Consider the following 57,671-nt stretch of genomic DNA (forward strand, 5'->3'; position numbering starts at 1 on the left):
TATGCTTCGGTGATGGATCGCGCCTTGCAGGCCGCTTATATTAACCAAATGCTCGTTAACAGCGTCCAGCCCGTGCTCCTGGGTATGGACATGGGCGCCAGACCGAACGAGCAGCCTTACTTTTCGTTCCGAAAAAACTGGCAGGACGCTGCCCGCGGATCACAGATGCAGACCTGGAACGAAGGTTTACCGGGCGACCGGCTCGATTACATTTTTGCCTTGCTCAACAACAAGGTCCGCATTAAAAACTACAAGGTGATCCGAAATTATCCGGACGTTTCTGATCACTATCCCATTCAGGCCACCATCGAATTTTGGTAGAAAATGAATTACTCAAATTGGAAGATCGGATTATTTATTCCCTGTTATGTTGATCAGTTTTATCCGCAAGTAGGGATCGCGACACTCGAATTACTTGAAAAACTCGGTTGCACAGTTACATTTCCGTTGAACCAGACCTGCTGCGGTCAGCCGATGGCTAACTCCGGATTCGAACATTTGTCACGCTCGTGCGACAATCTTTTTTATGATCTTTTCAAAGATTGCGACTACGTGGTATCGCCATCGGGGAGCTGTGTGCTGCATATCAAGGATCATTTGAAGGCCGATAACAAGGCCGACGAATCGAAAGTGCTCAGAAAAAGAGTTTACGAACTGGTCGAGTTTATAACCGACATTTTGAAAATAGATACCATCGAAGCGGAGTTCCCGCACCGGGTAGGTTTGCACCAGGGATGCCACGGCCAGCGCGGGCTGCATTTGTCGCAAATGTCGGAACTGAATGCCGCGCCGTTTTCGAAGCCGGTATCGCTTTTGAAACAAGTGAAAGGTATCGAGCTGGTCGATCTCGACCGCACCGACGAATGCTGCGGCTTCGGCGGAACGTTCTGCGTGAGCGAGGAAGCGGTATCGGTGAAAATGGGTAAGGACCGCGTAGCTGATCACATTCGGCACAATGCGGAGTACATTACCGGCTCGGACATGAGTTGCCTGATGCATTTGGGAGGTATTCTCAAACGCAGCAATTCTAATGTGCAGGTGATGCACATCGCTGAAATTCTGAATGCCGGGATTAAAAAACAAAAACCGGAGCCCGTACATTGAGCCCCGGTGTATACAAAGTTTAAGCGCTGGGATGGAATCTGAGAAGCGCCCCGTTATTAGTTGATTGAAGAAACAACGCGGCTGGTTGTAGTCAAAATATCAAACGATTGTGCAGTCTTCTCTTTACCATCCGTGATTTCGAACGTGTAAGTACCGTCCATCAGAGTTGATAAATCGAAGTATTTCAGATAGTTGTTTTCAACTTTACGGTTTTCTGAGAAAAGCACATTCTTTTCGTTATCCAGAATACGTACAACTACATTCTTTGAAATTGGATTATTATAAGAAACGCGAAATTGCAATGGTTTAACCTGCAGAACCGTCAGCTTGGTAGAAGCATTTTCAGTTTTGTCTGCGGTAGCGAAGTTGTCCTGGGCATTAGCTGCGAATGCCGATCCTGATAGAAGCAAGCCTGTGAAGGCTGCGATAATAAGAGTGTTTTTGGTTTTCATAGGAGTTATAATTTAATGTCTAAAAAAAGTTAAACTGAACTTAGTTCAGACTCCGATGCCCCGATCGAAAAACTTTGTTGATTCAAAAGTATAAGATATTGCAATACAAGAAAATAGCATTTTTTCGATTTGTAAAAAGTTGTTTATTAAACAAACTGCAAACTTGAAATAATGCAACGAATGTGAAAAGTACAAATCTTATTCTTCTTTAAATACCATTATCTAATTGTTAAGGCAGCTATGTCCAAAACAGTAATGGAGCACGCGGACGCCTCCGAAGTGTTCAACAGAGACGAACCTTACGTAAACTGGCATGATGAGACCCTGTGGTTTGTCCGTCAGAAACGCGATAAATCATCCAAACAATTGCCCGAGTGGGAGCAGCTCCGCGAAGCCGCGTCGGGTATCAAGCATTATGTGCTCTCGCACCTGGATGAGTTGTTGATTTCTTTTGAACAAAAAGCAAAGGAAAACGGCGTGCAGGTGCATTGGGCGGCGAATGCGGCAGAGCATAACGAGATTGTACTCGGGCTTTTAAAGAAGCATAAGATCGACAAGATGGTCAAAAGCAAGTCGATGCTCACCGAGGAATGCCATATGAACGAGTTCCTTCAAAAGAACGGCATCGAGGTGATCGATACCGACCTGGGCGAACGCATCGTGCAGCTCCGCAACGAGCCGCCGAGCCATATTGTATTGCCGGCTATCCACCTGAAAAAGAAGGATATCGGCGACCTTTTTCACGAACATTTGGGCACCGAAGCTGGCGCTACCGACCCGCAATACCTCACCGAAGCCGCCCGCCAGCATTTGCGCGACAAGTTCCTCACGCGCCGCGCAGCATTGACAGGCGTGAATTTCGCCGTGGCCGAAACGGGTAGCTTTGTTGTCTCTACGAATGAAGGTAATGCCGATATGGGCGCGCATTTGGCCGACATTCACATTGCCTGCATGGGTTTTGAAAAGATTATCCCCAAACAGGAGCATTTGGGCGTATTCCTGCGGCTGCTAGCCCGAAGCGCCACAGGCCAGCCGATTACTACTTACAGCAGCCATTTCAAAAAGCCGCGCGAGGGGCAGGAAATGCATATTGTGATTGTAGACAATGGGCGTAGCACGCAATTGGGAAGGAAGGATTTCCGGAATTCTTTGAAATGCATTCGCTGCGGGGCTTGTATGAATACCTGCCCGGTTTACCGCAGAAGCGGCGGGCATAGCTATCACAATGCGGTCGCCGGGCCGATCGGCTCGATTCTGGCTCCTAATTTGGATATGACCAAAAATGCGGATTTGCCTTTCGCAAGTACACTATGCGGCAGCTGTTCGAATGTGTGCCCGGTGAAAATCGACATTCATGACCAGCTGTATAAATGGCGGCAGGTGCTTGCGAAGGAAGGGCACGTTCCGAAAAGCAAGGAAATAGGCATACGGGCCATGTCGACGGTGCTGGCTGCGCCGCGGTTTTACCAATGGTCGGGCAGGCTGGGGCGGACGGTGATGCGCGCCATGCCATTCATGGTGAACAATACATTGAATCCCTGGTACAAACAGCGCGATATGCCCGAGCCGCCTGAGGAAAGCTTCCGCGACTGGTATGTACGTAACAGAAAGAATTGATATGAGCTCACGAGATAGAATTTTAAGCCAGATCAGGCAGAACAAACCTGAGGAAGTGAAGCTGCCGTCGGTAACCACTTTTGTCAGCCATTTTGAAAGCACCGAAGACAAATTCCGCGAAATGCTCAGCCTGATTTACACCGAGGTGATCGTGGTGAAAAACCTGGAAGAGCTCTCGGCGAAGGCCGAGGAACTTTACGCGGGCGTCGTGAACCGTGCTACGACTATTCCCGCATTAAGCGCCTGGGCGGATTTCAGCCTCAACGTTTCCGACCCGCACGAGCTGGAAACCGTGGAAATTGCCATCGTGCAGGCTGAATTCGGCGTGGCGGAAAATGGGGCGGTATGGATATCAGACCAGTATTTGCCGCATCGGGTACTGCCATTTATTACCCAGAACCTCGCATTTGTGATCCCGCGTAATGCGCTCGTGGACAATATGCACGAGGCGTACGTGCGCTTGCAGGACACGCTGGGCTGGGGCTGCTTTATTGCAGGTCCGTCAAAAACTGCTGATATTGAGCAATCGCTGGTCATCGGCGCGCACGGGGCGCGCAGTATGGTGATCTTCCTGCTCGAAGGCGAATAGTTTTGTATGGACCAACAGGTAACACTCAGACCGTTCACAAGAAATATTGCCGAAAGGCTGGCCCAACTGGCCAATAACAAAAATGTAGTAGCGCAGGTGAGGGATAATTTTCCCTCGCCCTACACGCTCTCCGACGCTCATTACTGGATCGATTTCTGCAACGGGCGGCACAGCGGCGAGAGCTTCCACCGGGCGATCTATTATCAGGATGAGTTTGTAGGCGGGATAGGTGTGCTGCGCCAGGAAGATATTCACCGCAATAATGCTGAGATCGGCTACTGGCTCGGCGAACCCTACTGGGGGCTCAACATTACCACCGCCGCAGTAATGCAAATGACCGACTGGATTTTTGCCAATACCACCATCACACGGCTCTTCGCAGGTGTATTTGAAACCAATCCGGCCTCGATGCGCGTGCTGGAAAAAGCCGGTTACAAACTCGAAGCGATTCACCGCAAGGCCATTATCAAAAACGACCAGGTCCTGGACGAACATTTGTTTGTGAAGCTAGCCGGGGAATGAGCTTTAAAAATGTATTTTTACGCTCTGTAAAATTACACTTTCCAATATGCCCAAGATTATCGTTGCGATCGACGGTTATTCAAGTTGTGGGAAATCCACGACTGCGAAACTGGTTGCCAAGCAATTGAATTACCCTTACATCGACACCGGTGCGATGTACAGGGCTGTTACACTGTATTTTATCCAGAATCATATTAGTCTTACCAATCCTAAGGAAGTAGAAAACGCCTTGTCGAAGGTGCATATCTCCTTCCGCCGGCATCCTGAACTCGGCCGCAACGATACGTATCTGAATGGTTTGAATGTCGAGGATGAGATCCGTAAAATGTATGTTTCCGAAAGGGTAAGTGAGGTGAGCGCTATCGCCGAAGTGCGGCATGCATTGGTGGCGCAGCAGCAGCGAATGGGCAAAACGAAAGGTATAGTAATGGACGGCCGTGACATTGGTACAGTCGTATTTCCGCAGGCCGAGTTGAAAATCTTCATGACCGCAGATCCGATGATCCGCGCGCATCGCCGCCAATTGGAATTAATGGAAAAAGGCGACATCGTGGATCTGGGAGAGATCCTGGAAAACCTCAAAACACGCGATTACATCGACACTACCCGCGCTGAAAGTCCGCTCCGCCAGGCTGAGGATGCTATTTATATTGATAACTCATTTATGACCCTCGACGAGCAGGTGGAAGTGGTGGTACGCCTTGCCGATGAGCAGATCGGGCTGTCGCTCAGACGCCGCGCCGCCGACAATAGCTAATATGCCCTCATTTGACTACGATTACCTTATAATAGGGCAGGGGATAGGCGGCACATCCGTAGCCTGGCATCTGCACGATTTAGGAAAGAGCTTCCAAATCGTTGGTGACGCTTCTATGCCTTCTTCCTCGCGCGTTGCAGCAGGTATTTTCAATCCGTTGACGGGCAAAAAGCTGGTCAAGACCTGGTTGGCTGATGATCTTTTTCCCTATGCAAGAACATTTTACGGGAACCTCGAAACAAAACTGGACTGTAAACTAATGCACTTAGCTCCGATTTACCGGCCTTTCCGGTCGATCGAAGAGCAAAACACCTACCTCGCGCAAACGGCTGACCCGGGCATTAGTCCTTACGTAGCCAACGCGCCCGACCCAGGGGCAGAAATGCCTTATGTAAATGCGGGTTTCGGTGGTTTGGAGGTAGTGCAATCGGGCTGGATCGATCTTCCGGCATTGCTGGACGCCAGTCGCGCGTATTTTCAGGAACGCAATTTATATGTAGAAGCAACCTTCGATCCAGCGCAATTTTTACGAACGGAGGAAGGTATCGAATGGCAGGGCAAGCGGTTCAAAACGGTCGTTTTTTGTCAGGGTTTTTTTGCGTTGGAAAACAGCTGGTTCAACTGGCTGCCGTTTACTCCCGTAAAAGGACAAATCCTGGAAATCGCCACGGACGTTCCGGTGAAACCGTACATCATCAACCAGGGAATATTCGCATTACCGCTGACTGAAAATAGGATGAAAGTGGGGGCGACCTACTCGTGGAACCCGCTCGACTGGGAGGTTACGGAAGCCGCAACAGAGGAACTGGAAGCGAAATTGCAGGGCCTGCTTAGCACCGGTTACACATTAAAGGGCGCTCAGGCGGGTATACGCCCATCCGTGCGTGACCGCCGCCCGCTGATCGGTATTCACCCGGAGTTTCCTAATGTGTCTATTTTCAATGGGTTAGGTACAAAGGGCGTTACGCTTGCTCCATTTCTGGCTAAAGAGTTTTGTAACCACCTGATTTACGGCAAAGAATTGAACCCGCTAGTGAATATAAAAAGGTATTTTTCGTTATATTTCCGTTGACGTCAGCCTAAGCAATATGAGCAGAAGATATATTTACACATTAACCTTTTCGATCGGTCTTTTAGCAGTTTTTGGATTATTCAACGACTCAATAGCACAGCGCTATCCTTCACAGGAGACTTTTGGAAAGAACCGGGTCCAGTACAAGAAGTTCAACTGGAAGATTTTCCGGACCACCAATTTTGAAATCTACCATTACCAGGGCGGGACCAATCTCGCAAAGCTGACGGCTCAATATGCGGAGAGCGAGTTTGATAAAATCACCGATGTGCTCGGCTGGACGCCCTATAACCGCGTAAAAATATTCCTGTACAACTCCCCCGCAGAGCTCGAACAGAGCAATATGGGGCTTTCGGTGCTGGATAACCTTTCAGACCAGAAACTGAACCTGTCGCAATCCCGCGTGGAGGTTGCGTATACAGGCGATCAGATTGGTTTCCGTAAAAAACTCGTACGGGATATCAGCCTTCTTTTCGTGTATGATATGCTGTATGGCGGTAATATGAAAGAGGCGCTGCAAAGCTCGCTCCTGCTTACATTGCCGGAATGGTTCATGTCGGGAACAGCTGCTTATATTGCAGAAGGCTGGTCGCCGGAGCTGAACGATTATATGCGTGATTTTTTCAAAAACCGCAATATCCGCAAGCCGACGCTCATGACAGGCGATGACGCAACGCTGATCGGACACTCGATCTGGAACTATATCGCGGAACGTTACGGAAAGGATAAAATTTCTGATATTCTCAACCTCACCCGGATTATCCGCACTGAGCAAACCAGTATCACCAGTACGCTCGGCGTGCAATCCTACAACCGCTTCCTGCGCGACTGGCGGGCTTATTACCTGAACCAGACCAAGAATGCCGAGCAGTTCTACGCAGATCCCAGCCCGACCTGGAAGTATAAACTGAATGAATTCAACGTGACCGATGCGAGTGCGGTGATCAAAGTATCGCCCGACAAGAAATTCACGGCGGTGAGCGAGATCAAAAATGGTCGTTACCGCGTGTATTTGTTTGATAGTGAATCGGGGTCGAAAAAAGTAGTACGTCAGGGCAAATTGGATATTATCGGCGGCCGGATGAAAACACAGCCGCCGCTTTTGGGCTGGTCGAGAAACAATGAGCTGACGATTCTGGCTAATGAAAACGACAAGAAGAACCTGTACCGGTACGAAAATGTAGGTACCAAGAAAATCAGGATTAAAACAAAACGCAATATCCGCGGTTTGGATCAGATTGTGGATATGGATGTGTCGCACGACGGTTCGATGCTCGCCGTGAGCGCGGATAAGGCCGGTCAGAACGATATTTTCCTCATCAGCGTGGCGCGGGCTTCGGCATTGCCGCTCACCAGCGACCTTTACGACGATCTTTCACCACGCTTCATTCAGGGTTCTTCGCGACGGGTGGTTTTCTCTTCCAACAGACCGGTGGATTCGTTGGGTAGAGGAGATAAAGGAAACTTCAAATCCATTGCGCCTTCTTATACACTTTTTGAGCACGACGGAACGCCGCGATCGGAAAACATCGTCAAGTTGGTGGAGTCGGAAGGAAAGACCAAGCTGACACCGGTGTATGCCGACGAGAATGACGTGGTTTATCTTTCTAATGGAAAAGGTGTCAATAATCTTTATAAGTATAACCGTGCTTCACAGACGAGCTCGCAGCTGACCAACTACATTCAGAACATCCGCAACGCCGACGTGAACCTGAAAGCGCCGGGCGGGGCATTGGCCTATACTTATTTGAATGACGGTTATTATACTGCCGCATTCAAGAACGGTTTTGATATTAATGCGACGGTCAATCCGCCATCGTTGAGTGTTGCCAGCGCGGGGAACCCGGGCAACGGTGCTGCTAACGCGGTAAAAGCGGATTCGACTACCAAAGCAACGCAGGCGGATCAACCAAAAAAACTGGCTTTGAAAGAGGGCGAAGTTGATACGGATAATTATGAGTTCGATGAAGATGTTTTGAAATCATTTGAATCGAGAAGAAACCGCGGAAACTTCCCTACAACGCCGGGCGTAGCCTCGCGCACGAAGGCAGTCCGTGAGAATATCGCCATCAAAGGACCATATAACTACAAAGGACTGTTTATTACCAATGACGCAAGTTCCGACTGGCGCATCGACCCTATCCGCGGATTCGGCTATGCACAGTCGATTTCGATGAACGATCTGCTCGAAAACCACGTCATTAAGGCCGGGCTTTTCATTTCGTCCAATTTCCGGAACAGTGATTTGTTTGCCGAATACAACAACAATACCTACCGGGTCGACTTCGGTCTGCGCGTGGACAGAAGGACATTATACAACGACTCGGAGGGGCTGATTCAGAAATACCGCTTCAACCAATTGATGTTCACTGCATCGTACCCATTCTCAACCACGAGCCGTTTCTCGGTGTCGCCGATGTTCACATCTACGAGAATGATCGACGTGCTGCTGCCTAATCCGGATTTGTCTTCGAACTACGGTGGCTTGCGCAGCGAATTTGTATTTGATAACACCCGGGTGAATGGTATGAATATGATGGAAGGAACGCGTTTCAAGCTGCGTTACGACCTGTACCAGGGTTTGACTAATGGAAATGAGAGCTTCAACCGCGTGAGCCTCGATTTCCGTCACTACCAGAAAATCCACCGCGACCTGATCCTGGCGGTGCGTGCAGCGGCCAGCCACTCGGGCGGACGTGCGCCCAAGCAGAATATCCTTGGTGGTATGGAAAACTGGCTCGGTAACCGCAAGGAGAACCGTACCGGAGACAACCCGCTGAACTTCCAGCGTGATAACCGCGACATTTTCTTCGCTGATTTTGCGACTAACCTGAGAGGTTTTAAACTCAACAGGCTGTCGGGGACAAGTTATATGTTGCTGAATGCAGAACTGAGAATTCCGTTGGTGAAATACCTTTACCGCGGCGCGATTACGTCGAGCTTCCTGCGTAACTTCCAGATAGTCGGCTTCGGTGATATTGGTACTGCGTGGACAGGCAAAGGGCCATTCAGTGAAAACAACAGTCTGAATACGCAAATCATCACGGACCCGAGCGGGACGTTCCGCGCGACGGTTACCAATTATAAAAACCCTTACCTGATGGGTTACGGTGCTGGTGTGAGAACGACGTTGTTCGGTTTCTATGCCAAATTTGATTACGCCTGGGGAGTTGATAACGGCTACACCAATAAGCCAATTCCTTACGTAACACTGGGTTACGATTTTTGATCTGATTCAACAGTAAAAAAGCAATATTCAAGAGTTATTAAGATGGCAGGGGCTCACTCTCCTGCCATTTTTGTTTAAAATAACCCATTTCAGTGCTATGTTTTTGAAAAACACACATCACTATTCGAGAAGGATTTTTCTGGCCGGGACATTGTTGGTAGCGAGCCTGGGCGCGGCTAAGGCGCAGCGGGAGGTGCTTTACGAGCAATACGTCCAGAATCCGATGGCGATCAACCCCGGCTTTACGGGCGTGCGCGAGGACTTTAATATGACCGCGATTTTTCGCAGGAAATGGTTCAACATTCCCAATTCCCCCACCAGCCAAACCTTTGCCGCCGATGGTACCGTTGCTAATGGCAAGTTCGGGATAGGTTTTCAGGCATTGAACGACCAGACGAGTTATTTCACGACTACCGGTTTTGTGGGTTCATTTGCATTTCATCTTGGCTTGTCCGACACCTGGAAGTTAGGCCTTGGCGCCCAGGGGGGAATCAATGTGCTGCCGGTTACGAACGGGACTTCTATCGGTAATAACCGTGCATTGGGCAGTTTCGGGCTGGGTGCCTGGCTGCGGTCGGATCAATTGTATTTCGGGATTTCGAAGCCGGAAGTGCTTTCACAAAAGTTCGGCGACCAGATCGTGGGTAGCTTTTACCGCCGGCCACTGTATATCACCGCTGGCGGAAGTCACGAGTTGAGCGAGGATGTCATGATGCTGCCGCATGTGCTGGTTGTCCAGGAAAAGGATCATAAACTCAGGGTTGATTTCGGATCCCGATTCTGGTTCAGGGAGAAGGTTGGGTTGGGCGCGTCGTATCGGGTAGGAGGCGGCTACAATTCCTTTTCGGCAAAAGTGGATTATTTGCAGTTAACCGCTGAGGTTCAGCTGGGAAGAAATGTGCGGCTGGGGTATTTTTACAGCACGCGACAGGTAGAACAGATCTACGCTTCCTACTCAGGGCCAAAGGGGATCCACGAGCTCATGTTGAAATTTATTCCGAATCCCAAAGGATTTCAGAAATTCTAGTGGCTAGAACCATTTCCAATCGTCTCTCGCGTTAAGTTAAAAGGATATTTTTATTCGTAATCTTTACATAAGTCTCGTACCTTTGTGCCGTAAATGAAATACTCACTTTTGTGATGGATAAATACACTTATATAGCAAATTCCGACGCCGCTTATATCGATGAATTGTACAATTCCTATAAGCAAGACCCAGCTTCCGTAGATGAAGGCTGGCAGAAGTTTTTTGAAGGTTATGATTTTTACCAAAAATTCCCTGCTACCGGTAACGGACATACCAATGGTGCTGCCAACGGCAAAGAGGCTGCGGTAGTTGGAAAAACGGACCCTGCACGCATTCGCAAAGAAATGGAAGTGGTGCATTTGATCCGTGGATATAGGTCGAGGGGACACCTTCTGGCGACTACGAACCCGATCCAGAAAAGGAAAGACCGTCGTCCGCAATTGGACATTGCTGATTTTAATCTTGGACCCGAAGACCTCGATACCGTGTTTGAAGCAGGTGTTGAGGTCTTTGATCGTCCGGCCACCTTGCGCGAGATCGTAGATGCATTGCAGACGATCTATGCAAGAAATATCGGTTTCGAATACCTCTACATCCGCGACCGCGAGCAAAAGAGCTGGTTGCGCAAAAAAATCGAGAAGGAAGCGCTGACAATGACTTTCTCGATCGATGAGAAAAAACACATTCTTTCAAAGCTGAACGAGGCGGTTGTTTTTGAAAACTTCCTGCATACCAAATATCTCGGACAGAAACGCTTCTCGCTGGAAGGCGGTGAAACGACGATCCCCGCGCTGGACGCGATGATCAACAAGGCCGCCGAAATGGGCGTGGTAGAAGTGATGATCGGTATGGCGCACCGCGGCCGTCTGAACGTGCTGGCCAACATCATGCAGAAAACCTACGGCCAGATCTTCAACGAGTTCGAAGGTAACCTGCCCGACCAGGTTTGGGGCGATGGTGACGTGAAATACCACATGGGTTTTGCGAGCCAGATCACCACCAAGGATGGTAATCATGTACACCTGAAACTTGCGCCGAACCCGTCTCACCTCGAAGCGGTAAACCCGGTTGTGGAAGGCTACATCCGCGCGCGCGCCGACGGCATGTACGACAGCGATTACGACCGCGTATTGCCGGTATTGATCCACGGTGATGCCGCTGTGGCAGGACAGGGTATCGTTTACGAAGTGACCCAGATGTCGGCACTGAATGGCTACTACACCGGCGGTACCATCCATTTTGTGATCAACAACCAGGTTGGTTTTACGACCGACTTCACAGACGCGCGTTCGTCGATCTACTGTACGGACATCGCAAAAATCGTAGATGCGCCTGTACTGCACGTCAATGGTGATGATCCGGAGGCGGTAGTGTACTGTATGCGCCTTGCGGTGGAATACCGTCAGAAATTCAATAAGGATATATTCATTGATATGGTTTGCTACCGCCGTCACGGACACAACGAGGCGGACGAACCTAAATTTACGCAGCCGGTTCTTTATAAATCCATCGAGAACCATCAGAACCCACGCGAAATCTACCAGAAAACACTGGCGGAGCGTGGCGATGTGGATGCACAGCTGGCAGCCAACATGGATAAGGAGTTCAAGCAGTTGTTGCAGGAACGTCTTGATATGGTGAAGCAGAAAGCATTGCCGTACACCATGCCGAAGCTGGAACAGGAATGGCATACCCTGCGTAAATCAAAACCGGAAGATTTTGAGAAATCACCGGAAACCGGTGTACCTCTGGAAGTGCTTGAAAAGATCGGTAAAGCGCTGATCACCACTCCGGAGAGCTTCAACAGACTGAAACAGATCGACAAATTGCTCAAAGACCGTGAGCAAATGATCTTTGACAAAAAGGAAGTAAACTGGGCCACTGCCGAGTTACTCGCCTACGGTTCGATCCTTACGGAAGGCAATATCGTCCGTTTGAGCGGCCAGGACGTACAACGCGGTACATTCTCACACCGCCACGCGGTGTTGCGCGATGTGGAAACGAATGCGTCTTACAACAGCTTGCAACACATTCAGGACGGCCAGGGCCAGTTCATGATCTACAACTCGCTGCTCTCAGAGTATGGGGTATTAGGGTTTGAATTTGGTTATTCGATGGCTAACCCGAATGCATTGGTAATCTGGGAAGCACAGTTTGGTGACTTTGCCAACGGTACGCAGGTGATCATCGATCAGTTCGTAACATCGAGCGAAACCAAATGGGACCGTTGGACAGGCCTGGTGATGTTGCTGCCGCACGGCTACGAAGGCCAGGGGCCGGAGCACTCCAATGCGCGTCCGGAGCGTTACCTGCAACTTTCGGCAAACTATAATATAATTGTGGCGAACGTAACTACACCGGCTAACTTCTTCCACTTGCTCCGCAGGCAGTTGAAGTTCCCGTTCCGGAAGCCGTTGATCGTTATGTCGCCCAAATCGATGCTGCGTCACCCGCTTTGCGTTTCGCCGATCGATAGCCTGGTAAGCGGTTCATTCCAGGAAACCATCGGAGATACTTATGCAGATCCGAAGAAGGTGAAAAAAGTGTTGCTATGTACTGGTAAGCTCTACTACGAACTATACGAAAGACAGCAAGCAGACAAACGCGACGACGTGGCGATCATTCGTCTGGAACAAATGCATCCGTTCCCGCAAACGCAGATCGACGCGCACCTGGCTCAGTACGAAAATGCAAATGTATTCTGGGTACAGGAAGAGCCTTTCAACATGGGTGGCTGGACATTCATGCTCCGCATGTACAAAGGTGTGAAGCCATTGCAGGTAATCGCCCGCGAACCGAGTGCTTCACCTTCGACAGGGTTCTCTAAAATCCATACGAAGGAACAAGCGGAGATCATCAATAGAGCTTTTGAATGATATTCCTATAATTTTTGACTTAATTCGATAACAAGATTGCACATAAAATGGCTGAAATTGAAATAAAAGTACCGCCCGTTGGCGAGTCGATTACCGAGGTTACGATAGGAAACTGGTTCAAAAATGATGGCGATTTTGTGAAGATGGACGAAGTGATCTGCGGGCTGGATTCGGACAAAGCGACATTTGAACTCACCGCGGAAGCAGAAGGGATATTACATATTAAGGCGCAGGAAGGCGATACGCTCAATATCGGCGAGCTGATAGCAACCATCGAGGCGGCTAACGGTGCTGCTCCGAAAGAAACGGCTTCAAAGGCGGAGGCAGCTGCACCAGCAGCTCCTGTTGCCGCGGAACCTGCAAAAGCCGAAGCTCCGGCAGCAGCTGCACCCGCTGCAACGGGCCAGGTTTATGAAATGAAAGTTCCTGCGGTAGGAGAGTCTATCAGCGAAGTAACCATCGCTTCTTGGAGCAAAAAAGATGGTGACTATGTGGCTGTCGACGAAATCCTGTGCGAGCTGGAATCTGATAAGGCAACGTTTGAATTGCCTGCGGAAGCAGCTGGTATCCTTACCATCGTAGGAAAAGAAGGTGATACACTGGCTATCGGCGCGGTTATCTGCACGATCGCTGTAACTACCGGGTCGCCGGCTGCTGGCTCTCCTGTGGCCGCTCCTGCGCAAGCAAGCGCTCCCGCTGCTTCTGCCGACAAAGCTTACAGCGAGAAACATGCTTCGCCTGTGGCCGCGAAAATCCTGGCTGAAAAAGGAATCGATCCTAAGGATGTAAACGGTTCGGGTTCAGGAGGCAAAATCATGAAAGACGATGCGTTGAAAGCTGAGAAAGCGGCACCGGCAGCAGCTCCTGCTGCGGCTAAGCCTGCTGCCCCGGCTCCTGCGGCAGCCCCTGCTGTGGCCGGCGCACGTGCTTCTCGTCGCGAGAAAATGTCGTCGTTGCGTAAAACCATCGCACGTCGTTTGGTAGCGGTGAAAAACGAGACGGCTATGCTGACCACTTTCAACGAGGTGGACATGAAGCCGGTAATGGATTTGCGCGCTAAATTCAAGGATAAATTCAAAGAAAAACATGAAGTAGGACTAGGCTTCATGTCGTTCTTCGTGAAGGCGGTAACCGTTGCGTTGAAAGACTTCCCGGTTATCAATGCCCAAATCGATGGCGAAGAACTGGTATACAACGATTTCGCTGATATCTCGGTGGCTGTTTCAACACCGCGCGGACTGGTAGTGCCGGTTATCCGCAATGCTGAGACACTTTCGTTTGCAGCGATTGAAAAGGAAATCGTTCGTTTGGCGGTTCGTGCACGTGACGGTAAACTGGGCCTTGACGAAATGTCGGGCGGTACCTTCACGATCACTAACGGTGGTACATTCGGATCGATGCTTTCGACGCCTATCATCAATGCGCCACAATCAGCTATCCTGGGTATGCACAATATCGTAGAGCGCCCGGTAGTGGTAGATGGTCAGATCGTCGTTCGTCCGATCATGTATGTAGCGCTGTCGTACGACCACCGCACGATAGACGGCAAGGATTCGGTAAGCTTCCTGGTTCGCGTGAAGCAGTTGCTCGAAGATCCGATGCGTCTGTTACTGGATATGTAATATTATCATTTCGGAAAAATAGATAACAGAGCAGGCCCGGATTTCCGGGCTTGTTCTGTTATAGGGGCTATTGCAGTTTCTGGTTCTGCTTGTGGCGGTCCTTATCGCGGTCTGTCTTCTTAGCCATGTTCCTTTCAAATGCCTCGGTGAGGTTAATGCCCGTCTGGTTGGCAAGGCAGATGAGCACCCAAAGTACATCGGCCATTTCATCGCCGAGATCTTTTCCCAAATCCGATTTCTTGAACGACTGGTCGCCGTACGTACGTGCCATAATGCGGGCGAGCTCACCCACTTCTTCGGTCAGGATTGCCATGTTGGTCAGTTCTGAGAAATAACGTACGCCGTAAGTTTTGATCCATTGATCGACTTGTTCTTGTGCTTCCTGGATGGTCATGTTTGATTTTGAATGAGTGAATGATTGAATGGGGCTTTTGTGAAGTCAGTTTCAGATTCTGTTTTTTGAATCAATGACAATGGTGACCGGGCCGTCGTTGAGCAGCGAAACCTTCATATCGGCCCCAAATTCGCCTGTCTGGATAGGCTTGCCCAATTCGGCTCCCAGGAATTCGATCATTTTTTCGTACATCGGGATGGCAATATCGGGCTTCGCAGCCTCGATGAATGACGGCCGGTTGCCTTTCTTCGTGCTTGCATGCAATGTGAATTGACTGATCAGTAAAATGTCGCCATTCACGGTTTTCAGATCCAGGTTCATCTTCCCTTCTTCGTCATTGAATACCCGTAGCCCGACGATCTTCTTCCCCAGCCACTCGATATCTTCCGGCAGATCGGCATGCGTGATGCCCAGAAGGACCATAAAGCCTGTTTTGATTTCACCTTTTACTTTCCCTTCAATAGTCACCGAAGCGCTGCTCACGCGCTGGATTACTGCAATCATATGTTATGTATTGGTTCTTCGTATGTGCGCAAAAGTACGGGGTAATCTTTGAAAAGGCTTAAACGGCACGTGAAAAGCCGATGGTTTAATGAATGTGACCGGTTGCATTTCGGCTTGGGTAAATCGCCATAATGGGAACTTAAATATGTGTAAAGTTTCAGCCAAGCACACACTTGCTTCTTTGATGGATCAACCGCGGTACGATGTTCAATACTCTCTCGATAACAAGGTTTATTCCTTTGTAAGCGAAGGAAAGAAAGGTAGGGTTATCAAAAAGGTTCAATTCGATTTGATGCAGGAAGGTATCTTTAACCTCGGTTTTGGGGATTGGGTGGGTGGTGATCCCGGATTTAATGACCTGGCAATTACAGATAACGGTGACATGGAAATGGTACTTTCTACTGTTGTCGGAATCGCGGTAGAATTTCTGTCCAAAAATACAGGTGTAACCATCCACCTGACTGGCAGCACTCCCGTTCGGACTAGATTGTACCGCATCATTATAAGTAACCGTTATGACGAGATAAAGAATGATTATTCGGTGTGGGGCTATTTGAACGGTCGTTTTTATCCTTTTCAAAAAAATATCAATTATGAAGCATTTCTCATATCGAAATTGTTATAGTTTTATGAAAATCTCAAACACTATGAAAAGCATACTCACTGAAACCGAGGCATCCAACAAGGGATTGGGAACGTACAACCCTGAACTTGATAAGTACGAGCGTACGGTGGGCTTTCCCGAAAAAGTAGCCAAAGGAAGAGAAATGCTCGCAAAAGCCGGACTCCCCCCTGAACTCCAAAACCGGCATATCAAGAAGTAATTCCTTTTCGATTACCTCATTCATGACATCAGAACGCATTTCCGTTTTTGACATTTTTAAGATAGGCATTGGCCCATCGAGTTCCCATACATTAGGCCCGTGGCGGGCTGCACAGCAATTCTTAGGAGCCGTGAAAGAGCGAGGCCTGCTGAATAGCGTCGAAAAAGTGACGGTACATCTCTACGGCTCACTCGCGAAAACGGGTAAAGGGCATGGTACGGATATCGCAGTTATCCTCGGTTTGAGCGGTTATGATCCTGTAACGATCGAAACAAGTTCGATCGACCGTATTCTCGCGGACATAGCTGTGAGCGAGACGATACGCTTGCACGGCGAAATGCAAATTCATTTCAACCCCAAAACGGATGTAGTGTTTCATAAATCGGAGTCGCTTCCATTTCATCCGAATGGAGTTGCTTTCACGGCTTTGTGTACTGACGGCCGCGTATTAGAAGAAACCTATTATTCGATAGGCGGTGGCTTTGTGATCCAGGAGGGCAGGGAGGCCGCGGCCGGGGCTGCATTATCGGAGATCCCATATCCGGTTGACCAAGCATCGGATTTGCTGCAATGGCACCGGGTTACGGGCAAGGCAATCTGGGAGTTGGTGCTCGACAATGAGCGGATTTGGCGGGATGATGCAACTATCAGAAAGGATCTGTTGAATATCTGGCGGGTAATGCAGGACAGTATTTTCCTGGGTTGCCAGCACAGAGGTGTGCTGCCAGGCGGCCTGAACGTACAGCGCAGAGCCGCCGAATTGAACCAGAAACTATTAAAAGGGCACGCCTGTGCAGGCTGCGAGGAATGGATCGAACAAATCCGTAAGGGCGGTTCTGGCTTCAATTATACACTCGATTGGGTGAGCTGCTTCGCATTGGCCGTGAATGAGCAAAACGCCGCTTACAGCCGCGTGGTTACGGCGCCTACCAATGGCGCGGCGGGTGTAATACCGGCGGTGCTGCAATTCCATGTGACATTTTGCGGTGGTACCGAAGAGGATATTTTCAGGTTTCTGCTCACAGCAGGTGAAATCGGGAGTATTTTCAAAAAAGGTGCGACGATTTCGGCGGCTATGGGAGGGTGCCAGGCGGAGATCGGGGTATCATCGGCGATGGCGGCCGCCGGGTTGGCACAGGTTTCCGGCGGAACAGTGCAGCAATGCCTGATGGCTGCGGAAATCGCGATGGAGCATCACCTGGGACTCACGTGTGATCCGGTGGCGGGATTAGTACAAATTCCCTGTATCGAACGGAACACGATGGGCGCGATCAAGGCAATTACAGCTTCCCAGCTTGCCTTGCAAAGCAACCCCGAGAACGCGAAAGTTTCCCTTGATAATGTGGTCAAAACTATGTGGCAAACCGCGCTGGATATGAACAACCGGTACAAAGAAACTTCCGAAGGCGGACTTGCGGTGAATATTCCGATCAGTCTGAGTGAATGCTAGTCCGCCTCGATACTACAATTTGAGTAGCAAATGTGCAAGACCGAAATAAACACCGTAACCGATCAGGTCATTGGCGGTAGTAATAAATGGCCCGGACGCTACGGCCGGGTTAATGCCTATTTTTTCGAGTAAAATCGGTGTTAATGTGCCCATAAAAGAGGCGAGAAACACCACCGACATCAATGCGGTGGAAACAACCAATGCCAGTTGCAAGTCATTCCCGATCAACATATTGAATCCGAAAACGATAGCGCTGATAATGAGTCCATTGATAAACGCCACAGCGAACATCCTGATCAGCCGTTGACCCAATGTGGTGTCGATACCGGTCTTATCCGCAAGGCCTTGCAGAATAATGGAAGACGTCTGAATCCCCACATTACCGCCTGTTGAACCGATAATGGGAATAAATGCAGCCATTGCCGGAATGATTTTGAGGTCGCCTTCAAAAAAGCTGATAAACTTTGCGGCCAGGATTCCCCCCATCATTCCTACGAGCAGCCAGGGCAAGCGGGCTTTGGTTTGTTGCCAGATGCTGTCGTCTTCTTCCACGTCCCCGGTAATACCCGCCATAGCCAGGGTATCAGAACTTGCCTGGTCGGTAATTACGTCCACGATATCATCGATGGTAATGCGGCCGAGGAGTTTCCCCTGCACATTCACGACAGGCAAGGCATCCAGGTCATAGCGCCGCATCAGTTCGGCCACTTCCTCGGCGGGGCGGTAGGTTTCGACGAAAATAACGTCCTTATCGTAAAGGCTCTCGATTTTCGTGTTCTTATGCGCGAGCACAATCCTTTTCAGGGAGAGAATGCCCAGCAGTTTACCAAAATCATCCACCACATACACCGCATACACCTTCTCCACGTCCTCGGCCTGGGTGCGAAGCTCTTCGATGCATTGGTTCACAGTCCAGTTTTCGTTCGCTTTAATAAGCTCCTTCTGCATCAAACCACCGGCTACGTCCTCGTCGTAGTGCAGCAGATCAAGGATAAACCGGGCTTGTTCGCGGTCTTCGAGCAAGGCGATCACTTCTTCACGCACGCGAATGGGCTGCTCGTTCAGCAAATCCACGGCGTCATCGGAATCGAACAGGTTGACGAATTTGGATATTTCCTCCGAGGTAAAGGCTTTCAGAAAGTCCCGGCGTTCGCCCCGGTCCATATCGGCAAGAATCGCCGCACCGGTTTCGATATTCAGCTGATTGACCAGGAATTTCGCGCTTTCAGTTTCCAGCTCGGATAGCAGGCTGGTAATATCCGCCGCAAAGAGGTTCTCCATTTCCGACCGGATGGCCGCAGAGTCCTCTTTTTCAATCAGTTCCTGAATGTGGTCTACGTATAGCTGGGTTAATTCGAACGTCATCGTAATGAGCTTTTAGCGATTGGCGAAATGCTTTTAGCTTATTGAATATACTGTCTCAGAGAAGGTTTAGTTCGTTGCCTGTATATTTTGGGCAAGTAACGTCAACGTAACGAAGTCCTGAACACTCAATTGTTCGGCCCGTTTGTTGAGCAAAGGATGGTCCGGTATTTCGCCTACCGGTTTCAGCGCATTGCGCAAGGTTTTGCGCCGCTGATTGAATGCAGTTTTTACCACCCTGAAAAACAGTTTTTCATCGCATTCAAGCGCCGCTACCGCATTCCTGCGTAGCCTTATTACGCCGGATTGCACTTTCGGCGGAGGATCGAACGCGCCGGGCGGTACCGACACCAGGTAATCGATATCATAAAAGGCTTGCAACAGCACGCTCAGAATACCGTAATCCTTATTACCCGGAGGCGATGCAATGCGCTGCGCTACTTCCTTTTGAAGCATACAAACAATCTCCGGAATGCGGTCACGGATTTCGAGGGCCCGGAAGAATATCTGCGAGGAGATGTTGTAGGGGAAATTTCCGATGATCGCGAACTTGCCGGCAAAGTAGTCGCCCGGATTGAATTTCAGGAAATCACCCGCGATAATGCGTGGCGAAAGGTCCGGATAATGCTTTTCAAGATAGGCTACCGATTCGGTGTCGATCTCGATGACATGGGTTGTAAAGTTGGTTTTGGGTAAAAGAAATTGGGTAAGAACGCCCATACCCGGTCCGATTTCCAGGACGCGGTCGTAACCACCGTGGCCGGAGAGTCCGTCGACGATGCGTTGGGCAATATTCAAATCTTTCAGAAAGTGCTGGCCCAGATGCTTTTTGGCCCGCACTTTGGAATCATCCGGTTTTTTATAATTCATTTTCACAAGCCAAAATTACGTCTTAATTCGTAGATTTATCGAATAAAGAATTGGAAGGAAACTTAAAAGTGCGATTGTACCGGGACCCATGGAACTGATTTTATCCCAAACCGACTGGCAGACTATTCACCACACACTTCAGCATTTAAACCTGATCGGAATTACCTTTTCACCCGATTTTACGATTCGCAGCGTAAGCCCGCACGCCTTGATGAAAACCGGCTGGCACGAGTCGGACCTGGTGGGTTTCAGCATATTCGATAAGTTGATACCAAAGGAAGAGGAGCACGAGGTGCGGCAAATGCTCGAAGAGGGTATCCAGGGAAAGCGTAAACTTGAACAACGCGAAGTGCCGTTCCTCGCTCAGAAAGGGACGCTGCGTACTTTCTCGATCAATTCGGTGCTGATGCACCAGGAAAATGATGAGGTAGAATGCATTACGCTAGTTGGTGATGATATTACCCGCCGCAGGAGAATGGAATCGGCTATTGCCAAATCCAATTCGCAGTTGCAGGATCTGGTGGATAACACCAGCGACCTGATCCAGCTGGTGGCGATCGACGGTAAATTCATATTTGTGAACAAGGCCTGGCGTGAAGTCCTGGGTTACGGGCTGGATGAAATCGCTTCCATGCGAATGGAGGACATTCTGCACCCGCAGCATAAGGAAGAAGCGCTCGAACAGCTTAAACGGATCGAGCAAGGCATTGCCAATCCGAGTTTCGAGGCGGTTTTTATGAACCGTGACGGGAAAAAGGTATTTGTAGCCGGTAGTGTGAACTGCCGTTTCGACAATGGCAAACCGACCGCATTCCGCTGTATTTTAAATGATTTTACGGAAAAAATAAGGGCTGAAAAGGCGCAGAACCTGTATTACAGCATTGCCAACTGGACGGTCAATACGCAAAACCTCGACGAATTTTACCACGGTATTCACGACGAGTTGGGCAAGATCATTGATGTCAGGAACTTCTTTATCGCATTATACGACCCCAGCAAGAGCTACATTTACTTCCCGTATTATGTAGACCAGTATTTCAAAGGTAATGTCCGGTTTACCAAACGGAAACTGGGCAATGGTCTGACGGAGTATGCGATTGCTTCTAATAAGCCGCTGTTCCTTTCCGACAAGGACATTGAGAAGCTCGCCAAAACGAACAGCTTGTACTTGTACGGCGTCACGCCGAAAGTTCTCCTGTGCGTGCCCTTGCGTATAGGCGACCGGGTGACCGGGATTATCGGGGTGAAATCCTACGATGATCCTAATATGTTCGATACACGCGACCTTGAATTGCTGGAATTCATTTCCGGTCAGGTGGCGATGGCGATCGCGCGTAAGCAAAGCGAAGAGGAACTGAGCAAATACCTGGCGCGTTTGAACGCGATTTTCGACAGCAGTTCGCATTTGATCTGGTCGGTCAACAAATCGCTGCAACTCACCTCATTCAATAGAAATTATGCCGATCTGATTCATAATCAGCTCGGTGTGAGGCCTTCGCTGCAATCCAGCGCCGAGAAATTCGGATGGCGGATGGTCGGCAATAGCAACCGGCGGACGCTCGAAACCAAATACCGTCAGGCGCTACGCGGTGAGCCGCAGTATTTCGAATTCAAAATCGACCGGAAAGATGCGGGTGAAATGTGGCTGGAATTTTACCTGAATCCGATCCATTATGCCGACGGCGTGATCGAAGAGGTGTCCGGTATCGCCCGCGACATTACGCGGCGTAAGGAAGCCGAGCTTTCGCTAAGGCATAGTGAAGAGCTTTTCCGAGGCATTTTTGAAAACTTGCAGGATATTTATTGCCGGATCAACCGCATGGGCGAGATCACGATGATCAGCCAGTCGGTGCTGAAAAGGCTGGGGTATTTGCCGGAAGAAGTGATCGGACACAGGGTTACCGAGTTTTTTGCAGACAAGAAGCGCATTCATTCCGCATTGATACGGCTGCGGAAAACCAAAAGTCTGCGGAATTTCGAGATCACAATGTACCGCAAGGACGGCACGGAGCGTCAGTTTATGATCAACATGCTGATGTTTACCAACGACAAAGGTAAACCGACCGAAGTAGCTGTGCTTGCCCGCGACATTACCGAGCTGAAACGAAACGAGCTCGAACTGCTGAAAGCCAAGGAGCACGCCGAACGTTCACTGAAGGTGAAAGAAGGGTTCCTGGCGAATATGAGCCACGAAATCCGCACGCCGATGAACGGGGTGATCGGTATGATTGATCTATTGGGTGAGACACCGCTCAATACCGAGCAAAAGGATTATGTATTGACTATCAAACGGTCGTCGGAAACGCTGCTGAACATTTTGAACGATATTCTGGATCTTTCAAAAATCGAGGCGGGCAAAATGGAGCTGCACGAGGCGCCGATAGCGGTCGAGGAATTGCTGCTCAAACTGGTTTCACTTTTCGGGCAGACCGCAAAAAGCAAAGGCAATACGCTCACTTACCACATCGGGCCGGATATTCCCAAATTCATCATTGCGGACCAGACCAGGTTGTTGCAGATTATGTCCAATCTGACATCCAATGCATTGAAATTCACCGAGAACGGCTCTGTGAAGGTGTTTCTCACATTGCAGAAAAAGGAAGGGCTATTCCACAAAATCAAAGTAGAAGTGCAGGATTCGGGCATCGGTATCAGTGCTACCGACAAGCAGATTCTGTTTACCTCATTTACCCAGCTCGATAACTCCTCGCGTAAATCGTTTGGCGGCACCGGGCTTGGCCTGGCCATTTCCAAACAGCTTTGCGCGTTGATGAACGGTGAAATCGGCGTCGAATCGACGCTCGGAGAGGGAAGCACCTTCTGGTTCACTTTTGAAACGAAGGAAACCTCGATTGCGCAGGTGAGCACGATCATCCAGCAGGAAGATACACCAATCGAGGATGTCTTCAACGATTACCACCCGTTGATCCTGCTTGTCGATGACAATGCGGTGAACCGGAAAGTGGCCAATGAAATCCTTAAAAAATCGGGTTGTGAAACCGACCTGGCCGAAAGTGGGTTCAAGGCGATCGAAATGGTGGAGAAAAGGTACCATTCCGATGAGAAAGGCTATGATATCATTTTTATGGATATCCAAATGCCGGATATGGATGGGGTAGAGACGACCCAGGAGCTGAAAAAGCGGTTCTCAAAAGGCCTGCCGCCGATTGTAGCCATGACAGCCTACTCGATGAAAGAGGACCGTGACCGGTTTATGAGCCAGGGCATGGACGATTACATTGCCAAGCCCATACGCGCCCAGACGCTGGTGCAGAAGGTGAAGGAATTGATGGGCAATTTGGAAAACCGCAAACTCGAACAAAAGCAGAAGGAAATCGCCCAAGAAGCGATGGTACCGGTGCTCGATAAGGAAATCATTGATCAGTTAGCCGGAATAGGCGGCGCTGAGCTGGTATGGTCGGTGTTCGAGGATTTTGTGGGCGAATCCGATGAGCTGGTCGCAGGTGCATTAGAGGCCTACAAAAACGGGGATATCAAAACCGTGAAGAGCAACCTGCATACATTAAAAGGTAGTGGTGGTACCGTGGGCGTTTCGCAAGTAGCCGAAATTGCGCGGGATGCCGAGTGGCGGCTCAAATCCGACGATACAAGTACGCTTGCCGAGGCGCTGCCGGCGCTGGAAAAAGCCTATGAGCGGTTTTTGGCCAGTTACAAGGGCTTGCTGGGAGAATGGCTCAAATAGTGGCATATTGACCAATTGACACACCGCCGATTCGTCGGCGAAAATTGCCTGTTGGTCTATTAAAATATCGGATACTGTCGATTGTAAAGGTTTATTGCCGGAACGCATTAAACTTTGGTAACAAAGGGAGCTCTAACCAGCAATAAACCTTTACAAGTCATGAACAGATTTACATTCATCGTCCTTCTGCTCGCCGGTTTGGCAGCTCCGGCTTTCGCACAGAATGCTCAAATCACCGGCAGCGTAGTCGATAGCGTGAGCCGCCAGGCGGTAGTAGGCGCTTATGTGGCCGTGAGCCGCAACACCCCCGATGCCAAGCCGGAATATGTGACTACGGACGTAAACGGGAAATTCACTTTTACCGGCCTTGCCAAGCAGGTTTCTTACCTGGTGAAGGTTTCCTATTTAAGCTACAAAGATTTCACCCGCACCGTTACCGTTACCAAGGACATCGAAAATCTTGGGACTATTACCCTCACAGAAGCGGTGGCAAATCTGAAAGAGGTGAAAGTGGTAGGGCAGGTGACTGCCATGGAACAGAAAGGCGATACTACGCAGTTCAACGCAGCCGCATTTAAAACAAACCCCGACGCTACGACCGAAGACCTGATCCAGAAAATGCCGGGTATCACCGTCACAAACGGAACGGTAACGGCTCATGGAGAGACGGTTAATAAGGTTCTGGTAGATGGCAAGCCATTCTTCGGAGACGATGCCGCACTAACCCTCAAAAACCTTCCCGCAGAAGTTGTAGACAAAATCGAGGTTTTCGATAAGCTGAGCGATCAGGCGCAATTCACCGGTTTTGACGATGGTAATGCGCAGAAAACGATCAATATCGTCACCAAGGCCGATAAACGTATGGGGCAGTTTGGAAAAGTTTTCGCCGGATACGGTCTCGATGATCGCTATCAGGCCGGTGGAAATGTAAGTTTTTTCAAAGGCAACCAGCGTATATCAGTTATCGGGCTGAGCAACAATATCAACAATCAGAACTTTTCGAGCCAGGATTTGCTGGGCGTCTCCGGCGGTGGTGGAGGTGGTAACCGTGGCGGTGGTGGCGGCTCTGCGGGTAACTTCCTGGTGGGCAACCAGAGCGGGATCACCGGTACCAATTCGTTTGGTTTGAATTATTCCAATAAAATAGGCAAGAAACTCGACGTAAGCGGCAGCTATTTCTTCAACAGAACCAGCAACAGCAACGTGCAGGGCCTTTCGCAGGAGTATTTTCTGCAAGGTGCCACTAGCAACCAGTTTTACAATGAAAACAGCCGGACCAATACGACCAATTCCAATCACCGGTTGAACTTCCGGATCGAGTACAATATCGATCCTAAAAACTCGCTCATTATCACGCCGCGGCTAAGTTTCCAGGATAACCATTCAGGAAGTGTGAAGACCGGGCTGACAACATTGGCTTCCGATGGCAGCAATGTCAATAGCTCCGACAACAGCCAGGGCAATGTCAACAAAGGCTACAACTTCTCGAACGATATTCTGTTCCGTCACGCATTCGAGAAAAAGGGCCGTACGGTTTCATTCAACTTCAACACCCAGGTGAATGATAAGAATGGCCGCCGCGACCTGTATTCGAGAAACACCTATTTTGATAACCTGGCATTGGGCGACACCGTGATGCGGGGTGACACGATCGATCAGCGCAGTTTCACGCATTCGGATGGCATTACATTAGGCGGAAACCTGGTGTACACCGAGCCGGTCAGCACCACCGGCCAGTTGCAGTTCAACTATGGCCTTACGATCCAGAACAGCAATTCCAATAAGGATACCTACAATATGAGCTATGATGACGGCACGTATTCGGACCTGGATTCGCTTTTGACCAATAATTTTGATAACCGGTACATCACCAACCGCGCAGGTTTGGGATACCGTTACCGGAAAAACAGCTGGTCGGCCAACCTGGGTCTCGATTTTCAGAACACAGGGTTGTACAGTCAGCAACTGGCGCCGGTTAACAACAAAGTCGACCAGTCCTTTACCAATATTCTCCCCAATTTCATGGTAAACTACCGTTCGAAAGAAGGCGCGCAATTCCGGGCGTTTTTCCGGAGCTCGACCAACCAGCCGTCGATTTCGCAGTTGCAGAACGTGGTCGACAACAGTAACCCGCTGTCGCTCACAGCCGGTAACCCCGATCTGAAACAGGAATACCGCAATATGGTCAACGTTCGCTACTCGCTGACAGGCGCGAAGAGACCTTACAGCCTGAACGCGATGATTTTTGTAACGCAGACCAATAATGCGATTGTTAATTCGACCTACATCGCGCAGAAACCAGAGACCTTGCCCAACGGGCTGTTCCTTGAAAGAGGGGCCAAGTTCACCGCGCCGATCAACGTGGACGGTAGCTGGAACGCACGCTCGTTCTTCGCCTACGGAAAGCCGATTGCGCCATTGAAGCTGAATTTGAACGTGACGACCGGATTCAATTATGTGCGCTCGCCGGGTATGATCAACAACGTGCCTAACTATTCGAACACTTACGCGATTTCACAAGGCCTGGTGGTGAGCAGCAATATCAGCGACAAACTCGATTTTACAGTTTCTTATTCGGGTAACTACAATGTGGTGCGCAACAGTATCCAGCCCAATCTGAATAACAACTACTACACCCAGGGCATTACCGGCCGCGTGAACTGGATATTCGGCAAAGGATTTGTGTTCCAAAGCGATATCAACAATCAGTCATACCGGGGACTGGGCGCGGGCTACAACCAGAATTTTACACTATGGAATGCCAGCGTCGGTAAGAAATTCCTTAAAAACAATGCAGGGGAGCTGAAACTGACTGTTTTCGATATTTTGAAACAGAACAACAGCATTACCCGCAATGTAACCGAAACTTATGTGCAGGACGTCACCAACCGCGTGCTCACACAATACGCTATGCTCACATTCACTTACACTTTGAGAAACTTCGGCAAGATGCCTTCCAACAATGGCGACGGGTACAGAAGACGTGATTTTGACGGCGGAGCGGGCTTCCCTCGCGGCGGCGGAATGGGCGGCGACCGTGAACAAGGTGGCGGTGGTGGCCGGGGTTTCAACAACTAGGCATTAAACCCTTCAAGTCAGTGCAAAGAAAATCCCGGGGCGGTTGGCTCCGGGATTCTTTGCTATTGGGAAATACCTGAATGCTATTTTTTATCCGGGAAAGGGATGATCAGTTTTTCGCCCCTTTCGGAGAAGTCGCGGGTTTTGCCATTGGCTTTCATCAGCGCTTCTTTGGTAATGCCGTATTTGCTGGCCACCACGCGAAGTACATCGCCCGGGCCTACGGTGTGAACCGCTTTTACTTGTATTTTCAGCTTGGTAACGCCTGCTTTTACGTCGGAAACAGAAGAATTAAGGCCTTGCAAGGTTTCTGTTTTGAGGTTGTAGCGTGAAGCGATGCTCGAAAATGTCTCTCCGCTTTGAACAGTATGTGTGATTTGCTCTCCGCCAATAGATGAAGCCGAGATTGAAGGTTTCTCTTCTTTTTTTGGTTCTTCGGTCTTTTCTTTTACCGGCTCAGGTTTCTTTTCTTCGGCCGGCTCCTCGGTAGGCACAGGCTCATCGCTCACCGGTTCGGTGGCAGTTTCCTCCAGGGTCGAATCGACGACTACCGATGTGAGTTCTTCGGAGCTGGAAGAGCTGTCAGAAATATATTCGTAGCCGACATAGAGCATTGCGAGTACCAGCAATACCAATACGAGCAATGTGACAATGGGCAGATTCGACTTTTCAGTGGGACGGATATTTCTTTTTTTCGGGAATTCGTCTTCCATAACCTGGCCGGATTCTATTTTTTAGTGGAGTTAATTTTCTACGAAAATAATAAAGACAACCTAGTTTCCAAGTTGATTTTTCAATTCCTCGTTCATCACCGCAACTTTCTCTTTCAGGCTCTCTTTGAATGCGTCAAGCCTTTTTGCAACCTCCGCGTCACTTGCTCCGATGATCTGCGCAGCGAGGATTCCGGCATTTCTCGCGCCATCCAGCGCTACGGTGGCAACAGGAACACCGGCAGGCATTTGCAGAATCGAAAGTACCGAATCCCAGCCGTCTATCGAATTGCTCGACAAAACCGGCACCCCGATCACCGGAAGCGATGTCAGCGAAGCTACCATGCCGGGCAAATGGGCGGCTCCGCCCGCGCCTGCGATGATCACCTGCAACCCGCGGCTGCGCGCCGATGCTGCGTATTCGAGCATACGCTCAGGCGTGCGGTGCGCCGATACAATCTCCATTTCATATGAAATGCCCAGTTCGGTCAATGCGTCTGCGGCCAGCTGCATTACCTTTCTATCCGAAAGGCTGCCCATGATAATCCCTACCATTAATGTGTCTTACTTGGTTTTGTGACTGATTACTTTAATATTGTTTTTGACGAAATCCGCCTTGGCTTTGAGCGAAGCGATATCTGCATCCATGATCGTGATATGGCCCATCTTGCGGAACGGCTTGGTGATCGCTTTCCAGTAAAGGAACGGAAACACCTGGGGCGTTGCAAGCAATTTCTCCATTCCTTCGTACACCGCCGGACCTTCATAACCATCCTCGCCCAGCAGGTTCACCATTGCCGACGGCCCGTAGGCATGCGTGCTGCCTAGCGGCAGGTTAAGGATCGCCCGCCAATGCTGCTCATATTGTGAAGTGGCGTTGGCGCGGATGGTGTGGTGGCCGCTGTTGTGAGGCCGCGGAGCTACTTCGTTGATCAGCACTTCACCCTCCGGTGTAAGGAACAGCTCCACGGCCAATAGCCCTACAATCTGGAACGCTTCGGCCGTTTTGCGGGCAATTTCTTGTGCTTTGGCGTTTACTTCGCCACTGATTTCCGCCGGCGCGAAAAGGTATTCTACCAGGTTAGCCTCAGGATGGAATACCATTTCCACAGTCGGAAATGTTGCTACTTCGCCGTTGGCATTACGCGCTACGATCACTGCCAGTTCTTTTTCAAACGGGACCGCTTTTTCTAGCAAACCCGGTTTGTCAAACGCCTTGTCGAGGTCGGCTGCCGACGTCAGCCGCTGCACTCCGCGACCATCGTAGCCGTCTTTCCCGAGTTTATGAAATGCGGGTAGAAATGAAATGTAGTTGGCAACATCCTGGCGGTTTTCGGTCAGGATAAATTCCGCGGTAGGAAGCTGTTTTTCTGCGTAAAACTGCTTTTGAATGCGTTTGTCTTGTATCTGGCGGATCACCGAAGGCTGCGGATAGACCTTTTTACCTTCCTTTTCCAACGCTTCGAGCGCCTGCACATTTACCTTTTCTATTTCAATGGTAATCACGTCGAGATCTTTACCAAAGTTATACACGGTGTCAAAATCTTGCAGCGAGCCCTGGGTGAAATGGGGTGCTATTTTCCGGCACGGCGCTTCGGCGTCCGGGTCGAGTACGTGAATATCCAGGTTCCAGTCCACAGCAGCTTGGAGCAGCATAAGCCCCAGCTGCCCGCCGCCAAGAATTCCTATTCGGGATGAGAGCATTTATGAAATGATATTTTCCCGCAAAATTGGTTTAAAAACGGGTCAGAAAAAAGGAATGTTAGCTAAATGTCAGGTTGGAAAATGTCAGCAGGTCAGCTGTTGATGTAGTTACAGCAGACCTTAGACACCTAAGAGCGGTGGAGTAGTGAGCTAAATCAAATCCTGGCCAGCTTTTTCGATCTGCTTTGGTAGGCTTGCAGGTAGCTTCTTTTTAAGCGGTCATTTAAAAAAGAGGCGCCAATTAATGTCTCCACTTTTCTAGTATTTGAAAGCATGGTATTAAAAATCGCTTGGATCTGCTTTAAAGTTAATCCGGCTTCCTGCCCGAGCGTATAGAACTGCTTTGCGATGCTGCCTTGTGCTAGTTGCCGGGGTAACAAGCCGTCAGTTAGGGCAAAATCCGAGTCTTTCACATGCAGGCGGCTATTTAAAAGATCGTATGCGGGACTGAGCCTGAAATCGCCCATGCTTGTTTCGATTATGGAGAAATTCTTGAAATGCGCGTCACCGTTGGAAAACAGATAATTAAAAATCAATAGCTTAAATAATCTGAGTGATTCGAGCATATAGATGGGCAGGTAGGCCTTGATCACATCGAAAGCCTGCAAATAGTTACCTTCATATTTATATTGTTCTCCATGAGCTTGCGGACTTCTGCCTGCCAATGCCGCAAAATCTTCGACTGCAATCTTTTGATTGTCTTGATTTATATCAAAGCGTTTTGTCAGATAGGCAGCTTCTCCATTACGGAAAAAGATTAATCCATTCTCTGCGGTTTCTATGTTATAAACCTGCCGCGCTATTTGCATGGTCAAATGCTCGTTTGCCGGCATTTGATCCGCGTTATTTCCAACCGAAGGTGCCAGTTTGAGTAGATGTGTCCCTTGCTCTCCCTGGGTTGTTAGCCGCAATTTGTTTTTGACCAGTATAAGAGAAAACTTTTCCTGAACTCCTGAGATGGAAACCCTCATGTGGTCGCGGACAAACGCGGTGTTCAAAAAACCGCCTGCGGCAGGCGCGTCGTAGGGCAAAATGTGACGCACTTTTGCGCCATTGAACATACGTTTCAGGGAAGTTCTGCTGTAAGTCTGATTCCCTTCGGCAAGTGTTCCCGGACAATATTTGATGGCGGGTATGCTCATGCTGAATCGGTCGTGCGTCTTACGGTAACTGCGCCAATGGTGTCATATTCGGCCACGTTGAGCAAAAGACCGAAATAGTCATCGGGATCAATTTTTAGCGATTGGCAAATGACATGTTTGTTGAAGCCTTCCGGCAGCATATTAATGAACGAAGGGAAGAGGGTTTGGGAATGATATTCGCTGGCCGATTTGGGTAGGGTTAGGCTGATAGAGGGCCTGTTGGGATTTGTTACCCAGGCGGGTTGGTAGGCAAAGCTGAAACTCCCGCCGTCATGCTGGGTCAGCCTGCCGGCAATCTCTCCCTTATAGAATACATCGGCCTGTCTCATGAGCGTACATTAATAGATTTTACCTGGAAGACCAGCTCCATTCCCAGCACGTTTGCGATTTTTTCCAGTGTGTCCAGGGTTGGATTCCCTTTGTCTAATTCCAATTGCTTTAAAGTTCTTAATCCAATGCCGGAAATCTCGGCAAGCGTGTCTTGCGTAATGTATAGACTCTTTCGTCTTTCCTTAATGATACTTCCAAGGTGCATTATAATGCCTTTTTTTGTGTAAAAATAATGGAAATCACCTTTTTTGTCAAGAAAAGTGCATATAAATGCACTTTAACCGTGAGGCATTTAACCCAAGGATTGTACCGGCAGCAGAATAACTACTATTTCATAAACCTGATCAGCCCGATTTCCACCAGCAGAAACAACAGTGCGGCGTAAAGGAAGAACTTCCAAAGGTTGGTCCCCATATTCTGCTGCTGGAATGCGGTGGAGAAGGCATCGTCGTCGATGCGGTCGAAGACCTGGACGTTCTTTCTGCCGGAAAATGCAGCCCGCAGCTCGTCGGGAGTGTAGTATTGCAGCTTGGATTCGGCGTGGTTGTGGTTGAGGGCGATGATCTGTTCAGTTTTATTGTCCAGCACGAGCTCGAAGTAACCAGCTGTGAGTCCGTCGGCCGCCTGGTCGCCCTGAGGGATTTCGAGCAGTAGCTGGTTGCCCGCCACGCGCTGCACGGGGATTATCTCGGTCTTATTCCGCCTTAATTTATAAACAGAGTTGGGCTTGGGTTTATCGACCGTCAGACTAATCGGATTTTCATCAAAAGTGAACGAGGTCCGCTGTTGCCTTACGCTCGAAGCAGCAATTTTGTACATCACCGGCACAAATATGGCGTGCTGGGCCACATTGCCGTTCTCCTGATTTAAAGGTGCTGCAAATAGGTAGGTTTTTCCCGAGCCCGCCAGTAGCTGATTAAGATAAGTCTGTCCGTTGCGCATCGTGAGTAGCTGCTGCCCGGCGCTTGCCCAGCTCCACACAGGCAACGCATTGGGCAGGTTAAGATTCATTTCCTGGCGCATCGATTCCTCGAAAACATCACTGAAAAACGGATTATTGCGGTCGGGAACGGCAAGTGGGAGCGGAGCCTGGGCTTTCTCCGACGTGAGACCGCTAACGCCTAACGCGCTCAGGAAACGTCCGTAACTGTCGGCCGCAGGTGCAGCAGGGGGAATGATCGCCAGGCTGCCGCCTTGCCGTACAAAGTCTTGTAAATCCTGCGGCAGGGTACCCGAGAGCTGCGTCACGCCTTCCAGCACTACCAGGTCGGCGTTTTTGATCAGGCCAGGGTCCACATTTTGGGCACTGTAACTTTGCAGCGTGAAAAGGCTGTCGTTGGCGTAAACATTCTCGATGTAATTTCCTTCCGACTTTTGCCCGTACACGTGCAGCACACGGATGAGGGGCGACGCGTTGAGGACAAAATAGTAGTCGTTATCAAAAGTGACCGGGAAGTCATCGAATGTGATCTGTCCTTTTTTATAACCCTTTCCTTTCAGGTTGAAGTTGAACCTGGCCGTCGCGCTGCCATTGGCAGGCACATTCACCGAAGCTGTCGAGGCCTGGGTATTATCCAGGCTCAGCCGGAGCACTACATTCCGGGCCTCGCGGTTGCCGGAATTGCTCACCTTTACGAATAATATATTGTTTTGAAGCTCACGGATAAAGGGCGTATTGAGCCAGGCCGAATCGACAAATACATTCTTTTCGGCTTCTGCCTGCACAGGCACGAGGAAAATCTGGTTGGTCGAGTCGGTTTGGATCGCCGAAAGCTCGCCGGCGGTGCTTTTCTGGAAGTCCGAGAACCAGAAAAGCTGGTTTTTACCGGATTGGGAATGGCGGGCCATCAGGTTTTCCTGGCGTTTGTACACCTGTTCGAGCGTGCGTGGTGTGCCCGAAAGGCCGATGGTCGTCAGGCGGTCACGCAGCTTTTCGGCGGGGTAGAGGCCTTGCTCCTGGGCAGAAAAATCGTTGGTCACCAGTTGCAGCGAGGTCGCGTTTTTGAATAATCCCAAAAGATCACCCAGCCGGCCGGTGGCAATATCAAGGTAGCGCTTATTGTTCAGCTCGCTTTCCATGCTCAGGGAGTTATCCAGGTACAAGCTGGTAATGCCGCGCCTGTCGACAGCCACATTGCTTTCGGCGGGAATGAACGGCTGGGAGAACGCAAGCGCGAGGCAGGCAATTGCCAGTATCCGCGCGGCCATCACCAGCCAGTGCTTGATCTGCCGGATGGACTTGGTTTGCGTTTCAACCGCTTTCAGAAATGCGACATTGGTGAAGTATACCCTTTTTGTCCGCCTGAAATTGAAAATATGTACGGCAATCGGAACCGATATCGCCAGCAAACCCCACAGGAAGGACGGAAAAAGGAAACTCATGTAGCTTAGGATAGTCTTGTATCAAAGATCAGTTGCCGAATATGGCTTCAAAACGGCAGTTTTCAAATGTTCAACGCAGTTAGTAAAGACAAATTACACCAAATTCTCATAACAGTTTTTTATTTGAGGACCTTTCTCATATCTCGGGCGCTTTTTTCTAACTTTGCACTTCATTTTGCCCCGGCCACGTTTCGAAGAGCCGTCGCAAAGAGAGAAGATCGTTAATTTAAACAGAGTTATGGCCAAAGTTTCGGTAAACAAACACCAGCCCGTCTATCAAATGCCTACGAACCCGGCCGCGGTTCGTACCAAGAAGTACGCCTTACCTACCCAAAAATACATTTCCCTGGCCATGCGTTACTTTTTCAAGACGCAGCTCAAATGGGTCCTGGTACCCGTGGCCCTGATCTTGATCAATGCGGTGATCAGCCTCACAGGCATTTATCCCAATTTGTGGATTTACATCACGGTTGTGGTCGCTTCTATCCTTTATGTGCTGTTCTGGCTGATCCAGTTCACCGGCATCACGCAGCTCGCACAATACAAGCCGATGTTTGAGAAGTTCTCTTATGAGATCGACAACCGTCAGATCATCATGAAGCTCAATATGAAAGAAGGCAGCGTGATGAAATGGGAGCAGATCCTGGAAGGTTACAAGGATAAGGACGCTTATGTACTGGTTATTTCAAAAGGACAATTTCTGCATTTGCCATTCAATATTTTCACTTCCGAGCACGACATTAAGGTTTTCGAGCGGATTTTGAAGCAAAAAGAAATATTGAAAGCCTGATCGACGGCATTCATAAAAAAGGCCCGGCTGAAAGTCGGGCCTTTTTTGTTGGGGCTATTTGATACTCGCTTCGTGATGCTGCTTGGTGAAATTCTTTTCCCCGGCTGTGACCGCGACTGCCAGGTGGTTGTTCAGCGGAGGGATCGGGCAGTTGTAGCCGCTACTGTATGCACAATAAGGGTTGTATGCCTTGTTGAAATCGAGTACACAGGTTCCGTCTTTGAGGTCAGTCGTTTTCAGATCGATGTAGCGGCCGCCGCCGTAAGTTTCATCGCCGTTGGTTTTGTCTTTAAAAGGGACAAAAAGATAATCCTTGTATTTGGCAAGTTGTTGCAGGCTCAGGCTGCGGTACACTGTCAGTTTTTGTCTGCGGCCATTTACCTTGAATTTCAATACCCCGTACTTGACGTAGGTCTTGTTCATTCCGCTGTAAGTCGGCATTTCGAAGGATTTGCTTTTCGCTTTCTCGAAACGGGCCACCACGCGGTAGGTGGAATCGGGCTCATAGAATTGCAAATACGAAAGATCCGCTGCTTTGAGCGGTGAGTTCTCCGAGCGCAAAAACTCCTCCTTGTAATGATTTCTGTACTGATTAGTCTCTTCGGTAAAAGTTTGTGCTTGTGATCCAAACGCCGCGACCAGAACTGTAAACAGTGTGCTAAAAACAACTTTCATACGGTAGGGAAAAAAGAAATCCGGTAATTTTTACCGGATTTTATAAAAATTATTCCAGAAACCCAAAAACGCGGGAACTTTTTCCTTATTGAGCTGAAATTTTCTTCACTTTCGATTCGTCGATGTTGAACACCTTCACCACCGATTCATAGCTTTTCAGATCCACTTCTGCATTGGCACGTCCTTTAAGAAAATCCGCAGGTATTACTACGACGCGGAACTCATTATTGCGGGTCCAGTCGGTAGCCAGGTTGCCCAGATTCACATTGCCGTCCATGAAAATCATCATGTCATCATCGGTTCTGTCGAAATTGTAGGTAATGATGCCGTTAGGATTGGTAAGGAAGGCAGTCTGCGGGAGCGGGCGGTAGGCTTTAAGACCACCCGCATCATTCCAGTACATATACACCAGCACCGCATCCGAGGGCAACACCTCGATTTTCTGCTGTTTGAAATTCAAGGTAAAGGAGTATTCGTTGGCGGCAGTGAAATCAACTTTTACGATGTCGAAGGCTGTTCCCAGCACGTCGCCTCCCTGTGGCCCCGGATCGCCTTTTGGCCCGCGGCAGCTTTGGAACAATGCAAGGACAGCGAGTAACAGCAGGGGCAAGAGTTTTCTGTTCATGACTTGTGAGTTGAGAAAAATGAGAAATCTGTTAAAAATTTGTGATTAGATGATGATGCAATTATAAAGTTTAAATCCCGATCGGGCATTAACCTTTGTTAACTAAAAAACGCCGTGCCGCCCACCACAGGGAGGCACATACTGGAACAGAGGACGGTAAGTAATTATTGTGTTTTTAATGCAGGGATTGTTTGCGTAGATATCGTTTGCATGCTACTTTTCCCGAAAACAACGATTTAGGATTCAACATTAAAAGGAACAACGATGATTAACCGTAAAGCAACAGCCATTTGGAAAGGTACCGGCAAGGAAGGTACAGGTACGATCAGCACGCAGAGCACAGTTCTGGAAAACACCCAGTACTCTTTCAACACGCGCTTCGCGGACGGTAAGGGAACCAACCCCGAAGAGCTGGTTGCCGCTGCACACGCCGGATGTTTTGCCATGAAGCTGAGCTTCGAGCTGAATGCTGCCGGTTTCACTGCCGACGAGCTGAATGCTACCGCTACTGTTTCACTGGACCCTGCAAAAGGCCAGGTTGTTAAAAGTGCTATCGACCTGAAAGCACAGGTTCCCGGTATCAGCGCCGAGCAGTTTGCGCAGGTTGCCGACAAAGCGAAAAAGGAATGCCCCATTTCCCAGCTGCTCAATGCAGAAATCACATTGAACGCAGAGCTGGTATAAGTTAATTATCGCTGGCCGGTAGACGAGAATCGCCATGCTGCTTGCAGTGTGGCGATTTGTTTTAGTCAATAAAAAGATCGCTTGCGATGCGGTCGGCGAAGAGCTTGCCGGCCTGGGTAAGTAGCAATATCCCCGCGTCTTCCCTGATCCAGCCTTTCCGGGTCATCCTTCCCAGCTCATCCCCGGCCTGTAATGCGAACCGGCCGGCCGAAAGTACTTCCAGTTTTTGCAGTTGCACGCCCCATTTGGTCCTCAGGCCCGTTAGCAGGTATTCATTGGTCTGATCGGCAGGCGAAAGCGTCTCTATCATGGCCGGAATGATGCTATTCTGAATTGCTTGGAGATATTTGGCATTATTGGAAATGTTATACTCGCGGCTCGCGCCATTGTAGGAGTGCGCGCTCGGGCCTACGCCTAGGTAGGGGTGTTGTTTCCAATAAGAGCTGTTATGATTGCTGTAATGGCCGTTTCGGGCAAAATTGGAGATTTCGTACTGCTCATACCCATTTTCACGGAGGGAGCCCACGAGTATTTCAAATTGCTGCGCCGCGTACTCTTCTTCGATCGGCTGTATCTTCTTCTTTTTCAGCCAGCTGCCAAATGCGGTTTGCGGCTCGATGGTAAGGCAGTAGGCCGAAATATGCGGGACGCCCAGTGTAAATGCTTTGGACAAGTCGCTTTGCAGGATGGCGTGATTCTCCGAAGGTATCGCGTAAATCAGGTCGATGGAAATATTGTCGATACCCGCGTGCTGGGCCAGCCTGACGCATTGCTCTGCTTCGAGGGCTGAATGCGCGCGGTTCATAAAACGCAGATGCGGCTCATGAAATGACTGAATCCCAATGCTAAGGCGGTTAATGCCCGCTTGGGAAAACATTTGAAGGGTGGCCGCATTCAAATCGTCCGGATTCGCTTCGAGCGTTATCTCAGCATTGGGCGCTACCCGAAATTGCCTGTGAATGGTTTCAAGCAGAAAATTCAGCTCCGCTTCATCGAGCATCGAGGGCGTACCTCCGCCGAAGTAAATAGTCTGCATATCCCCGTCGGGCAAATAGGCCTGCCTCAGAACGATTTCCCGCGCGATGGCCTCCACCACGGCACGTTTGTTGGCGGTGTTGGTACTGAAATGGAAATCGCAATAGTGGCAAGCCTGTTTGCAAAAGGGGATATGGATGTATAGATGCATTATTTTGAGTTTTTCTGCCACTCCCAGCCGACCTTCACGCCAGCCCAGAGGTTGTTTTTCGGCGCGCCATTGTAATAGCGGTTCCCGAATGCATTCAAGTCGTAGCCGAGGCTGTAAATGCCCGCGTTGACCTTTTCTGCGGAGGCCGACAGTTCACTGTAAAAGTGCTGGCCCCAGCTTTTCTTCCAGCTCACGCGCGCCATCCATTGGCTGTAAGCCGTGTTTTTAACCGTATTCGCATCATTCAGATAAAACGAATCACCATGCTGGTAAGTCAAAAATGCCGAAATGCCATATTTGAGCAGCACATCCAGGCCTGTCGACTGTGAGAAACGCGGAATACCCGGGATGAGTTTCCCGCTCAGGTCTGCGTCGGCCTGCCGGAATTCTTCATAGGTGTATTTGGTATACGTGCCCGTGTTCCAGAGTTTGAGCATTACGGGTAGTTTTGGATCGGAGAGGATGTCCCAATTGATGTTCCATTCCACGCCGTTCTGCTTGGTTTTTCCTGCATTCACAAAATACTCGGCCCCTGCTTCGTTGAGCCTGCGCACGATCGCATTGCGCAGCCCGAAATGGTACAGGCTGATTTCCCCGGAAATGATTTTTCCGACTTTCCGGATGCCGATTTCAGTATTGTTACCTTTTTCAGCTTCCAGGTCCTTCCGGAAACCACCCGCCGACGGGCGCACTTCCTGCAAAGTAGGAGGGGAGAACCCGCCGCTGTACGAGGCGGTGACCGACCAGTTGCCGGCAATTACCTTGTTAGCCGCGAAGCGTGGAATGAATATGCCGTCGAAAGTCTTCTGATCTTTGTTGAATGGGAGCGGGAAATAGCGTTCGTATTTGTATTTCGAAGTATTGTAGCTCAAACCTGCGCTCAGGGTCAGGTCGGTGAGCAAAGTTGCTTCCAGCTGGCTGAATACGGAGAGGTTGGTGGTGCGGATATCTTCTACGGTTTGCTGTTTGTCGGCAACGCCGCCTTTGTTATCGTAATTCCGCTGCGCCGATTTGCCGTATTGCCATTCGAAACCAGTCGTCCAGTTGGTCTTCACATTACCCCATTCCGACTTGTTTTGCCAGATATTCCGTCCTCCGATCCCATTTTCATCCCTTTTTTCGAAGTTGGAAATGAACGGGTTGGCAAAATCGGTAAAAGTCAGGTACAATGCGGTGGACTGGGTCCATTTGTCAGATAGCGGTAAAACATAATTGCCGCCCAGTAGCGCTAGTCTGGTATAAATCGCTGCCTTTTGGGCCTCGCTGCCCGGCACGGTCGCAGTCGACTGACGGGCGAGCTTGGGATCCGTCTGGTATTGGGCAAGGTTGATGCCTCCGGGAGTTTGGTAATACAGATCCGAGTACATTCCCAACAGCGACAATGTACCCTTTTCTCCAATGCTCGAAGTGGATGTAAACCGGACCGCGTCGCGCACCATGCCGCTGTGGTTGCGGTAGCCGTCTTGCTCGCTATGGCCGTATTGAACGGAAATGTCGCCGACCTGCAAGGTCGAGTTCCGGCTCTGGAAGCCGTATTTACCGAAGCTCACACTCTGCTCCACACGGTTCTGAAATTCGTTGTCCGGGCGGCTTTGCATGAGCACCACGCCGCCTGTGCCAGCGCCGTAAATGCTGCTGCCGGGCCCTTTGATCACTTCCATGCTCTGGATAGCCCCATAATCGACCGAATTCAACGGGGTATTACCGCTCGCGTCGGTGAATGGAATGCCGTTCCAGTAGAATTTCACATTGCGTACACCAAATGGCGAGCGTATCAGGCTTCCGCGGACCGAAAACCGGTAGCTGCCCGGTGAGCGTTCTTCCATGCGCACACCCGGGATGGTGTTGACCGCGTTCGCCCAGGTATAATTGGAAAACCGGCCCAGCGAGCGCGGCGTAAGCATTCCTACGGTTGCAGTGGTGGTAAGCGGGTCTTTTTCGGATTCAAATGCATGCACGGTTACCTCGCGCAACTCGCGCGCTTGCAGCGAATCGCTCTGGGCGGATGCCGGATCAGAATCGTAGAAAATGATAAAAGCCGCAAGAACGCCGGTAATAGAGATTTTGAACATAAGAGTTTAGGGGATATCAATAAAATGCAAAGCTGATCATAAATGCCAACAGTTTCAATACTTCACCATCGGCTTAACCGCGTAGTCTGGTGCGAAGTTCAACGACTTCCGGCGGTCTGAGAAGAATTTTCTACAAAAAATGCGTGACTATACGCCTGGCGGGCTGGTAAGATTTTTGCTCAGACAATGGCATTCGTACAGTAACTGAATTCAACTTTAATACCCAAAAACATGAAAAAGATCACCTGGATTGTCGCCTCTCTGCTGCTCGCCGGTACACTTTCGCTGACGAGCTGTTCAGACAAAACAAAAGACTCCGCGAAAGAGACCGTGGAGGAAGCTAAAAACGATATGGACGAAAACGTGGCCGAAGCCAAAGCCGATATCAAGGAAGCAGGGGATGATTTTGAGGCCAAAGTGAAGCAAGATAAGGACGATTTGAAGAAAGATATCGACGAGGCGATCGGTAAAATCGACCGTAAAATAGAAGAAGCCGACGCCAAAATCGACAAGGCCGCCGACAAGGAAAAAGCCAAATGGCAGGAGCGCAAAAAGGAGCTGAATGCTGAAAAAGAAGAGTTGCAGGCTTCCTGGAAACGCGCCCAGAACGAGACGGCCGACAAGTGGGACGAGTTTAAGGCCAACACCAAGGAAAAAATCGCCAAAGTGAAGGCCGACTTGAAGGACTAATAAATTGATGAGGGTTATGGAAAATGAAAAATGCTCCGGTTTTTTCGGAGCATTTTTTGTTATCTGACGGGCAGGTGAATCTCAGTCATCATACATCGGGCGGAGCCGCCTCCGTTGCCTTCGATCACCGAGAGATCGGTGTGTAGCAGCAGCGCATAATCGTCGAGCCGGTCCTTTTGCCGCGGTGTGAGCGATTCGTAGGCTTGTGTGGACATGACAAGGAACTTGTCGCCTTTGCCGTTGCGTACCATCAGCATATTGCCTGCGAAATGCCGCATTTGTTCGAGCGATATTTCGATCACTTCCTTGTGGGTCTCTTCGAGCACGGACCTGACCATCAGCCGCTCGTCGGGATCTTTAATGGCTTCCAGGCACACGACGGCGAAAATGTCGCCGACACACATGAGCACATTGGTATGGTAAATGGGCTTGTCGTGCTCGTCGGAGGCCGAGAATGTGATGATTTCGTAACCCAATGCGTCGGCGAACGCGTCGAGTACCTCCTTATGCGTGCGCGGTGACAGGCAGGCGTAGGCGATCTTGTAGCGCCGATCGAAAACCATGCTGCCGGTGCCTTCCAGGAATTTGCCCTCTGCTTCAAAATGCGTTAAATCAATGACCTCTTCGACCTTGAAATCACCGGCCAGCGACTCGATAATGTCGCTGCGGCGTTCCAGACGGCGATTTTCGGCCATCATCGGATACAGTACCACTTTGCCGCTCTGGTGAAAGGAGACCCAGTTGTTGGAAAAAACAGCATCCGGGCGGTCCACCTCGTCGGTATCATCAAAAATATGCAGTTCCAGACCGGCTTTTTGGAGCTGGTCGATCATCAGGTCGAATTCTTCGCGGGCCGTCTGCTGGGCTGTGCCTTTGGTTTGCTGCGCGAACGACTCCTGCTGAAACTCGTTGCTTTCGGCGGTTTCCTCATTGAAACCGAACCGCACGGGCCTGATCATCATGATCCGGCATGTGGATTGCGGCTGGATTTGAGCGGATGAAGTGATGACGCGCATTGGAGTATATGGTGGTTATTGGAAATGTATTCCGGAACAAAATCTCATGTATTATCCTTACATGCAATTTACGATTCTGGCGGCTCGATTACAAGTCTAAAATCAGTAATGCTTACCCGCGCAGCAGCGGCATGCTCATACAATGCGACCCACCGCGTGCACGGGAAAGCTCGGCCGACGGCAGTGTAATAAACGTGTCGGTTAGCTCCTCGGGCGCCAGCTCGTTGTGCTCGAATTTTTCGAGCAGCCTTTTAGCGGTTATCACCTTAAAACCTTCCTTTTTGAACGCTTCGAGCGTTTTGTCGTTGCGGTCATAGCCGATCACCACGCCGTCGCGCAATGCGAGCAGGTTGCAGGAGTCAGTCCATTGCTCACGTTCGCCGTAAGGGAATTCATTTCCACCCGAGTAAATAAAGCGGACCGGGCCGGTAACGCCCAGATCGTCGCGGCTGATTTCGGTCAGCAGGTCTTCCAGGTTCTCGATTTCGCGCGGCAGCTGCTCATTGCCTTTCACAAATTGCAGTATCCTGAACTCCTTGTTTACATCTACCGGCGCAAAGAAATGCAGCACATCTTTCTTGCGCGCCTCGTCGCCTACGCGTGCGAGCGAGCTAAGCAGTACCCAAACGTCCTTTTTAACCTGTGTAAAAATGGTGTCGATATGCATATAATCCCGCTTTTTAGGGATTTTGATAATGGTAATCTTCTCAACCACATTTTTATCAAACAAAATCTTCATTACCTGCTGCGCGGCGTAAATCGATGTGCGCTCGCTGCAACCGATCAAAAGATGCCCCGGGGCGACCATCATCACATCGCCGCCTTCGAGCGTGCAGCGCTGGTAGTCGCTGGCTTTTTCGTCGTCGGGCAGCAGGAAATGCCGCTCGTTTTCAGGTATTTCAATGATGTTTTGTTTTAAATGGGCAAACATCGGGTGGTAGAAGAATACGAACTGCGCCAGGATCGATTCTCTGGTGCGGGCTGCTTTGGCGGGCTTGTTGAGCAAAATATGGTCGTTGATCACAATGCCGATGTCGCGCGTGAAAATCAGGTTGGGCAGCGGAGCGAAGAGCATTCTTTTATCGGAGCAATACCCTGAAATGAATATGCGGGCCAGCTCGTGCGCATCGAAGCGATGCAGCTCTTCCTGGATCTGGTAGGAGCAGCGCTCGATCCCGCAAATGGCGGCCGTGAGTTTAATGCGGATATTGGCGTCTTCCAAAATGTCCCCGAGCAGCCGCTGAATATCCACCACATGGTCGGAAGCGAAGTATTTCTCCGTACCGGGAATAAAGAAAGAACGCGTGGGATCGTCGTTGATTTCGGAGAGTTTTCCCTTGATTTTTTCGGGATCCAGAAAGTACAGGAGCAATTTTACATAATAATCATACTCCTTTCTGCGCATGGTGTCCAGGTGCACGATGTCCTCGAAAAGCCAGTCCTGCGCCTTGCTGGGTACTACTTTGCCCAGGCCACGATCGGGGCTGTGGATCAAAAGCCTTTTGAGGGTGTCGGTTTCGGAGGATACGCCGACGGGAAACCCGGATATCGGATTAATAGCCATAAATGAAGTGTTTGGAACGCTGGGGCGCAAAGTAAATGTTTCTTGGCGAATTAAAAACCGGCCTTTCTTCAACCCGTTTATTCTCTGACCGTTTAAGGCATAAATATCTCCTGGGCGGGAACATCCTGGCTCTTAAAAAGGTTGTACAAAATGAGTGTCCCGCAGTTTAAGACATTGACGCTCATTTTCATTTACGGCTAATGCGTATTACTTTTGCGGGAAATTACCACGAACTATCTTTTAAGTATAAATCAGTTATGCTCTCTATTAATGACTTGCGTGCCTCCATTGAAGGTAAGGAAATATTAAAAGGCATCAATCTGGAAGTCAAGCCGGGTGAAGTGCATGCGATTATGGGGCCCAATGGTTCCGGTAAAAGTACTTTGGCTTCGGTGTTGGCAGGAAGAGAAGAGTACGAGGTTACTGGCGGAAATGTAGTTTTTGACGGAAAAGACATCCTTGAAATGGCGCCGGAAGAAAGAGCCGCCGAAGGTATTTTCCTTGCATTCCAATATCCGGTGGAAATTCCGGGCGTTACGACCATCAACTTTTTGAAAACGGCTGTTAACGAAATCCGTAAATATAAAGGCGAAAGCCCGCTGGACGCTGCCCAGTTCCTGAAAATGGTGCGTGAAAAAGCGAAACTGGTGAGCATGAACGACTCGCTGCTGAAACGCGCATTGAACGAAGGTTTCTCCGGCGGTGAGAAAAAGCGGAATGAAGTGTTCCAGATGGCGGTACTCGAACCGAAACTGGCGATTCTGGACGAAACAGATTCAGGTCTGGATATCGACGCGCTCCGTATCGTGGCAGAGGGCGTGAACTCGCTGCGCTCGCCGGAACGTTCAACCATCGTAGTGACGCACTATCAGCGTCTGTTGGACTACATCGTGCCGGATTACGTACACGTTTTGTACAAAGGCCGCATCGTCAAATCCGGACCGAAGGAGCTTGCCCTTGAATTGGAAGAAAAAGGTTACGATTGGATCAAAGCGGAAGTTGAAGCGGTAGGTTAAGTAAAAGGCGCATCGTCTATCCCAAACTTAACCCCATACAGCACCATACCCCATTATCGATGAGTAACGAGACCATAGATTTAAAAACCAGACTGATCACTGATTTTCATGCCCGTGAAGCGGTGATGAACGGTGAGGCGTCTTCTGAATTTCACCAGAAAAAACGCGCAGGACTGGCCCTTTTTGAGCAATTAGGCTTCCCCTCAATCAAGCACGAGGAGTGGAAATATAGCAATGTAAGAGACCTGATCAGTGTTTCTTACGATTTCAATGCAGAAAGCTCCATCGGCCTGGCCGAGCTGGAAGATTTGAAAGTGCCCAAGCAGGAGGCTAATATCCTGTATTTTGTGAATGGCCGCTACAATGAGCAGTTGTCGGCGATCATCTCGCCGGTCGATCAGATCACGATCAGCTCGCTGGCAGATGCTTACAAAAACGATCCCGCGAAAGTTGCTTCGTTTTTCAATGAGCTCACCAAAGACGCCAACGATGCATTCACGGCATTGAACACCGCATTCGCGCAAGACGGCGTGTTTATCCATATTCCGGATAACCAGTCGGTGGAGCACCCGATTATTTTGCGCTTTGTGAGCGACGCGCGTGAGAAGAATGTGGGCAGCCAGCCGCGGAATATCATTTCTGTGGGTAAAAATGCGCACGTGAAACTGGCAGAGGCGTTCCGCACATTGGGCGACCAGCGCTCGTTTACCAATGCGGTGACTGAAATCCAGGTAGCGGAAGAAGCGAACGTGCAATACTATAAAGTACAGAACGAGAGCGAGAACGCCTACCACATCGGCACTACGCAGGTACGCATGCTCGACCGCTCGCATTTCTACGCAGGCACTGTGACATTGAATGGCAAATTCACGCGCAATAACCTGAACATCGTCCTGGACGGCGAGCATTGCGATGCGCATATGTACGGCCTTTACTTCCCGGATGGCACCCAGCACGTGGATAACCACACTGTGGCCGACCATCAGAAGCCAAACTCGGAAAGTAACGAGCTTTACAAAGGCATTTTGCGCGATAAATCGAAAGGTGTTTTCAACGGAAAGATCTTCGTTCGCCCCGACGCGCAGAAAACCAATGCATTCCAATCTTGCAAAAACATCGTTTTGTCACCCGACGCGACGATGAATACCAAGCCGCAGCTGGAAATCTTTGCCGACGACGTGAAATGCTCGCACGGTACTACCACCGGCCAGATCGACGAAGAGGCATTGTTCTACATGCGCTCACGGGGGATTTCGCAATCGGAAGCGATGTCGCTGCTCATGTTCGCATTCTGTGCCGACGTGGTTCAGCAGATCAAGATCGACTCGGTTCGTGAATACCTCGAAAACGTGATCACCAAGAAGCTGGCTTCGAAATAGCTTTTACGGGTCTTCAGGCCCTGATTAATACATTTCCTGGTACCCAACCGCCATTTTTGGGGTTGGGTATTTTTCTTAAATGACGAATCACAATGAGCCACAATCTCAATATCGCATCCATCAGAGGCGACTTTCCGATCCTGAACGAAGTCGTCAATGGTAAACAACTCGTCTATTTCGATAATGCTGCAACGACCCAGAAGCCACGGCTGGTGCTGGACGCGCTGTCGGGTTACTATGAGCATTACAATGCCAATATCCACCGCGGCATTCACCATCTGGCCGAAAAAGCTACCTCTGCATTCGAGCAGTCGCGGAGGCGTTTGCAGGCTTTTCTGAATGCGGAATACCCCGAGGAGATCATTTTTACCTACGGAACGACCGACGGTATCAACCTGGTGGCATCTGCTTACGGGCGCAAGTTTTTGAAGGAAGGCGACGAAATCATCATTTCGACCATGGAGCATCATTCCAACATCGTGCCCTGGCAAATGCTTTGTGAAGAGAAAGGCTGCATTTTGAAAGTGATCCCGATCAACGACGAGGGCGAGCTTTTGATGGACGAATACGAGAAGCTGCTTACTGAAAGAACCAAATTCGTATCGGTAGTGCACGTTTCCAATGCATTGGGTACCATTAACCCGATCAAGGAAATCATCGCCAAAGCCCACGCGGTAGGCGCGAAAGTGCTCATCGACGGCGCGCAGGCCAGCTCGCACATTGAAATCGACGTGCAAGACCTGGATTGCGACTTTTATTCGCTTTCCCTGCACAAGATATACGGCCCAACCGGCATGGGTATTCTTTACGGCAAGCGCGATTTGCTCAATGCGATGCCTCCCTACCGTGGCGGCGGCGAGATGATCAAAGAAGTGACTTTCGCTAAAACGACCTATAACGAGCTGCCGTACAAGTTTGAAGCGGGTACCCCTAACATTGCCGATGTGGTAGCAGCCAAATTTGCATTGGATTATGTGGATGCTTTGGGTAAACCCAATATCGCCGCTTACGAGAATGAACTGCTGGCCTATGCTACCGAAGCTGTGAAAGAGATCGACGGACTCAGAATTATCGGCCAGGCGAAGGATAAAGTAAGTGTGCTTTCATTCGTGATCGACGGTATTCACCACCAGGACATCGGTGTGCTGCTCGATCAGCAAGGCATTGCCGTTCGCACAGGTCACCACTGTACACAACCCTTGATGAACCGCTTCGGTATTACCGGAACCTCACGCGCGTCGTTTGCTGTTTATAACACGACCGAGGAGATCGACAAGCTCGTTCAGGGGCTGCATAAGGTGAAGCGGATGTTGGGATAATTTTTTAAATTACTGCATTGTTTCATTTTGAACTATATACGCATTATGGAAAACACATTACAGGAAGCCAGAAGGTATCTCAGCAATGCGAGAGAAATATTGAGCGAGAAGGCAAAAAAGGATGGAATTTATTATAATGATATTAAATATGTGAAGCTTGCGGGCTATGCCGCCTACTCAGGAGTGTTAGTTGCTCTGGATGGCTTGTTGGGAAAAAAAGACACCCGGAAGAGTGTGGAATGGTATCAAGAAAAGTTAAGCAAGGTGGACAAAAAGGCACTGACCGCTTTCAACTCGGTGTATAAAATCCTGCATTTATCAATGGCTTACGATGGCATTGAGCTCGTAAGTGTCTCGAAGGACGGCTTGAAGCAGGCAGAGGCTTTAATCAACTGGGTCGAAACGCGCACCGCAGTGGCTTAAAAATAGAATTACACAATGACCATAAACGAAACACAGGACGAACTAATTTCGGATTTTGAATTGTTTGATGACTGGGAGAGCAAATACGAGTTCATTATCGACCTCGGAAAGCAGTTTCCGCCGTTGGAAGAACAGTACAAAACCGAGGATAATATCATTAAAGGATGCCAGTCGAGGGTGTGGCTGAATGCGTACATGGACGGCGACCTTTTGAAATTTGAGGCGGATAGCGACGCGATTATCGTTCGCGGGCTGGTAAGCATGCTGGTGAAGGTGCTTTCGGGGCATACACCCGAGGAAATCGCCAAAGCCGATGTGTATTTTATGGAAAAAGTCGGTTTGCACCAGCATTTGGCACAAACCCGGTCGAATGGACTGGCGGCGATGCTGAAACAAATGAAAGCGTACGGCTTTGCTTTCCAGGCCAAATCAATCAATGCATAACAATAAATATAGACCTTGCGATGTCAGAGGAAGATTTGAAAGAAGAAGTGATCCGCGCTATTAAAACGGTTTACGACCCTGAAATACCGGTCGATGTTTACGAGCTCGGGTTGATATATGATCTGAAAGTGTTTCCGATCAATAATGTATTTGTGTCGATGACGCTGACCTCGCCCTCGTGCCCTTCGGCAGGAACACTGCCCGGCGAAGTAGAGCAGAAGATCCGTGAAGTGGAAGGCGTCAACGACGTAAGCGTGGAGCTGACTTTTGATCCGCCGTATTCAACCGAAATGATGTCCGAAGAGGCAAAACTTGAACTGGGGTTCATGTAGGAACTTCGGCTTTTGGCTTTCGGCCGTCGGCTTTTTTATGATAAACTTCGGTTATCGATGTTCTTAGAGCCGATGGCTGACCGCCGAAAGCCGAAGTACAAGATAGTAACAATAACTTTTAAACATTAACATATATGTATCCACCACAATTAGTGGCTCCGATGAAGGCCGAACTGACTAACGCCGGTTTTCAGGATCTGACAACCGCTGAGGAAGTCGATAACTTCATGCAAAATACCAAAGGAACTGCTTTGGTAGTGATCAATTCGGTATGTGGCTGTGCGGCAGGTGCTGCACGTCCGGGTGTGCGCGCGGCGCTGGCTGGCAGCGATGTGAAGCCCGATCACCTGGCAACGGTATTTGCAGGAGCTGACCTTGAAGCTACCGCTAAAATGCGTGAGTACACTTTGCCTTATCCGCCATCTTCGCCGGCCGTAGCGCTGTTCAAAGACGGTGAGCTGATCCATTTCGTGGAGCGTCACCACATCGAAGGCCGCTCAGCACAGATGATCGCTGAACACCTGAAAATGGCTTTCGAAGAATTCTGCACAGAAGAGGCATAATTCGATTTTTTTAACGACTTGACGGCTACTTTCGATTACATTTGAAAGTAGCCGTCTGTTTTAAATACCTGCCCATATGCGAGGACATCGTTTCACGAAATACATTCCGCCCGAGCAAGGGCCCAACAGCAAGTTCGATCAGCTATTTGATATTTTTCAACAGCTGCTGCTGATGACTTCCGGTGATGTTTCCGAGGCCATGTCGTGGCTCAGCCAGCTCGATCGCCAGTATAACCTCACCAACGACTCCTACGGCATCGGCGACTTTTTCGAAGATTTGAAAAAGAAGGGCTATGTGACCGAGGAGAAGCAGGAAGGGGAGAGCAAGCTCATTATGACGCCCAAAGCAGAGAAAAGTATTCGCAAGAGCGCGCTGGACGAGATTTTCGGTAAGCTGAAAAGGTCAAAATCCGGCGGTAACCATCACACGCCGCATTTGGGCGCGGGCGACGAGCTCACAAGCGATATCCGCGATTTCCAGTTCGGCGATACGCTCGACCAGATTTCGATGACCGAATCGATCAAAAACGCGCAGGTAAATCACGGGATCGGTGATTTTATGCTGATGGAAAACGATTTGGAAGTAGTCGAGCGCGAGCAGAAAACCACTACTGCCACCGTGGTGATGATCGATATCAGCCATTCGATGATTCTTTACGGCGAAGACCGCATTACCCCCGCTAAAAAGGTCGCATTGGCATTAGCAGAGCTGATCCGGACCAAATACCCCAAGGATTCGCTCGATATTATCGTGTTTGGAAACGACGCCTGGCAAATACAGCTCAAAGACCTGCCGTATTTAGAAGTAGGGCCTTACCATACCAACACGGTGGCTGGTTTGGAGCTGGCCATGGATATTTTGCGCCGCAAAAAGACGCGCAACAAGCAGATATTCATGATCACCGATGGTAAGCCCACGTGCCTCAAAGAAGGTATCCGCTATTATAAAAATAGCTTTGGCCTTGACCGCAAGATCATCAACAAAACGCTCACGTTAGCCGCGCAATGCCGCAGGCTCGACATCCCGGTAACGACCTTTATGATCGCGACCGACCCTTACCTGAAACAATTCGTGCAGAATTTCACGCAGGTAAACAATGGCCGCGCCTATTACAGCAACTTGCAGGGGCTAGGAGGCTTTGTACTTGAAGATTTTCAGCGGAACAGGCGTAAGAACGTTAAATAACTGACGGGGTTGGAGTGGGTCATGTCTAGTGAGGTATTGTCATTTGTTGTCAGGAATAGTCATTTGTAGTCAGGTGTGGGTTATTTGAGAAGTATATACTCTTTCTGACAACCCCTGACAATTTCTTGACTATCCCTGACCACACCTGACCATACTTGACCACCGACGTCCACTACTTGCTGCCGCCAACCGAAATCATATTGGCAAACAGACGGTATGCGCCTGTGACGCCCGCAGGGAGCTCGCGGAAGAAGGAGAGGCCGGTGTAGATGTAGTGCCCTTTGCCATACTTGGCGTAAAGCGTACTGCCTTCGCGGGCAGGTTCGTCCTTATCATGGGCTGAGAATAGCGCCGCGTAATTCTTTTTATCCCAATCCTGGGCGAAATACAGGCCGCGCTCCTGGATCCATCCATCGAAATCTTTCTGGGTGATTTTATTAGGATAGTTCAAAATGGGGCTGTCCGGTTGCAGGAATTGCATTTGTGCATCTTCCTCGGTCACGCGTTCACGACCTAATTCAATATTATACGGGCCGATTTGCTTCACCTTCTGCCCGCCAGGAATGGTGTACTGGACTACCATAGTGCCGCCGTTTTTAACATAATCCATCAGTTTTGCCTGGTAGTTGTTCAAATACGCCTCCGTGTTGTATGCACGTACGCCCACGACGATCGCATCGTAGGCATTCAGATCTTTGGCCAGACCGGCCTCATTGAGCATGGTCACCTGGCAATCCATCTGCCGCAATGCAGTAGGGACTTCGTCGCCCGCGCCGGCGATGTAACCTATGTTTTTGGCAGCGATCTTCACGTCAATTTTCGCCAGTTTGGCTGCCGATTCAGGGAACAGCGTCTGGCTGGGAATGTGCTGGTAGGCAATCGTTTTAACCGATTTATCATAATTCTTGCCGTCCACAACCGCTACTGCTTTGATCACAGCCTCCTGATTACCGGCGGGCGGCGTAACAACGAAGGAGAAATACTGCTGCTGGTATTTGTTGGTCAGATTGAATTCCGCCGATTCGGGAACGGCTTTCCAGCCTGCCGGGATCTGGGGTTTCAATGTGCCTTTCACATTGCTGCGCTGCGCTTCCACGACGATGTTCACCGTTTTTGCCTCCATGGAAGGGAATATGAAAACAGGCTCGGTAATGGTGGTGGTCACCAGCGGCCGGATTTCAAATGGCCGGTAAATCTCGCCTTCTGCCGGATCGACCGACTTGTAAACCCATGGTCTTTCAAATTCGAACTGCTGTCCGCCGATTTCGAACTTGTAGCTGGTCTTGGTCTCCGGACGGTTTTCCGGGTATCCGATATCCTGCTGGTTGTCGATCTGGAAAATACCGCGCTCGATCGGTTTTTCGAGCCAGTAGGGCTGGCTGATCTTTAAATTGGCCGGGAGTAATGCTTTTTTAGAAAATGCATTCATTTCGTTGGCATTCAACGCAAGGTTCAAAACGCTGTCGGCCGACTTGCCCGTCCAGCGCAGCGAAACAAGTTTCACCGGATAATCCGACCGTTTGACGATACCAATGTTAATGCTTGCTTCGTCTCCGGCAACGCCAGAAAAGTCGTTCGGATTTGTTTCAAACCAAAGCCCCACACATTGCTGGATCAGGTCTTTGACTTCCTCTTTTTTGGTTTTGATATAGATATTGCCCGCGTCCAGCTTATCTAGCTCTGCATTGATTTTCAAGAGCTCCGGCACAGAGGCCGAAGGCTTGTTCACGGAATAATTCTTAATTGCCGCCGCAATGAGCGCATGCACTTTCTCGCTTCCTTTCACCCGTTTCCAGCTCACATCGATGCCGTCAAAAAGGCCTTTCTGAGCAGGTGTGCCCACTTTGTGAAGGAAATAATCGATACGATCGCCTCGCTGCGGAGCGCTGCCGAAGCCCTGACTGCGGTGCTGGCTGCGACTCAATGCAGCTATTTCCGTGTAGGATTTGCCTAAAACAGGGTTATAACCCCCGATTTCAATCGAAATGAACGGGTTTTTCTCTTCGCTGGGCGCTTTGTTGGTAAAGCCGGGTGTGAATGTATTCCAAACCAGGCGTTTGGTTTGCCAGGTTTTGACAAATTTCAGCTGATCGGGATAGGCTTTCGGGTCGGCTGCGAGGTTGAAACCTTCTTCGGCCAGGTATGCCGAGGTTTGGTGGTGGCCATGGCCCGCGCGCGGATCGGGCGGGAAGCGGGTAATGATCACGTCGGGCTGGAATTTGCGGATCATCCACACCACATCGCCGAGCACCTTGTCGCGGTCCCAAAAGTTGAGCGTTTCATCGCGGGTTTTGGAAAACCCGAAATCATATGCCCGGGAAAAGAACTGTTGGGCGCCATCCACGCGCCGGGCCGCCAGCAGTTCCTGCGTGCGGATCACGCCGATATTATACCCCTGTTCGGAACCGATCAGGTTCTGGCCGCCGTCGCCGCGGGTAAGTGAGAGATAGCCCGTGCGCACGAGCTGATCCTTGGATAAATAGGAGAGCATCAGCGTATTCTCATCGTCGGGGTGGGCTGCAATGTAGAGCACAGAGCCCAGTACATCGAGTTTTTTAATGTTTTGAAAGATTTCGCTGGACGACAGGGCGGGTGTCTGTGCGAAAAGCCGGGTGGCCAACAATACAAGTACGAGCGTAAAGAAACGATGCATAACGGGTTAAGGTGGTTGATTTTGGGCTTGTTAAAGGGTCCAGGTCAGTACGTAATCCTCAAATGTATCAAATTGGATCTGTATCGTTTCCGGCAGATCACCTTTTTGCAGGTTAACTTTAAATCTCCCGTTTTGGTTGCCGGAAAACGCATGAATGATGATATGTTTTTTCAGGTCGATGGATGCGTCGCCGGCATACTTGAATACCGTTTCCTTCGCTGACCACATCAGATGCATTTGCACATTGTTACCCAGATCGGCCCATCCAAGCTCCTGCTCGTTCAAAAAATAGAATGCACCCTTTGAAATAGACGGTTTCATTTGCTGGATATCAACACCCACCGACTTGCCCCCGCGCAGGTACACGCACACATACTCGCCCGAATGCGACATCGAAATTTCAGTATCCGACCCGGCAATGTGCGGCTTGCGCTCCGCGTCATAGCCTATCAGGGCATCTATTCCCGCCATTTCCCTTAACAACACCCTGCAAGCCAGCCATTCCTGTTTTCGCTTCTCTTTGGAAATGCCTTCCAGCACCGCCGTTTCGGAGGCGGGTAGATCGAGCATACCCAGCAAATCCTCCGAGGGTTCCGACATACGCCAAAGCCCCAGTTTAGATACCGGTGAAATGGTTTTTATAGAAACGATACCCATTTATTGCTAATTTTGATATCAGATGCGGCGCCATAGTATGCGCCCGTCTGCTGATTTTATGTGGCCTAAAAACAAAGTCCTGCGTTCCGCGCTCAAAGCATTTTCCATTTTCCTTCTGATCGTCGGGATATTATTCGGATTGTTCATCTGGCGTATCCGCGTGCCCAAGCCGGAGCTTGAAAGTACTAAAACTGTTCAAAGTTACAAACGTGAGAAGGTGGGGGAGAACCACTACCGCGTTGGCAACAACTGGCTGCGGAAGAACAAGCACGGCATTTGGGAAATGTACCTGGAAGGCGCGCCGTACGAACGTGGGCTTATTTACGGCATCCTGGCCGAAGAGCTGATGGAAAAGCAGGAGGTACATTTCGTGGGCCAAATCAAGGAAATGATCCCGAGCGCGATGTTCCTGCAAGTGCTGAAAGGTTTTGTAGGCTGGTTTAACCGCGATATTTACAAATACATTCCCCAGGAAAACCAGCAGGAGATCTACGGAGTTTCGCAGTCGTTTTCCGACCAGTTCAACTACATCGGCCCTAAATACTACCGCATTCTCAACTATCACGCCGCGCACGACATCGGCCACGCGCTCACCGATTTGAATATGGTGGGCTGTACCTCGTTTGCTGTCAACCATTCGCTCACCAAAGACTCTACACTGCTCATTGCAAGGAACTTTGACTTTTACATGGGCGATGCATTTGCCGAAGACAAGCTCATCGTGTTTATGAACCCTGATAAGGGCTACAAATTCGCCTCGTACGCGTGGGCGGGGCTTACAGGGGTGGTTTCCGGGATTAATGAAAAGGGCATTACCGTTACGCTAAATGCTTCCAAATCCGACATTCCATTCGCAGCCAAAGAACCTATTTCCATTTTGGCTAGGGAAATTCTGCAATATGCCGGTACCATAGAGGAAGCGCGCAAAATCGCGGCGAGAAGCCAGACATTCGTTTCCGAATCGCTGCTGATCGGGTCGGCAGCAGACGATAAGGCGGTGATTATCGAAAAATCGCCCCAGAAAATGGATGTATACGACTCAGGTAAGGACGCGCTTGTTTGCGCGAACCATTACCAGAGCAATGCATTCATCAAGGATTCGGTGAATATCAATAACATTAAGGATACCGACTCGAAAGCGCGTTTCGACCGGATGAACCAGCTTATGGGGCGATCCTACCCGATGGATGTGAGCCAGGCCGCAGGCATTCTGCGCGATCAGAAGGGGGTCGATGACAAATTCATCGGTTATGGCAATTCCAAGCTGCTCAACCAGCTTATCGCGCACCATGGCATTGTTTTCAAACCTGCCAGAAAAGAGTTCTGGATTTCGGCGCCCCCTTATCAGCTGGGGGAATTCGTGGGGTATGACTTAAACCTGATTTTTGCGCAAAAAGGTCATTTTCAATCGTTTGATTCGCTGGATATCGACCGCGATCCGTTCCTGGAATCGGCAGACTATAAAAAGTTTGAGGCATTTAAATCAGTGAGACAGAAAATCACTAAATATGTGATGCTGGACGCGCCGCTTTCGTTGACGCCACGGGATGAGCAGGCATTCATCGCCAATAATGCGCAGAGCTACCTCCCGTATTTTTTCCTTGGAGAGTATCATCAGAAGAAAGGTGATTTCAGCAAAGCGATCGGCTATTACGAGCAGGCTTTGAAACATGAAGTTTCTTCGTTGAACGAGGAGAAATCAATCCGGGAACGGATAGCCGAAAGCAAAAAGGGCAAGCATTGATGCCCGTCGCGCAGATTGAGATTTTCCATACCAACCCTTGATTGCCATGAGTCCCCAAGTACAGCAGCCCGCCTTGCAGCAGCTTTTGTTGCACGTTTCCAACTACTCCAACTACTACAAGCGGATATTTCGCGAGCACAATATCAACGTCGATGCGATTAAAACGGTGGCCGACCTGGCTCAGCTGCCCTTTACAACCAAAGACGAGCTGGCGCAATACAACGACGACTTTCTGTGCGTGCCCAAAAGCCGCATTACCGATTTTGTGACGACTTCCGGCACGCTCAGCGATCCGGTGGCATTTTACCTGACCGATTCGGACGTGGAACGGCTGGCGACCAACGAGTCCGAATCGTTCCGCTGCGCGGGTGGCACCGAAAACGACATTTACCAGCTCATGACCACGATCGACCGCCGTTTTATGGCTGGCCTCGCATACTGGATGGGGGCGCGCAAAATGGGCGCAGGCATGATCCGCGTAGGCCCGGGAGCGCCGTTTCTGCAATGGGAGTCGATCCAGCGGTTTTCGCCCACGGTGATCATCGCCATTCCTTCATTTATTCCAAGACTGATCGACTACGCGGTTGCCAACGGTATCGATTTTGCGGCATCGAGCATTAAATCCATTATCTGCATCGGTGAGCCGATCCGTAATCCCGATTTCTCATTGAACGAGCTGGGTAAGCGCATTACCTCGCAGTGGGATGTGAAATTGTATTCGACCTACGCTTCTACGGAAATGGGCGCTGCGTTTACCGAATGCGGTGAAGGCAAGGGCGGGCACCTGAATCCGGGCCTGTTGATCCTGGAAGTGGTCGACGATGAAGGCAATGCAGTACCCGACGGTGAGCTCGGCGAAGTAGTGGTGACCACGCTGGGGGTAGAAGGTATGCCGCTGCTGCGCTACAAGACAGGCGATCTTTGCAACGTGTATTACCAGCCTTGCGCGTGTGGGCGCCCCAGCCCGCGGCTGGGGCCGGTCGTCGGGCGCAAGCAGCAAATGATCAAGTTCAAAGGGACGACCATCTTCCCGCCAGCATTATTTGACGTGCTGGATGCGGTGAAGGAAATCGATTTGTACCAGGTGGTCGTATCTAAAAACGAGTTCGGAAACGATGAGATTACCGTCGTGCTGCCGATGCAGTTGCAGACCTCGGCATTCAAGGAAACGATGCATTCGCTGTTCAAATCCAGGCTCCGTGTATCACCCGCATTAACTTTCGTAACCGCTGAAGAACTAACTTTCCGGATCTACAAACAGGAGAAACGCAAACCTGAAAAATTGATCTATATTTGACCCCTCTGTTACCATAAAAATAAAAATACGATCATGAAAAAGTTCATTTACGCGTCAGCAATAGCGATTTCGTTCCTCGCCGCAGATGCACCCCTCGCCCAACGCGTCGATCTGCGTTCCGGTGATGTAAGCGTATTGTCGGGCCAGAAAACCGTTAACGTTGTCTACGATTATTCAGAGTTTGGAGTCGGTAAATTTGCCACCGAGCAGGAGTATCTCGATAAAAAATCGGCTGAGTATAATGCCAAGGAAGCCGGTAAAGGCGACGCGTGGAAAAAGGCCTGGGTGGAAGACCGTAAGGCACGCTATGAGCCTAAGTTCGAAGAGCTGTTCAACAAGGGCTTGGCAGACAAGGGCCTGACGGCCGTTACCGCCCGCCCGGACGCGCAGTATACCTTCATTGTAAAAACCAAATTCATTGAGCCCGGTTTCAATGTGGGGGTGATGCGCAAGAATGCCTATGTCGATTTTGAAATAGACCTAGTCGAATCAGCCAACAAATCCAATAAAGTTGCTGAAATTGGAATGAGAAATGTACCAGGCGGCCAGTTCGGTGGTTTCGACTTCGATACCGGTGTCCGCATTGCCGAATCTTATGCGAAAGCGGGCAAATCCCTGGCGGCGTTTCTGGATAAAAAACTGAAATAAACTAACCGTTCCTAATTACTCAGAGTTATGAAAAAGTTATTACTGATCGCATTTGTGTTGTTTAATGCCGCCGTGGTGAAAGCAGACAACACCATGGCCGACCTTCTGGCCGGTAAAACCAAGCTGGTTTTCCTGGGACTTGATTTTACGCAGGCCAAATACATTGGTAAAGTAGGCTTCACCGATGCGCAGGCGATCCAAAACCAGCATATCGTAAGCTGGAACAACCTGATCGAGCTCGAACCCAAGAAATTCTCCCTTCAAAAAGCATTCAACCTCAAAGACGACCAGTACAAGTCGAAAGTGGAGGACATGGTGACTTTGAACAAATCGGTGAACGTAGAGAAGAACATTACCGACGAGGAGTACAGCATTACCGAAGACCAGGTAAAGAAATCCGTTGCCAAATATTCGCTAAGCGAAAAGGATGGTGTCGGCATCGTTTATGTGGTGGAAAGCCTCAACAAAAACGCAGAGAAGCTGGTAGCCTGGGTGACTTTCATCGATCTGGCGACTAAGAAGGTGATTCACACCGAAAAAGTAGAAGGTAAGGCGGGTGGTTTCGGCTTCCGCAACTATTGGGCTGGCGGGGTTTACAAGATCAACCAGGAGATCGACAAAAGCCTCTACAAAAAATGGAGCAAATCCTTCAAAGCTTAAAAAGTAAATAGATTTGCTTATTTTTAAAGCTCAGATTAGTTACCGATACCATATCATTCTTTCGTAAGCTGTGATCTGTTTGCCTGAGTCTGGTGAACGTTCACAGCTTACTGTTTAAAAACCGTTAACCCGTTATCGTGCGCATAGCCAACTCGTTTTTCCTGGTGCTCCTGTGTCTGCTATTTACCAGCTGCGGTAAAATGCTCTACCGTTCGGCGGCAAAGGCTTTCACGAAAGGGGCCAAGGAAGCTCCCTATGACGCGGTTATCGTTCCGGGCTTTCCCTACAACGGCGGAAAGTGGGACATGGTGCTGCAACTCCGCATTCACTGGGCTCATTACCTTTACTCGAAAGGTTATACCAAAAACATCATCTTTTCGGGCGGCGCGGTGGCAACCCCCTATATCGAAAGCCGGGTGATGGCCAACTATGCCGAGGCGCTGGGCGTTCCGCGGGAGCATTTGTTTACCGAAGAAAAGGCTCAGCACAGCACTGAGAACGTATATTATTCCTACCGCCTTGCAAAAGACCACGGCTTTTCGAAAATTGCGCTTTCCACCGATCCCATACAGACGAGCTATATGAGAAAGTTCATCAAAAAGTATGAGCTTCCGGTAGGCTTGCTGCCGACGGTGATCGATACGGTGAAAACATTGAATGTTTACGAGCCGAAAACCGACCACAGTAATGCCATCGTGAAGGAAGGCTTCGTGAAGCTGTCGGATAAG

Annotated in this window: 52 protein-coding genes (2 of these 52 only partly in view); 32 read left to right on the top strand and 20 right to left on the bottom strand. The window is 49.8% G+C overall.

From position 1 onward, the window contains the following. Both J2Y43_RS31140 and J2Y43_RS31145 read left to right on the top strand, forming a co-directional pair. On the top strand, nt 1-321 hold the 3' portion of the coding sequence (locus J2Y43_RS31140; RefSeq protein WP_309992017.1) for an endonuclease/exonuclease/phosphatase family protein. 462 nt of this gene lie to the left of the window's left edge; 321 of the gene's 783 nt are visible here — the last part of the coding sequence; its start codon lies beyond the left edge, outside the window; its stop codon occupies nt 319-321. 3 nt (nt 322-324) lie between these two features. Then, on the top strand, nt 325-1,104 hold the full coding sequence (locus J2Y43_RS31145; protein ID WP_309992020.1) for a (Fe-S)-binding protein: 780 nt from the start codon (nt 325-327) through the stop codon (nt 1,102-1,104). A gap of 56 nt (nt 1,105-1,160) precedes the next feature. Here J2Y43_RS31145 and J2Y43_RS31150 read toward each other — a convergent pair whose 3' ends face one another. Further along, nucleotides 1,161-1,556 (bottom strand): hypothetical protein, encoded by a 396-nt coding sequence (locus tag J2Y43_RS31150; RefSeq protein WP_309992023.1) that lies wholly within the window; start codon nt 1,554-1,556, stop codon nt 1,161-1,163. A 240-nt stretch (nt 1,557-1,796) separates the two neighbouring features. Between J2Y43_RS31150 and J2Y43_RS31155 the strand changes: the two genes are divergently transcribed. The 9 genes from J2Y43_RS31155 (at nt 1,797) to odhB (ending at nt 14,867) form a co-directional block, all read left to right on the top strand. Continuing rightward, nucleotides 1,797-3,173, top strand: coding sequence for a lactate utilization protein B (locus tag J2Y43_RS31155; RefSeq protein ID WP_309992026.1), 1,377 nt, complete (start codon nt 1,797-1,799; stop codon nt 3,171-3,173). A 1-nt stretch (nt 3,174) separates the two neighbouring features. Next, nucleotides 3,175-3,762: an LUD domain-containing protein gene (locus J2Y43_RS31160; RefSeq protein WP_309992030.1), complete on the top strand. Its 588-nt coding sequence runs from the start codon at nt 3,175-3,177 to the stop codon at nt 3,760-3,762. Nucleotides 3,763-3,768: 6 nt separating this feature from the next. After that, nucleotides 3,769-4,284 carry a GNAT family protein gene (locus tag J2Y43_RS31165; RefSeq protein WP_309992032.1) on the top strand — a complete coding sequence of 172 codons (516 nt, stop codon included), beginning with the start codon at nt 3,769-3,771 and terminating at the stop codon, nt 4,282-4,284. A gap of 46 nt (nt 4,285-4,330) precedes the next feature. After that, entirely contained in the window at nt 4,331-5,041 is a 711-nt protein-coding gene (gene cmk / locus J2Y43_RS31170; RefSeq protein WP_309992035.1) for a (d)CMP kinase, read from the top strand. 1 nt (nt 5,042) lies between these two features. Further along, nucleotides 5,043-6,113, top strand: coding sequence for an FAD-binding oxidoreductase (locus J2Y43_RS31175; RefSeq protein ID WP_309992038.1), 1,071 nt, complete (start codon nt 5,043-5,045; stop codon nt 6,111-6,113). A gap of 16 nt (nt 6,114-6,129) precedes the next feature. Continuing rightward, nucleotides 6,130-9,342 (top strand): hypothetical protein, encoded by a 3,213-nt coding sequence (locus J2Y43_RS31180; RefSeq protein WP_309992041.1) that lies wholly within the window; start codon nt 6,130-6,132, stop codon nt 9,340-9,342. 97 nt (nt 9,343-9,439) lie between these two features. Continuing rightward, nucleotides 9,440-10,369, top strand: coding sequence for a PorP/SprF family type IX secretion system membrane protein (locus tag J2Y43_RS31185; RefSeq protein WP_309992046.1), 930 nt, complete (start codon nt 9,440-9,442; stop codon nt 10,367-10,369). Nucleotides 10,370-10,482: 113 nt separating this feature from the next. Continuing rightward, nucleotides 10,483-13,245 carry a 2-oxoglutarate dehydrogenase E1 component gene (locus J2Y43_RS31190; RefSeq protein WP_309992049.1) on the top strand — a complete coding sequence of 921 codons (2,763 nt, stop codon included), beginning with the start codon at nt 10,483-10,485 and terminating at the stop codon, nt 13,243-13,245. A gap of 47 nt (nt 13,246-13,292) precedes the next feature. Further along, the gene (odhB, locus tag J2Y43_RS31195; RefSeq protein ID WP_309992052.1) at nt 13,293-14,867 is read left to right on the top strand and encodes a 2-oxoglutarate dehydrogenase complex dihydrolipoyllysine-residue succinyltransferase; all 1,575 of its coding nucleotides are present in this window, start codon (nt 13,293-13,295) and stop codon (nt 14,865-14,867) included. A 67-nt stretch (nt 14,868-14,934) separates the two neighbouring features. Here odhB and J2Y43_RS31200 read toward each other — a convergent pair whose 3' ends face one another. After that, nucleotides 14,935-15,261, bottom strand: a complete 327-nt coding sequence (locus J2Y43_RS31200) for a nucleotide pyrophosphohydrolase (RefSeq protein WP_309992055.1) — start codon at nt 15,259-15,261, stop codon at nt 14,935-14,937. Nucleotides 15,262-15,312: 51 nt separating this feature from the next. Next, the gene (gene dtd, locus J2Y43_RS31205; protein ID WP_309992058.1) at nt 15,313-15,765 is read right to left on the bottom strand and encodes a D-aminoacyl-tRNA deacylase; all 453 of its coding nucleotides are present in this window, start codon (nt 15,763-15,765) and stop codon (nt 15,313-15,315) included. Between the two features lie 88 nt (nt 15,766-15,853). Between dtd and J2Y43_RS31210 the strand changes: the two genes are divergently transcribed. Genes J2Y43_RS31210 through J2Y43_RS31220 form a run of 3 tightly spaced genes read left to right on the top strand, consistent with a single transcriptional unit; the run spans nt 15,854 to nt 18,039 of the window. Further along, nucleotides 15,854-16,390 carry a DUF6934 family protein gene (locus tag J2Y43_RS31210; RefSeq protein WP_309992061.1) on the top strand — a complete coding sequence of 179 codons (537 nt, stop codon included), beginning with the start codon at nt 15,854-15,856 and terminating at the stop codon, nt 16,388-16,390. 22 nt (nt 16,391-16,412) lie between these two features. After that, nucleotides 16,413-16,589 (top strand): hypothetical protein, encoded by a 177-nt coding sequence (locus J2Y43_RS31215; protein ID WP_309992063.1) that lies wholly within the window; start codon nt 16,413-16,415, stop codon nt 16,587-16,589. A 22-nt stretch (nt 16,590-16,611) separates the two neighbouring features. Further along, nucleotides 16,612-18,039, top strand: coding sequence for an L-serine ammonia-lyase (locus J2Y43_RS31220; protein WP_309992067.1), 1,428 nt, complete (start codon nt 16,612-16,614; stop codon nt 18,037-18,039). 12 nt (nt 18,040-18,051) lie between these two features. Here J2Y43_RS31220 and mgtE read toward each other — a convergent pair whose 3' ends face one another. Beyond that, nucleotides 18,052-19,404, bottom strand: a complete 1,353-nt coding sequence (mgtE, locus tag J2Y43_RS31225; RefSeq protein WP_309992070.1) for a magnesium transporter — start codon at nt 19,402-19,404, stop codon at nt 18,052-18,054. A 66-nt stretch (nt 19,405-19,470) separates the two neighbouring features. Continuing rightward, nucleotides 19,471-20,271 carry a 16S rRNA (adenine(1518)-N(6)/adenine(1519)-N(6))-dimethyltransferase RsmA gene (rsmA, locus tag J2Y43_RS31230; RefSeq protein ID WP_309992073.1) on the bottom strand — a complete coding sequence of 267 codons (801 nt, stop codon included), beginning with the start codon at nt 20,269-20,271 and terminating at the stop codon, nt 19,471-19,473. Between the two features lie 88 nt (nt 20,272-20,359). Between rsmA and J2Y43_RS31235 the strand changes: the two genes are divergently transcribed. Beyond that, the gene (locus J2Y43_RS31235) at nt 20,360-23,974 is read left to right on the top strand and encodes a PAS domain S-box protein (protein WP_309992075.1); all 3,615 of its coding nucleotides are present in this window, start codon (nt 20,360-20,362) and stop codon (nt 23,972-23,974) included. A 159-nt stretch (nt 23,975-24,133) separates the two neighbouring features. Beyond that, nucleotides 24,134-27,052: a TonB-dependent receptor domain-containing protein gene (locus J2Y43_RS31240; RefSeq protein WP_309992078.1), complete on the top strand. Its 2,919-nt coding sequence runs from the start codon at nt 24,134-24,136 to the stop codon at nt 27,050-27,052. Nucleotides 27,053-27,135: 83 nt separating this feature from the next. Here the strand turns inward: J2Y43_RS31240 and J2Y43_RS31245 are convergent, their stop codons facing one another. From J2Y43_RS31245 to J2Y43_RS31275, 7 genes are all read right to left on the bottom strand, one after another. Continuing rightward, nucleotides 27,136-27,765 (bottom strand): LysM peptidoglycan-binding domain-containing protein, encoded by a 630-nt coding sequence (locus J2Y43_RS31245; protein ID WP_309992081.1) that lies wholly within the window; start codon nt 27,763-27,765, stop codon nt 27,136-27,138. A 60-nt stretch (nt 27,766-27,825) separates the two neighbouring features. Further along, entirely contained in the window at nt 27,826-28,317 is a 492-nt protein-coding gene (gene purE / locus J2Y43_RS31250; protein ID WP_309992084.1) for a 5-(carboxyamino)imidazole ribonucleotide mutase, read from the bottom strand. 9 nt (nt 28,318-28,326) lie between these two features. Further along, on the bottom strand, nt 28,327-29,466 hold the full coding sequence (locus J2Y43_RS31255; protein WP_309992088.1) for a 5-(carboxyamino)imidazole ribonucleotide synthase: 1,140 nt from the start codon (nt 29,464-29,466) through the stop codon (nt 28,327-28,329). A gap of 155 nt (nt 29,467-29,621) precedes the next feature. Next, nucleotides 29,622-30,608, bottom strand: coding sequence for a HipA domain-containing protein (locus J2Y43_RS31260; protein ID WP_309992091.1), 987 nt, complete (start codon nt 30,606-30,608; stop codon nt 29,622-29,624). Further along, nucleotides 30,605-30,937 (bottom strand): HipA N-terminal domain-containing protein, encoded by a 333-nt coding sequence (locus J2Y43_RS31265; RefSeq protein WP_309992093.1) that lies wholly within the window; start codon nt 30,935-30,937, stop codon nt 30,605-30,607. Before J2Y43_RS31265 ends, J2Y43_RS31260 begins: the two co-directional genes overlap by 4 nt. Further along, complete coding sequence (locus J2Y43_RS31270) at nt 30,934-31,143, bottom strand: helix-turn-helix transcriptional regulator (protein ID WP_309992096.1); 210 nt, start codon at nt 31,141-31,143, stop codon at nt 30,934-30,936. The genes J2Y43_RS31265 and J2Y43_RS31270 overlap by 4 nt, the downstream gene beginning before the upstream one ends. 122 nt (nt 31,144-31,265) lie before the next feature. Next, nucleotides 31,266-33,320 carry a BatA domain-containing protein gene (locus tag J2Y43_RS31275; RefSeq protein WP_309992099.1) on the bottom strand — a complete coding sequence of 685 codons (2,055 nt, stop codon included), beginning with the start codon at nt 33,318-33,320 and terminating at the stop codon, nt 31,266-31,268. 238 nt (nt 33,321-33,558) lie between these two features. Between J2Y43_RS31275 and J2Y43_RS31280 the strand changes: the two genes are divergently transcribed. Then, nucleotides 33,559-34,110: a YcxB family protein gene (locus J2Y43_RS31280; RefSeq protein ID WP_223400420.1), complete on the top strand. Its 552-nt coding sequence runs from the start codon at nt 33,559-33,561 to the stop codon at nt 34,108-34,110. Between the two features lie 54 nt (nt 34,111-34,164). Here J2Y43_RS31280 and J2Y43_RS31285 read toward each other — a convergent pair whose 3' ends face one another. Continuing rightward, on the bottom strand, nt 34,165-34,785 hold the full coding sequence (locus J2Y43_RS31285; protein WP_309992103.1) for a DUF1684 domain-containing protein: 621 nt from the start codon (nt 34,783-34,785) through the stop codon (nt 34,165-34,167). 85 nt (nt 34,786-34,870) lie between these two features. Beyond that, nucleotides 34,871-35,410 (bottom strand): hypothetical protein, encoded by a 540-nt coding sequence (locus J2Y43_RS31290; protein WP_309992106.1) that lies wholly within the window; start codon nt 35,408-35,410, stop codon nt 34,871-34,873. Nucleotides 35,411-35,674: 264 nt separating this feature from the next. Between J2Y43_RS31290 and J2Y43_RS31295 the strand changes: the two genes are divergently transcribed. After that, nucleotides 35,675-36,094: an OsmC family protein gene (locus J2Y43_RS31295; RefSeq protein ID WP_106598032.1), complete on the top strand. Its 420-nt coding sequence runs from the start codon at nt 35,675-35,677 to the stop codon at nt 36,092-36,094. A gap of 61 nt (nt 36,095-36,155) precedes the next feature. Here the strand turns inward: J2Y43_RS31295 and hemW are convergent, their stop codons facing one another. Beyond that, nucleotides 36,156-37,280 (bottom strand): radical SAM family heme chaperone HemW, encoded by a 1,125-nt coding sequence (hemW, locus tag J2Y43_RS31300; protein ID WP_309992112.1) that lies wholly within the window; start codon nt 37,278-37,280, stop codon nt 36,156-36,158. Continuing rightward, entirely contained in the window at nt 37,280-39,352 is a 2,073-nt protein-coding gene (locus tag J2Y43_RS31305) for a TonB-dependent receptor domain-containing protein (protein ID WP_309992116.1), read from the bottom strand. Before J2Y43_RS31305 ends, hemW begins: the two co-directional genes overlap by 1 nt. Nucleotides 39,353-39,583: 231 nt before the next feature. Between J2Y43_RS31305 and J2Y43_RS31310 the strand changes: the two genes are divergently transcribed. Next, complete coding sequence (locus J2Y43_RS31310; protein ID WP_309992118.1) at nt 39,584-40,042, top strand: hypothetical protein; 459 nt, start codon at nt 39,584-39,586, stop codon at nt 40,040-40,042. Nucleotides 40,043-40,101: 59 nt separating this feature from the next. Here the strand turns inward: J2Y43_RS31310 and ctlX are convergent, their stop codons facing one another. Next, nucleotides 40,102-41,058, bottom strand: a complete 957-nt coding sequence (gene ctlX, locus J2Y43_RS31315; protein ID WP_309992121.1) for a citrulline utilization hydrolase CtlX — start codon at nt 41,056-41,058, stop codon at nt 40,102-40,104. A gap of 112 nt (nt 41,059-41,170) precedes the next feature. Beyond that, nucleotides 41,171-42,622, bottom strand: coding sequence for an arginine deiminase family protein (locus tag J2Y43_RS31320; RefSeq protein ID WP_309992124.1), 1,452 nt, complete (start codon nt 42,620-42,622; stop codon nt 41,171-41,173). 257 nt (nt 42,623-42,879) lie between these two features. On the opposite strand from J2Y43_RS31320, the gene sufC reads away from it, so the two are divergent. The 8 genes from sufC to J2Y43_RS31360 all read left to right on the top strand — a co-directional run bounded on the left by sufC (nt 42,880) and on the right by J2Y43_RS31360 (nt 49,284). Next, nucleotides 42,880-43,638 carry a Fe-S cluster assembly ATPase SufC gene (gene sufC / locus J2Y43_RS31325; RefSeq protein WP_223400430.1) on the top strand — a complete coding sequence of 253 codons (759 nt, stop codon included), beginning with the start codon at nt 42,880-42,882 and terminating at the stop codon, nt 43,636-43,638. 59 nt (nt 43,639-43,697) lie between these two features. Next, nucleotides 43,698-45,017 carry a Fe-S cluster assembly protein SufD gene (gene sufD / locus J2Y43_RS31330; protein WP_309992127.1) on the top strand — a complete coding sequence of 440 codons (1,320 nt, stop codon included), beginning with the start codon at nt 43,698-43,700 and terminating at the stop codon, nt 45,015-45,017. Nucleotides 45,018-45,109: 92 nt separating this feature from the next. Next, nucleotides 45,110-46,336 (top strand): cysteine desulfurase, encoded by a 1,227-nt coding sequence (locus tag J2Y43_RS31335; RefSeq protein WP_309992130.1) that lies wholly within the window; start codon nt 45,110-45,112, stop codon nt 46,334-46,336. Nucleotides 46,337-46,381: 45 nt separating this feature from the next. Beyond that, complete coding sequence (locus J2Y43_RS31340) at nt 46,382-46,759, top strand: DUF5618 family protein (RefSeq protein WP_309992132.1); 378 nt, start codon at nt 46,382-46,384, stop codon at nt 46,757-46,759. Nucleotides 46,760-46,774: 15 nt separating this feature from the next. Then, nucleotides 46,775-47,203 (top strand): SufE family protein, encoded by a 429-nt coding sequence (locus tag J2Y43_RS31345; RefSeq protein ID WP_106598043.1) that lies wholly within the window; start codon nt 46,775-46,777, stop codon nt 47,201-47,203. A gap of 20 nt (nt 47,204-47,223) precedes the next feature. Continuing rightward, a complete protein-coding gene (locus J2Y43_RS31350; RefSeq protein WP_019944321.1) occupies nt 47,224-47,535 on the top strand; it encodes an SUF system Fe-S cluster assembly protein in 312 nt (103 codons plus the stop codon). Between the two features lie 134 nt (nt 47,536-47,669). Next, a complete protein-coding gene (locus J2Y43_RS31355; RefSeq protein ID WP_090385338.1) occupies nt 47,670-48,098 on the top strand; it encodes a BrxA/BrxB family bacilliredoxin in 429 nt (142 codons plus the stop codon). Nucleotides 48,099-48,174: 76 nt separating this feature from the next. Then, nucleotides 48,175-49,284, top strand: a complete 1,110-nt coding sequence (locus J2Y43_RS31360; RefSeq protein WP_309992142.1) for a VWA domain-containing protein — start codon at nt 48,175-48,177, stop codon at nt 49,282-49,284. A 172-nt stretch (nt 49,285-49,456) separates the two neighbouring features. Here J2Y43_RS31360 and J2Y43_RS31365 read toward each other — a convergent pair whose 3' ends face one another. After that, nucleotides 49,457-51,937, bottom strand: coding sequence for a PIG-L family deacetylase (locus tag J2Y43_RS31365; protein ID WP_309992145.1), 2,481 nt, complete (start codon nt 51,935-51,937; stop codon nt 49,457-49,459). Nucleotides 51,938-51,967: 30 nt separating this feature from the next. Further along, entirely contained in the window at nt 51,968-52,537 is a 570-nt protein-coding gene (locus tag J2Y43_RS31370; RefSeq protein WP_309992148.1) for a 4'-phosphopantetheinyl transferase superfamily protein, read from the bottom strand. A 79-nt stretch (nt 52,538-52,616) separates the two neighbouring features. On the opposite strand from J2Y43_RS31370, the gene J2Y43_RS31375 reads away from it, so the two are divergent. From J2Y43_RS31375 to J2Y43_RS31395, 5 genes are all read left to right on the top strand, one after another. Further along, nucleotides 52,617-54,338 (top strand): C45 family autoproteolytic acyltransferase/hydolase, encoded by a 1,722-nt coding sequence (locus J2Y43_RS31375; protein WP_309992151.1) that lies wholly within the window; start codon nt 52,617-52,619, stop codon nt 54,336-54,338. Nucleotides 54,339-54,384: 46 nt separating this feature from the next. Further along, nucleotides 54,385-55,635 carry an AMP-binding protein gene (locus tag J2Y43_RS31380; RefSeq protein ID WP_309992153.1) on the top strand — a complete coding sequence of 417 codons (1,251 nt, stop codon included), beginning with the start codon at nt 54,385-54,387 and terminating at the stop codon, nt 55,633-55,635. Between the two features lie 33 nt (nt 55,636-55,668). Continuing rightward, nucleotides 55,669-56,283, top strand: a complete 615-nt coding sequence (locus J2Y43_RS31385) for a hypothetical protein (protein WP_309992155.1) — start codon at nt 55,669-55,671, stop codon at nt 56,281-56,283. Between the two features lie 27 nt (nt 56,284-56,310). After that, nucleotides 56,311-56,943 (top strand): hypothetical protein, encoded by a 633-nt coding sequence (locus J2Y43_RS31390; protein WP_223400443.1) that lies wholly within the window; start codon nt 56,311-56,313, stop codon nt 56,941-56,943. A 137-nt stretch (nt 56,944-57,080) separates the two neighbouring features. After that, nucleotides 57,081-57,671: the 5' portion of a YdcF family protein gene (locus J2Y43_RS31395; RefSeq protein WP_309992159.1), read on the top strand. Its footprint extends 138 nt past the window's final position; the window shows 591 of its 729 coding nt (coding positions 1-591); the start codon lies at nt 57,081-57,083; its stop codon lies beyond the right edge, outside the window.

Source organism: Dyadobacter sp. BE31 (assembly GCF_031457695.1).
In the GTDB taxonomy this organism is placed as follows: Bacteria; Bacteroidota; Bacteroidia; order Cytophagales; family Spirosomataceae; genus Dyadobacter.

What these genes read in the sequence shown, in the direction of transcription:
- J2Y43_RS31235 (WP_309992075.1), top strand. Translation starts at nt 20,360, where the DNA reads ATGGAACTGATTTTATCCCAAACCGACTGGCAGACTATTCACCACACA.
- J2Y43_RS31190 (WP_309992049.1), top strand. Translation starts at nt 10,483, where the DNA reads ATGGATAAATACACTTATATAGCAAATTCCGACGCCGCTTATATCGAT.
- J2Y43_RS31380 (WP_309992153.1), top strand. Translation starts at nt 54,385, where the DNA reads ATGAGTCCCCAAGTACAGCAGCCCGCCTTGCAGCAGCTTTTGTTGCAC.
- J2Y43_RS31245 (WP_309992081.1), bottom strand. Translation starts at nt 27,765, where the DNA reads ATGGAAGACGAATTCCCGAAAAAAAGAAATATCCGTCCCACTGAAAAG.
- J2Y43_RS31360 (WP_309992142.1), top strand. Translation starts at nt 48,175, where the DNA reads ATGCGAGGACATCGTTTCACGAAATACATTCCGCCCGAGCAAGGGCCC.
- J2Y43_RS31155 (WP_309992026.1), top strand. Translation starts at nt 1,797, where the DNA reads ATGTCCAAAACAGTAATGGAGCACGCGGACGCCTCCGAAGTGTTCAAC.
- sufC (WP_223400430.1), top strand. Translation starts at nt 42,880, where the DNA reads ATGCTCTCTATTAATGACTTGCGTGCCTCCATTGAAGGTAAGGAAATA.
- J2Y43_RS31310 (WP_309992118.1), top strand. Translation starts at nt 39,584, where the DNA reads ATGAAAAAGATCACCTGGATTGTCGCCTCTCTGCTGCTCGCCGGTACA.
- dtd (WP_309992058.1), bottom strand. Translation starts at nt 15,765, where the DNA reads ATGATTGCAGTAATCCAGCGCGTGAGCAGCGCTTCGGTGACTATTGAA.
- J2Y43_RS31265 (WP_309992093.1), bottom strand. Translation starts at nt 30,937, where the DNA reads ATGAGACAGGCCGATGTATTCTATAAGGGAGAGATTGCCGGCAGGCTG.
- J2Y43_RS31150 (WP_309992023.1), bottom strand. Translation starts at nt 1,556, where the DNA reads ATGAAAACCAAAAACACTCTTATTATCGCAGCCTTCACAGGCTTGCTT.
- J2Y43_RS31200 (WP_309992055.1), bottom strand. Translation starts at nt 15,261, where the DNA reads ATGACCATCCAGGAAGCACAAGAACAAGTCGATCAATGGATCAAAACT.
- hemW (WP_309992112.1), bottom strand. Translation starts at nt 37,280, where the DNA reads ATGCATCTATACATCCATATCCCCTTTTGCAAACAGGCTTGCCACTAT.
- J2Y43_RS31390 (WP_223400443.1), top strand. Translation starts at nt 56,311, where the DNA reads ATGAAAAAGTTATTACTGATCGCATTTGTGTTGTTTAATGCCGCCGTG.
- J2Y43_RS31240 (WP_309992078.1), top strand. Translation starts at nt 24,134, where the DNA reads ATGAACAGATTTACATTCATCGTCCTTCTGCTCGCCGGTTTGGCAGCT.
- cmk (WP_309992035.1), top strand. Translation starts at nt 4,331, where the DNA reads ATGCCCAAGATTATCGTTGCGATCGACGGTTATTCAAGTTGTGGGAAA.
- J2Y43_RS31215 (WP_309992063.1), top strand. Translation starts at nt 16,413, where the DNA reads ATGAAAAGCATACTCACTGAAACCGAGGCATCCAACAAGGGATTGGGA.
- J2Y43_RS31385 (WP_309992155.1), top strand. Translation starts at nt 55,669, where the DNA reads ATGAAAAAGTTCATTTACGCGTCAGCAATAGCGATTTCGTTCCTCGCC.
- J2Y43_RS31210 (WP_309992061.1), top strand. Translation starts at nt 15,854, where the DNA reads ATGAATGTGACCGGTTGCATTTCGGCTTGGGTAAATCGCCATAATGGG.
- J2Y43_RS31340 (WP_309992132.1), top strand. Translation starts at nt 46,382, where the DNA reads ATGGAAAACACATTACAGGAAGCCAGAAGGTATCTCAGCAATGCGAGA.
- J2Y43_RS31275 (WP_309992099.1), bottom strand. Translation starts at nt 33,320, where the DNA reads ATGAGTTTCCTTTTTCCGTCCTTCCTGTGGGGTTTGCTGGCGATATCG.
- purE (WP_309992084.1), bottom strand. Translation starts at nt 28,317, where the DNA reads ATGGTAGGGATTATCATGGGCAGCCTTTCGGATAGAAAGGTAATGCAG.
- J2Y43_RS31280 (WP_223400420.1), top strand. Translation starts at nt 33,559, where the DNA reads ATGGCCAAAGTTTCGGTAAACAAACACCAGCCCGTCTATCAAATGCCT.
- ctlX (WP_309992121.1), bottom strand. Translation starts at nt 41,058, where the DNA reads ATGCGCGTCATCACTTCATCCGCTCAAATCCAGCCGCAATCCACATGC.
- J2Y43_RS31355 (WP_090385338.1), top strand. Translation starts at nt 47,670, where the DNA reads ATGTATCCACCACAATTAGTGGCTCCGATGAAGGCCGAACTGACTAAC.
- J2Y43_RS31175 (WP_309992038.1), top strand. Translation starts at nt 5,043, where the DNA reads ATGCCCTCATTTGACTACGATTACCTTATAATAGGGCAGGGGATAGGC.
- J2Y43_RS31335 (WP_309992130.1), top strand. Translation starts at nt 45,110, where the DNA reads ATGAGCCACAATCTCAATATCGCATCCATCAGAGGCGACTTTCCGATC.
- J2Y43_RS31255 (WP_309992088.1), bottom strand. Translation starts at nt 29,466, where the DNA reads ATGCTCTCATCCCGAATAGGAATTCTTGGCGGCGGGCAGCTGGGGCTT.
- J2Y43_RS31165 (WP_309992032.1), top strand. Translation starts at nt 3,769, where the DNA reads ATGGACCAACAGGTAACACTCAGACCGTTCACAAGAAATATTGCCGAA.
- J2Y43_RS31285 (WP_309992103.1), bottom strand. Translation starts at nt 34,785, where the DNA reads ATGAAAGTTGTTTTTAGCACACTGTTTACAGTTCTGGTCGCGGCGTTT.
- J2Y43_RS31160 (WP_309992030.1), top strand. Translation starts at nt 3,175, where the DNA reads ATGAGCTCACGAGATAGAATTTTAAGCCAGATCAGGCAGAACAAACCT.
- J2Y43_RS31320 (WP_309992124.1), bottom strand. Translation starts at nt 42,622, where the DNA reads ATGGCTATTAATCCGATATCCGGGTTTCCCGTCGGCGTATCCTCCGAA.
- J2Y43_RS31185 (WP_309992046.1), top strand. Translation starts at nt 9,440, where the DNA reads ATGTTTTTGAAAAACACACATCACTATTCGAGAAGGATTTTTCTGGCC.
- odhB (WP_309992052.1), top strand. Translation starts at nt 13,293, where the DNA reads ATGGCTGAAATTGAAATAAAAGTACCGCCCGTTGGCGAGTCGATTACC.
- J2Y43_RS31350 (WP_019944321.1), top strand. Translation starts at nt 47,224, where the DNA reads ATGTCAGAGGAAGATTTGAAAGAAGAAGTGATCCGCGCTATTAAAACG.
- J2Y43_RS31290 (WP_309992106.1), bottom strand. Translation starts at nt 35,410, where the DNA reads ATGAACAGAAAACTCTTGCCCCTGCTGTTACTCGCTGTCCTTGCATTG.
- J2Y43_RS31305 (WP_309992116.1), bottom strand. Translation starts at nt 39,352, where the DNA reads ATGTTCAAAATCTCTATTACCGGCGTTCTTGCGGCTTTTATCATTTTC.
- J2Y43_RS31180 (WP_309992041.1), top strand. Translation starts at nt 6,130, where the DNA reads ATGAGCAGAAGATATATTTACACATTAACCTTTTCGATCGGTCTTTTA.
- J2Y43_RS31260 (WP_309992091.1), bottom strand. Translation starts at nt 30,608, where the DNA reads ATGAGCATACCCGCCATCAAATATTGTCCGGGAACACTTGCCGAAGGG.
- rsmA (WP_309992073.1), bottom strand. Translation starts at nt 20,271, where the DNA reads ATGAATTATAAAAAACCGGATGATTCCAAAGTGCGGGCCAAAAAGCAT.
- J2Y43_RS31370 (WP_309992148.1), bottom strand. Translation starts at nt 52,537, where the DNA reads ATGTCGGAACCCTCGGAGGATTTGCTGGGTATGCTCGATCTACCCGCC.
- sufD (WP_309992127.1), top strand. Translation starts at nt 43,698, where the DNA reads ATGAGTAACGAGACCATAGATTTAAAAACCAGACTGATCACTGATTTT.
- J2Y43_RS31295 (WP_106598032.1), top strand. Translation starts at nt 35,675, where the DNA reads ATGATTAACCGTAAAGCAACAGCCATTTGGAAAGGTACCGGCAAGGAA.
- J2Y43_RS31345 (WP_106598043.1), top strand. Translation starts at nt 46,775, where the DNA reads ATGACCATAAACGAAACACAGGACGAACTAATTTCGGATTTTGAATTG.
- J2Y43_RS31220 (WP_309992067.1), top strand. Translation starts at nt 16,612, where the DNA reads ATGACATCAGAACGCATTTCCGTTTTTGACATTTTTAAGATAGGCATT.
- J2Y43_RS31375 (WP_309992151.1), top strand. Translation starts at nt 52,617, where the DNA reads ATGCGGCGCCATAGTATGCGCCCGTCTGCTGATTTTATGTGGCCTAAA.
- mgtE (WP_309992070.1), bottom strand. Translation starts at nt 19,404, where the DNA reads ATGACGTTCGAATTAACCCAGCTATACGTAGACCACATTCAGGAACTG.
- J2Y43_RS31270 (WP_309992096.1), bottom strand. Translation starts at nt 31,143, where the DNA reads ATGCACCTTGGAAGTATCATTAAGGAAAGACGAAAGAGTCTATACATT.
- J2Y43_RS31365 (WP_309992145.1), bottom strand. Translation starts at nt 51,937, where the DNA reads ATGCATCGTTTCTTTACGCTCGTACTTGTATTGTTGGCCACCCGGCTT.
- J2Y43_RS31145 (WP_309992020.1), top strand. Translation starts at nt 325, where the DNA reads ATGAATTACTCAAATTGGAAGATCGGATTATTTATTCCCTGTTATGTT.